The 49,889-nt window shown below is 63.0% G+C and carries 53 protein-coding genes; 32 read left to right on the forward strand and 21 right to left on the reverse strand.

Annotation, left to right across the window (positions count from 1 at the left end):
* Both SO140_RS36205 and SO140_RS36210 read left to right on the forward strand, forming a co-directional pair.
* A partial coding sequence (locus tag SO140_RS36205) for a hypothetical protein (RefSeq protein WP_449384258.1) occupies positions 1–280 on the forward strand: 280 nt, incomplete at its 5' end.
* 19 nt (positions 281–299) lie between these two features.
* A complete protein-coding gene (locus SO140_RS36210; protein ID WP_449384257.1) occupies positions 300–1,574 on the forward strand; it encodes a serine hydrolase domain-containing protein in 1,275 nt (424 codons plus the stop codon).
* Here SO140_RS36210 and SO140_RS36215 read toward each other — a convergent pair.
* Both SO140_RS36215 and SO140_RS36220 read right to left on the reverse strand, forming a co-directional pair.
* Entirely contained in the window at positions 1,560–4,022 is a 2,463-nt protein-coding gene (locus tag SO140_RS36215; protein WP_449384256.1) for a putative bifunctional diguanylate cyclase/phosphodiesterase, read from the reverse strand. The two genes, SO140_RS36210 and SO140_RS36215, sit on opposite strands and share 15 nt — an antisense overlap.
* Before the next feature lie 234 nt (positions 4,023–4,256).
* Entirely contained in the window at positions 4,257–5,108 is an 852-nt protein-coding gene (locus SO140_RS36220; RefSeq protein WP_449384260.1) for a LysR family transcriptional regulator, read from the reverse strand.
* Positions 5,109–5,235: 127 nt separating this feature from the next.
* On the opposite strand from SO140_RS36220, the gene SO140_RS36225 reads away from it, so the two are divergent.
* Positions 5,236–6,210, forward strand: a complete 975-nt coding sequence (locus tag SO140_RS36225; protein WP_449384259.1) for a zinc-dependent alcohol dehydrogenase family protein — start codon at positions 5,236–5,238, stop codon at positions 6,208–6,210.
* Between the two features lie 67 nt (positions 6,211–6,277).
* Here SO140_RS36225 and SO140_RS36230 read toward each other — a convergent pair whose 3' ends face one another.
* Positions 6,278–6,472 carry a hypothetical protein gene (locus SO140_RS36230; RefSeq protein ID WP_027525651.1) on the reverse strand — a complete coding sequence of 65 codons (195 nt, stop codon included), beginning with the start codon at positions 6,470–6,472 and terminating at the stop codon, positions 6,278–6,280.
* A 588-nt stretch (positions 6,473–7,060) separates the two neighbouring features.
* Entirely contained in the window at positions 7,061–8,122 is a 1,062-nt protein-coding gene (locus SO140_RS36235; protein WP_449384255.1) for an RgsD C-terminal domain-containing protein, read from the reverse strand.
* Positions 8,123–8,375: 253 nt separating this feature from the next.
* Between SO140_RS36235 and SO140_RS36240 the strand changes: the two genes are divergently transcribed.
* Positions 8,376–9,455 (forward strand): patatin-like phospholipase family protein, encoded by a 1,080-nt coding sequence (locus tag SO140_RS36240; RefSeq protein WP_449384254.1) that lies wholly within the window; start codon positions 8,376–8,378, stop codon positions 9,453–9,455.
* Positions 9,456–9,458: 3 nt separating this feature from the next.
* On the opposite strand, the gene SO140_RS36245 is transcribed toward SO140_RS36240, so the two are convergent.
* Both SO140_RS36245 and SO140_RS36250 read right to left on the reverse strand, forming a co-directional pair.
* Positions 9,459–9,887: a CBS domain-containing protein gene (locus tag SO140_RS36245; protein ID WP_449384253.1), complete on the reverse strand. Its 429-nt coding sequence runs from the start codon at positions 9,885–9,887 to the stop codon at positions 9,459–9,461.
* A gap of 190 nt (positions 9,888–10,077) precedes the next feature.
* On the reverse strand, positions 10,078–10,884 hold the full coding sequence (locus tag SO140_RS36250; protein ID WP_449384252.1) for a rhomboid family intramembrane serine protease: 807 nt from the start codon (positions 10,882–10,884) through the stop codon (positions 10,078–10,080).
* Between the two features lie 455 nt (positions 10,885–11,339).
* Here SO140_RS36250 and SO140_RS36255 point away from each other — a divergent pair, with 455 nt between their 5' ends.
* From SO140_RS36255 to SO140_RS36270, 4 genes are all read left to right on the forward strand, one after another.
* On the forward strand, positions 11,340–11,894 hold the full coding sequence (locus tag SO140_RS36255; RefSeq protein WP_449384251.1) for a PAS domain-containing protein: 555 nt from the start codon (positions 11,340–11,342) through the stop codon (positions 11,892–11,894).
* A gap of 29 nt (positions 11,895–11,923) precedes the next feature.
* A complete protein-coding gene (locus SO140_RS36260) occupies positions 11,924–12,445 on the forward strand; it encodes a GNAT family N-acetyltransferase (protein WP_449384250.1) in 522 nt (173 codons plus the stop codon).
* Between the two features lie 141 nt (positions 12,446–12,586).
* Positions 12,587–12,910 carry a hypothetical protein gene (locus tag SO140_RS36265; RefSeq protein ID WP_449384249.1) on the forward strand — a complete coding sequence of 108 codons (324 nt, stop codon included), beginning with the start codon at positions 12,587–12,589 and terminating at the stop codon, positions 12,908–12,910.
* Between the two features lie 137 nt (positions 12,911–13,047).
* The gene (locus SO140_RS36270) at positions 13,048–13,560 is read left to right on the forward strand and encodes a hypothetical protein (RefSeq protein WP_449384248.1); all 513 of its coding nucleotides are present in this window, start codon (positions 13,048–13,050) and stop codon (positions 13,558–13,560) included.
* A gap of 1,486 nt (positions 13,561–15,046) precedes the next feature.
* Here the strand turns inward: SO140_RS36270 and SO140_RS36275 are convergent.
* Both SO140_RS36275 and SO140_RS36280 read right to left on the reverse strand, forming a co-directional pair.
* On the reverse strand, positions 15,047–15,301 hold the full coding sequence (locus SO140_RS36275) for a hypothetical protein (protein ID WP_449384678.1): 255 nt from the start codon (positions 15,299–15,301) through the stop codon (positions 15,047–15,049).
* 15 nt (positions 15,302–15,316) lie between these two features.
* Positions 15,317–15,508, reverse strand: a complete 192-nt coding sequence (locus SO140_RS36280; protein WP_449384677.1) for a hypothetical protein — start codon at positions 15,506–15,508, stop codon at positions 15,317–15,319.
* Positions 15,509–16,383: 875 nt separating this feature from the next.
* Here SO140_RS36280 and SO140_RS36285 point away from each other — a divergent pair.
* The gene (locus SO140_RS36285) at positions 16,384–16,773 is read left to right on the forward strand and encodes a cupin domain-containing protein (RefSeq protein ID WP_498543808.1); all 390 of its coding nucleotides are present in this window, start codon (positions 16,384–16,386) and stop codon (positions 16,771–16,773) included.
* Here the strand turns inward: SO140_RS36285 and SO140_RS36290 are convergent.
* A complete protein-coding gene (locus SO140_RS36290; RefSeq protein ID WP_474804695.1) occupies positions 16,696–17,208 on the reverse strand; it encodes a hypothetical protein in 513 nt (170 codons plus the stop codon). The two genes, SO140_RS36285 and SO140_RS36290, sit on opposite strands and share 78 nt — an antisense overlap.
* Before the next feature lie 156 nt (positions 17,209–17,364).
* Complete coding sequence (locus SO140_RS36295) at positions 17,365–18,516, reverse strand: zinc-binding dehydrogenase (protein ID WP_449383430.1); 1,152 nt, start codon at positions 18,514–18,516, stop codon at positions 17,365–17,367.
* Between the two features lie 159 nt (positions 18,517–18,675).
* Between SO140_RS36295 and SO140_RS36300 the strand changes: the two genes are divergently transcribed.
* The 4 genes from SO140_RS36300 to SO140_RS36315 all read left to right on the forward strand — a co-directional run bounded on the left by SO140_RS36300 (position 18,676) and on the right by SO140_RS36315 (position 22,835).
* The gene (locus tag SO140_RS36300; RefSeq protein WP_449383429.1) at positions 18,676–19,920 is read left to right on the forward strand and encodes an MFS transporter; all 1,245 of its coding nucleotides are present in this window, start codon (positions 18,676–18,678) and stop codon (positions 19,918–19,920) included.
* Positions 19,921–20,008: 88 nt separating this feature from the next.
* Entirely contained in the window at positions 20,009–21,169 is a 1,161-nt protein-coding gene (locus tag SO140_RS36305) for an MFS transporter (protein ID WP_449383428.1), read from the forward strand.
* A 98-nt stretch (positions 21,170–21,267) separates the two neighbouring features.
* Positions 21,268–21,879, forward strand: a complete 612-nt coding sequence (locus tag SO140_RS36310) for a PilZ domain-containing protein (protein WP_449383427.1) — start codon at positions 21,268–21,270, stop codon at positions 21,877–21,879.
* A gap of 329 nt (positions 21,880–22,208) precedes the next feature.
* The gene (locus SO140_RS36315) at positions 22,209–22,835 is read left to right on the forward strand and encodes a transglutaminase-like cysteine peptidase (protein ID WP_449383426.1); all 627 of its coding nucleotides are present in this window, start codon (positions 22,209–22,211) and stop codon (positions 22,833–22,835) included.
* A gap of 808 nt (positions 22,836–23,643) precedes the next feature.
* On the opposite strand, the gene SO140_RS36320 is transcribed toward SO140_RS36315, so the two are convergent.
* The gene (locus SO140_RS36320; protein ID WP_449383425.1) at positions 23,644–24,363 is read right to left on the reverse strand and encodes a GntR family transcriptional regulator; all 720 of its coding nucleotides are present in this window, start codon (positions 24,361–24,363) and stop codon (positions 23,644–23,646) included.
* A 288-nt stretch (positions 24,364–24,651) separates the two neighbouring features.
* Between SO140_RS36320 and SO140_RS36325 the strand changes: the two genes are divergently transcribed.
* The 6 genes from SO140_RS36325 (at position 24,652) to SO140_RS36350 (ending at position 30,202) form a co-directional block, all read left to right on the forward strand.
* Positions 24,652–25,638 (forward strand): ABC transporter ATP-binding protein, encoded by a 987-nt coding sequence (locus SO140_RS36325; RefSeq protein ID WP_449383424.1) that lies wholly within the window; start codon positions 24,652–24,654, stop codon positions 25,636–25,638.
* Positions 25,639–25,682: 44 nt separating this feature from the next.
* Positions 25,683–26,972, forward strand: coding sequence for an ABC transporter substrate-binding protein (locus SO140_RS36330; protein WP_449383423.1), 1,290 nt, complete (start codon positions 25,683–25,685; stop codon positions 26,970–26,972).
* Positions 26,972–27,928, forward strand: a complete 957-nt coding sequence (locus SO140_RS36335; RefSeq protein WP_449383431.1) for an ABC transporter permease — start codon at positions 26,972–26,974, stop codon at positions 27,926–27,928. Before SO140_RS36330 ends, SO140_RS36335 begins: the two co-directional genes overlap by 1 nt.
* Positions 27,928–28,806, forward strand: coding sequence for an ABC transporter permease (locus SO140_RS36340; protein WP_449383422.1), 879 nt, complete (start codon positions 27,928–27,930; stop codon positions 28,804–28,806). Before SO140_RS36335 ends, SO140_RS36340 begins: the two co-directional genes overlap by 1 nt.
* Before the next feature lie 4 nt (positions 28,807–28,810).
* Positions 28,811–29,542 carry an aspartate/glutamate racemase family protein gene (locus SO140_RS36345; protein WP_449383421.1) on the forward strand — a complete coding sequence of 244 codons (732 nt, stop codon included), beginning with the start codon at positions 28,811–28,813 and terminating at the stop codon, positions 29,540–29,542.
* Positions 29,543–29,704: 162 nt separating this feature from the next.
* Positions 29,705–30,202 carry a hypothetical protein gene (locus SO140_RS36350; protein WP_449383420.1) on the forward strand — a complete coding sequence of 166 codons (498 nt, stop codon included), beginning with the start codon at positions 29,705–29,707 and terminating at the stop codon, positions 30,200–30,202.
* Positions 30,203–30,427: 225 nt separating this feature from the next.
* Here SO140_RS36350 and SO140_RS36355 read toward each other — a convergent pair whose 3' ends face one another.
* Positions 30,428–30,799 (reverse strand): hypothetical protein, encoded by a 372-nt coding sequence (locus tag SO140_RS36355; RefSeq protein WP_498543809.1) that lies wholly within the window; start codon positions 30,797–30,799, stop codon positions 30,428–30,430.
* Between the two features lie 96 nt (positions 30,800–30,895).
* On the opposite strand from SO140_RS36355, the gene SO140_RS36360 reads away from it, so the two are divergent.
* Both SO140_RS36360 and SO140_RS36365 read left to right on the forward strand, forming a co-directional pair.
* Positions 30,896–31,120: a hypothetical protein gene (locus tag SO140_RS36360; RefSeq protein ID WP_449383419.1), complete on the forward strand. Its 225-nt coding sequence runs from the start codon at positions 30,896–30,898 to the stop codon at positions 31,118–31,120.
* Entirely contained in the window at positions 31,120–31,302 is a 183-nt protein-coding gene (locus tag SO140_RS36365; RefSeq protein ID WP_449383418.1) for a hypothetical protein, read from the forward strand. The genes SO140_RS36360 and SO140_RS36365 overlap by 1 nt, the downstream gene beginning before the upstream one ends.
* 9 nt (positions 31,303–31,311) lie before the next feature.
* On the opposite strand, the gene SO140_RS36370 is transcribed toward SO140_RS36365, so the two are convergent.
* Both SO140_RS36370 and SO140_RS36375 read right to left on the reverse strand, forming a co-directional pair.
* The gene (locus SO140_RS36370) at positions 31,312–31,842 is read right to left on the reverse strand and encodes a gamma carbonic anhydrase family protein (RefSeq protein WP_449383417.1); all 531 of its coding nucleotides are present in this window, start codon (positions 31,840–31,842) and stop codon (positions 31,312–31,314) included.
* Between the two features lie 171 nt (positions 31,843–32,013).
* Positions 32,014–32,343 carry a DUF6949 family protein gene (locus SO140_RS36375; RefSeq protein WP_027526450.1) on the reverse strand — a complete coding sequence of 110 codons (330 nt, stop codon included), beginning with the start codon at positions 32,341–32,343 and terminating at the stop codon, positions 32,014–32,016.
* A 204-nt stretch (positions 32,344–32,547) separates the two neighbouring features.
* Between SO140_RS36375 and SO140_RS36380 the strand changes: the two genes are divergently transcribed.
* The gene (locus SO140_RS36380; RefSeq protein ID WP_449383416.1) at positions 32,548–33,258 is read left to right on the forward strand and encodes a hypothetical protein; all 711 of its coding nucleotides are present in this window, start codon (positions 32,548–32,550) and stop codon (positions 33,256–33,258) included.
* A 436-nt stretch (positions 33,259–33,694) separates the two neighbouring features.
* On the forward strand, positions 33,695–34,372 hold the full coding sequence (locus SO140_RS36385) for an alpha/beta fold hydrolase (RefSeq protein ID WP_449383415.1): 678 nt from the start codon (positions 33,695–33,697) through the stop codon (positions 34,370–34,372).
* A 189-nt stretch (positions 34,373–34,561) separates the two neighbouring features.
* Here the strand turns inward: SO140_RS36385 and SO140_RS36390 are convergent, their stop codons facing one another.
* A complete protein-coding gene (locus SO140_RS36390; protein WP_449383414.1) occupies positions 34,562–35,236 on the reverse strand; it encodes an L-2-amino-thiazoline-4-carboxylic acid hydrolase in 675 nt (224 codons plus the stop codon).
* 176 nt (positions 35,237–35,412) lie between these two features.
* On the opposite strand from SO140_RS36390, the gene SO140_RS36395 reads away from it, so the two are divergent.
* Together SO140_RS36395 and SO140_RS36400 are read left to right on the forward strand one after the other, a co-directional pair.
* A complete protein-coding gene (locus tag SO140_RS36395; protein WP_449383413.1) occupies positions 35,413–36,468 on the forward strand; it encodes an adenylate/guanylate cyclase domain-containing protein in 1,056 nt (351 codons plus the stop codon).
* Positions 36,469–36,555: 87 nt separating this feature from the next.
* Positions 36,556–36,768, forward strand: a complete 213-nt coding sequence (locus SO140_RS36400; RefSeq protein ID WP_449383412.1) for a hypothetical protein — start codon at positions 36,556–36,558, stop codon at positions 36,766–36,768.
* Positions 36,769–36,796: 28 nt separating this feature from the next.
* Here SO140_RS36400 and SO140_RS36405 read toward each other — a convergent pair whose 3' ends face one another.
* Positions 36,797–38,842, reverse strand: a complete 2,046-nt coding sequence (locus SO140_RS36405; protein WP_449383411.1) for a methyl-accepting chemotaxis protein — start codon at positions 38,840–38,842, stop codon at positions 36,797–36,799.
* A 366-nt stretch (positions 38,843–39,208) separates the two neighbouring features.
* On the opposite strand from SO140_RS36405, the gene SO140_RS36410 reads away from it, so the two are divergent.
* On the forward strand, positions 39,209–40,261 hold the full coding sequence (locus SO140_RS36410; protein WP_449383410.1) for a helix-turn-helix transcriptional regulator: 1,053 nt from the start codon (positions 39,209–39,211) through the stop codon (positions 40,259–40,261).
* A 216-nt stretch (positions 40,262–40,477) separates the two neighbouring features.
* Here SO140_RS36410 and SO140_RS36415 read toward each other — a convergent pair whose 3' ends face one another.
* Entirely contained in the window at positions 40,478–40,696 is a 219-nt protein-coding gene (locus SO140_RS36415; protein ID WP_254105293.1) for a DUF3126 family protein, read from the reverse strand.
* Between the two features lie 147 nt (positions 40,697–40,843).
* Positions 40,844–41,668 (reverse strand): serine O-acetyltransferase, encoded by an 825-nt coding sequence (gene cysE / locus SO140_RS36420; RefSeq protein ID WP_449383409.1) that lies wholly within the window; start codon positions 41,666–41,668, stop codon positions 40,844–40,846.
* A 272-nt stretch (positions 41,669–41,940) separates the two neighbouring features.
* On the opposite strand from cysE, the gene SO140_RS36425 reads away from it, so the two are divergent.
* The gene (locus tag SO140_RS36425; RefSeq protein WP_449383408.1) at positions 41,941–43,317 is read left to right on the forward strand and encodes a hypothetical protein; all 1,377 of its coding nucleotides are present in this window, start codon (positions 41,941–41,943) and stop codon (positions 43,315–43,317) included.
* Here SO140_RS36425 and SO140_RS36430 read toward each other — a convergent pair.
* Positions 43,303–44,058 (reverse strand): alpha/beta fold hydrolase, encoded by a 756-nt coding sequence (locus tag SO140_RS36430; protein WP_449383407.1) that lies wholly within the window; start codon positions 44,056–44,058, stop codon positions 43,303–43,305. The genes SO140_RS36425 and SO140_RS36430 overlap by 15 nt on opposite strands.
* Before the next feature lie 37 nt (positions 44,059–44,095).
* Entirely contained in the window at positions 44,096–45,235 is a 1,140-nt protein-coding gene (locus tag SO140_RS36435; RefSeq protein ID WP_449383406.1) for a hypothetical protein, read from the reverse strand.
* A 316-nt stretch (positions 45,236–45,551) separates the two neighbouring features.
* Here SO140_RS36435 and SO140_RS36440 point away from each other — a divergent pair, with 316 nt between their 5' ends.
* Together SO140_RS36440 and SO140_RS36445 are read left to right on the forward strand one after the other, a co-directional pair.
* Positions 45,552–45,797 (forward strand): zinc-finger domain-containing protein, encoded by a 246-nt coding sequence (locus tag SO140_RS36440; protein ID WP_007602543.1) that lies wholly within the window; start codon positions 45,552–45,554, stop codon positions 45,795–45,797.
* A gap of 20 nt (positions 45,798–45,817) precedes the next feature.
* Entirely contained in the window at positions 45,818–47,020 is a 1,203-nt protein-coding gene (locus tag SO140_RS36445; RefSeq protein ID WP_449383405.1) for an FAD-dependent monooxygenase, read from the forward strand.
* Between the two features lie 15 nt (positions 47,021–47,035).
* On the opposite strand, the gene SO140_RS36450 is transcribed toward SO140_RS36445, so the two are convergent.
* Entirely contained in the window at positions 47,036–47,482 is a 447-nt protein-coding gene (locus SO140_RS36450; protein ID WP_449383404.1) for a twin-arginine translocation pathway signal, read from the reverse strand.
* A gap of 194 nt (positions 47,483–47,676) precedes the next feature.
* On the opposite strand from SO140_RS36450, the gene SO140_RS36455 reads away from it, so the two are divergent.
* From SO140_RS36455 to SO140_RS36465, 3 genes are all read left to right on the forward strand, one after another.
* Positions 47,677–47,907 carry a hypothetical protein gene (locus tag SO140_RS36455; protein ID WP_449383403.1) on the forward strand — a complete coding sequence of 77 codons (231 nt, stop codon included), beginning with the start codon at positions 47,677–47,679 and terminating at the stop codon, positions 47,905–47,907.
* Entirely contained in the window at positions 47,907–48,317 is a 411-nt protein-coding gene (locus tag SO140_RS36460; protein WP_449383402.1) for a hypothetical protein, read from the forward strand. Before SO140_RS36455 ends, SO140_RS36460 begins: the two co-directional genes overlap by 1 nt.
* A 78-nt stretch (positions 48,318–48,395) precedes the next feature.
* Complete coding sequence (locus SO140_RS36465; protein WP_474802852.1) at positions 48,396–49,427, forward strand: hypothetical protein; 1,032 nt, start codon at positions 48,396–48,398, stop codon at positions 49,425–49,427.
* Positions 49,428–49,889: the final 462 nt, after the last annotated feature.

A 49,889-nucleotide genomic window follows, 5' to 3' on the forward strand; every position in this document is an offset into this window, starting at 1 on the left:
CGATCTCGCGTTGAATCTCCTTCAATATGCGATTCTCACCCAGCTTGGTCCGTGGATTTCTGACTCAGTAAGATTAGAGCATGATCCGGAAAAGTGCGAAGCGGTTTTCCGAGAAAAATCATGCGCAAACAACAACCTGAAGCGCGATGACGATTCATCTCATCGCGCTTTAGTCGACTTCTCACAGTTGACGGGCCGCTCATCTTCCGGCTTTGATCCCGTTGCGTCGGCCGGGCAGGATGCCGAAGTGCCGCTTGCTCACGCCTGTGCCGCCGCCTGACGCTGCGCGGGCTCATGCCATGACCACCACGCGACGAACATTCCTCGCCGGCGCAGCTCTGCTCGCCGGCGCCGCCATGCGCAGCCGCGCCAACGACATTCCCGCACCCTCGCCCGACCAGCTCGAGCGCATCACGACCTTCTTCGACAACGAGGTCGTGGCCCGCCGGCTGCCAGGTGCGGTCATCCTGGTTCAGCAGCACGGCAAGCCGCTCTATCTGAAGAACTTTGGTGTGCGCGACGTCCGGACTGGCCTGGCCATGACGCCAGACACCATCTTCGCCATTCACTCCATGACCAAGCCGATCACGAGCTTGGGGGCGATGATGCTGATTGACGCGGGCAAGCTCGCACTCGCCGACCCGGTTTCGAAATACATCCCGTCCTTCGCCGATACCAAAGTTGGGTTGGAGGTCACCAATCCCGACGGCACGCTTGCCCTCGAGATGGTGCCGCCCAATCGTCCCGTGACCATCCAGGACCTGATGCGTCACACCTCCGGCATCAGCTACGACTATATCGGCGGCAAATGGGTCGAGCAGGCCTATCACAATGCGATGATCTTCGCCGGCCAGTTCGACAACCGCGAGTTCGCCGAGCGCATCGCGAGGCTGCCGCTGGCACGCCAGCCCGGCACGCTCTGGCGCTATGGCCATTCCACCGACGTACTCGGCCGCGTCATCGAGGTGATCTCGGGGCAGACACTTTACGAATATCTCAAGCAGAACGTGCTCGATCCGCTCGGCATGACCAGCACCAAGTTCGAGCTGACCTCGCACGACGAATTCAAGCGGATGGCGAGGCCGCTGCCGAACGACACCATCCTGCTCGACGCCGAGCGCGACCGTCTCGCCCATCCCGAATGGGAATCCGGCGGCGGCGGCCTGCTCTCAACCATCACCGACTATGGTCGATTTGCGCAGATGCTGCTCAACGGCGGCGAGCTCGACCGCAAGCGTTATCTCAGCCCCGCCGCCTTCAAGGACATGACGACGGACCACATCGGGCCGGGCTCGGGCGTCGATCGCGACTATTTCTATTTTCCGGGCGACGGCTTCGGCTACGGCTACGGCCTTGCGGTGCGCACCGATCCGGGCGATGCCAAGCCGCCGCCGCCAGGCTCGATCGGCGAACTGAAGTGGGATTCGGGCAGCGGCACCTATTTCGGCGTCGATCCAAAGCTCGACATGATCTACCTCATGATGCAGCAGACCCAGAATGAGCGCGGTCGCATCACGCCGGCCTTCAAGGCGCTCGTCTACGATGCCTACCCTGCCGAGCTACGCCGCCCGTGAGGCGCGCTGTCCGAACGTCGTCAGCAACTGCTCGATCTCACCCGCCGGGCGCGCCGCGCTGAACAGAAATCCCTGAACCTCGTTGCATCCTTCCGCGCGCAGCCAATCGAGCTGGTCCTCGGTCTCGACGCCTTCTGCCGTCGTCGTGATGTTGAGGCTGCGGCCTAGCCCCGAGATCGCGCGCACGATCGCGAGGCAGTCGGGGCGCTCTGCGAGATCCTTGACGAAGGACCGATCGATCTTGATCTTGTCGAAGGGGAAGCTGCGCAAATAGCTGAGGCTGGAATAGCCGGTGCCGAAATCGTCCATGGAGATGCCGACACCGAGCTCGCGCAACTGGTGCAAAGTGGCGAGGTTGGCATCGGTCTCGGCCAGGAAGATCGACTCGGTGATCTCCAGCTCGAGCCGCTTCGGCGCCAGCCCCGATTGTGCCAGCGCGGAGATCACGACCTGGACCAGGTTGCGGCTGCGGAATTGCGCCGGCGACAGGTTGACCGCGACCTTGATGTCGCGCGGCCATTTCACCGCCTCGCTGCACGCCTCGCGCAGCACCCACTCCCCGAGCTGGGTGATCAGCCCGATGTCCTCGGCCACCGGGATGAACTCGGCCGGCGAGATCATGCCCTTGTCCGGATGACGCCAGCGCAACAGGGATTCGAAACCCGAAATGCGGTCGGAGGCGATCGAAACCAGCGGCTGGTAATGCAGCTCGAGCTCGCCATTGGCAAACGCACGCCTGAGGTCGAGCTCCATGTCGCGCCGCCGCTGCGCTTGCAGATCCATCTCCTTCTCGAAGAAGTGGTGAGCGCCACCGCCGTTGGACTTGGCACGGTAGAGCGCCATGTCGGCATTGCGCATCAGTTCCTCCGACGTCGCGCCGTCGCCGGGCGACAGTGCGATGCCAATGCTGGCGCCGATCACCAACTCCAGGCCGTCGATGTCGTAGGGCGCGCTGAGCATCTCGATCAGGAGGCTCGCACAGGCGCCGGCCTCGTTCGGCGAGACGTCGGCGGCGAGGATCACGGCGAACTCGTCGCCGCCGAGGCGAGCGGCAAGGTTGGCGCCGCGAATTGCGATCGCCAGGCGCTCGGCGACCTCCTTCAGCAGGCGGTCGCCCACGGGATGGCCGAAGGAGTCGTTGACGGTCTTGAACAGGTCGAGATCGATGCAGAGCACGCCGACCCTCTTTCCACCGGCTTGATCGAGCGCCTGCTTCAGGCGCTCCTGGAAATGCTCGCGGTTCGCCAGATTGGTGAGCCCATCATGATGGGCCATGTAGGCAATGCGTGCCTCGGCCTTGCGCCGTTCGGTGATGTCGACCACCGCGACCAGATAGCCATCGCGGCCTTCGAACGTGACGCGGCGGCCAAAGGTCAGCACCTCGATCTCGCTGCCATCGGCGCGCAGGTGCCGCCAGTTGCGTGAGGAGCGATAGGCATCGCCGACGTGCTCTAGCGCCTCGGAATGGCTGTCCCATTCGTCCTGCGGCCAGATTTCCGGGAGGCTCATGCGCAGGAAGGCATCCCGGCCATAGCCATAGTGCTGAACCGCGGCGTCGTTGACGCTCAGGAAGCGTTTCGTCTCGGCGTCGAACACCCACATCGGCATCGGGTTGTTGTCGAAGAGCAGGCGGAACGACGCGTCGCGATGCTTCAGCGCAGTGACATCGGAGATCGTGAGCGACACGACGTCGGCAAAGGCGGTGGCGCTGAGCCGGAGATAGCGGCCGTCGCTCTCGATTTCGCGCTGCTCGCTACGGCCGCCGGAGATGGCTGCAAGCAGAAGCTCCACGACATCCGGTGCTCCGAGGATCGTGCCCGCCTCTCCGAGTCGGCGCCACAACAGGCTTCCGCTCGCGACCTTCAGGAGCAACTCCGCACTTCTGTTGTGATGCACGACCTGGAAGTCGAAGACCCTCGCATCGGCTTCGCGCAGCGCGCCAAGCGATACCACCGCGTCGTCGGTCGCAGAGAAGATCGCATCGAGGAGATTATATTGCCCACCGCACTCGTTGACGTAAGTCCCGATCAGCATGGCGCCCCAGCGCGAGGCGGTCGGCAGCGCCAGCACGTCGTAGGTCTTGACCATGCCGTCGCGTACGCAATGCGCGCGTCCGTGATACGGGCGGCCGTTTCGCAGTGCGTTCCCCGCGACTTCCGCAAGCGCGGTGGCGCAATCGGGCGGCAGGGCTGCCACCGGAACATCCCAACGCTCGTCGCCGAGCCATGTCTGCACGTAGCGTCCACTGCGCGACAGTTCGAGCGCACCATCATTCCGCAGCAGCGCAATGTGGTCGGCGAGCCGCCCGAGGCTACCGAGCATGACGTCCTCATAGCGCGGCAACCGTTCGCCCGGCCGCAACGCGGCGTGCCATTTGCGCTGAAGCACCGGGATGTCGTCGAACATTTCGGTGGCCGGCTTGCCCGGCGCCTTCTTCGCGGCACTCATCGTAGTCCCCAACGCGCTATCCCAACGCATCCAAGGCAGGCGCACTTAATGGCGTGTAAAGAGTCGTTGTGTGCAGTGCCCAATCGGCGATTGTGACAGTTCTAAGTCACACGATGGTTTAGCGCGCGTTAGGGACTGTGACAGTTTCGTTTCGCTTTCCTGGGTTTGCACCCGGACGATGGTGGAGAGCTGTCGCGCATCCTGCCTCCAAGCACCGTCCTTGCGAGCGCAATGTCAGCCCGCCAGCCGCTCGATCACGAGATCGAGCAGCGCGCGCAGCCGGGAGAGCCGCCGCAGGTCGCGATGATAGCCGACGAAGGTATCGCGGCCGGGCGGCGCCTCGCCAATGTCGAGCGCGACGAGCCTGCGGTCGCGATCGCCGAGGAGCCGCGGCAACACGGCCAAACCGCCGCCGCCGGCACAGAGCTCGGCCTGAACCTCGCGATTGTTGCTGCGAAAGCCGATTTCGGCGTTCGGCAGTGTGCGCTTCAGCCAGGTGGCGTCGGGCATGCTGGCGAAGTCCGCATTCATCGTCACCACGCGCGCGCCGCGCCCGTCGCCCGCCCGCGGCGGCTTGCTGCCCTTGCGCCCGTACAGCGCGTAGGGAATGTGCAGCAGCTTCCGCGAAATCACCTCGGGCTCGTCGAACGCGGTGATACGGAAGACGAGATCGGCCTCGCGGTGCGACAGGCCGTAAAGTCGGGCATCGGTGAGCAGCTCGACCACGACTTTGGGGTGGCGCTTGCCAAATTCCGCGATGACCGGCGACAACATGTAGGTTCCGAACCAGTCCGACGAGGAGACGCGCAGCAATCCATCGAGCTGCGCTTCCGCACCGGACAGCCGCCGCTCCAGCGTCATCGCCTCCTCCTCGATTCGTTCGGCATGCCGAAGTACGGCCGACCCTTCATCGGTGAGGACGAAGCCATCGGCCGTGCGCTGGAACAGCGTCTGGCCGAGCGCCTTCTCGAGCGCGCGCAGCCGTCGCCCCATGGTCGGCTGGGTCTGGCCGATTTTTCGCGCGGCAGCGCCGAGCGTTCCTTGGCGTGCGATCGCAAGAAAGATGCGCAGGTCGCTCCATTCCATGCGGCTCACCATGGTCATTCAAGAATGCATGGATAGCGTACGTTCTTGTTCATTTTCATGCAAAAAAATAATGCCGATCTTGCAGACCGGACAACGGAGCGAGATGGCGATGACAACGACACCCGATATGCGCGCAGCGGTCCTCGAGAAGCATGGCGTGCCGCTTCGCATCACCCGAATCTCCACGCCCGCGATCGGCCCCAACGAGGTCCTCGTCCGCGTGATGGTGAGCGGAGTCAATCCGCTGGACACAAAGATCCATGCAGGCACCGCGGCTCACGCGCGCCATCCGCTGCCTGCAATCCTCGGGATCGATGTCGCCGGCGCGGTCGAGCACGTGGGCGCGGCGGTGACGCGCTTCAGTCCGGGCGATGAAGTATACGGGATGATCGGTGGTGTCGGCGGCGTCCAGGGCTCGCTAGCCGAATTCGCTGCGGTGGATGCAGATCTGCTGGCGTTGAAGCCTGCCAATCTCAGCATGCGGGAGGCGACCGCCCTGCCCCTCATCTTCATCACCGCCTGGGAGGGCCTAGTCGACCGGGCCAGAGTTTCACCCGGCAGCAAGGTCCTGATTCACGGCGGTGCCGGCGGCGTCGGCCATGTCGCGATCCAACTCGCACATGCGGCCGGCGCGGAGGTGTTTGCCACCGGCTCCAAGGCGCAGCGCACTTACATCGAAAGTCTCGGCGCGACCTTCATCGACCGCGACGAGACTGTCGAGGCTTACGTTGCGCGGCACACGGCGGAGCGCGGTTTCGATATCGTCTACGACACCGTCGGCGGAGCCGTGCTCGACACCTCCTTCACTGCCGTACGCCGCTTCGGCCATGTGGTGAGCGCGCTCGGCTGGGGCACGCATTCGCTGGCACCGCTGTCGTTCCGTGCAGCAACCTATTCCGGCGTGTTCACGCTACTGCCTCTGCTGACCGGCGAAGGCCGCGCACATCACGGCGATATCCTGGCGGAAGCGACCCGCCTTGCCGAAGCGGGCAAGCTCGTGCCGCTGCTCGATCCCCGCCGCTTCACGCTTCAGACCGTCGCCGACGCCTACGCGCTGATCCGCGACCGCGGCGCCAAGGGCAAGCTGATCGTCGAACTCTGAGCCGGCAAGATAGACAATCTTGCAGCGCTTCATGGTCCCGCGCCTTCCCAGGCTGGGCTGCGGCCCGCTAGTCCTCGCTCGAGGCCGCCGACCGATTGTTCAAGTAGGCCTGGGACAGGAGGAAGAACAGCGCGCGTTCACCCTGATACTTGGCCGCCGGACGGGTGCGCTCGAAGCCGTCGGCAAACAGTTTGCCTGACTGGTCGCAAACCTGCCACCGCCAGCCAAATCGCTTGCGTCTCGTAAGGACCACTTCGAACATGCCGTCGGGCTGCGCCCCCTGCTCGTTGCCGGCCACGCGCGGCGAACATAGACGACCCGCGCATCCCGCCCCCTTGGACGGATGTCAGAGATATAACGCAGCAGGAGCGAAAGAGAACAAAATTGATTATCGGAATTACGTCGCGGGTGCGGTGTTTCCCAAAGCCTTGCACTTGAAGACGTTTTTGGCAGCGCTTTCGCACACGCACCCAAATCAAAACACAGGGCGGGATGACCGGTGAGCAGAGACTCACCGGTCAATCCCCATGCTGAGCCTCAGCGGCCAACTAGCGCCTGCTGCAAATGCGCCGGATAGCGATCGCCTTCGGTGACGCTGACGAGATGTCGATGGCACGGCGATCGGTGTTCGTCTGTGTGACGGCACTGATGTTCTGCTCTCTTGGCTCCGAAAATCGGCACGATCCAGGGCTTTTGCGCCAACAACCAGGCGAGCGCGATCTGCGCCTTTCGCGAGCGCGCCGAGCAGGTGGATCAGCCTGGCTGACCTTTTCGTGCGCTGAATGAGAAGCGCGGTACGATATTGCCCCCTGCCTTCGCCGTGCTGGTCGAGGGACTGCGCTACCGGGGTTTAGCGCGCGACGACTTCGACTTCGCCGTCGACGCCGTTGACGACGTTGAAGCCGCGCTCATAGACCTTGCCCTCGTTCTTGGCGATGGCGCGGTATTCGCCTTCAGAGAGCACGACGCGCGGGAAGGCGCCGATCGATTCCTTGATCACGTCGCCGCCGGGGGTGAGCACCGACCAGGCGGTGTTGGCGAGCGCCTCGCCGCCCTTGTCGCTGACAAGCTTCAGCGTGATCACGGCGGCGCGGTGGGTGATGGTCACGTCCGTGAGCTTGCCAGCCTGCACGCGGATGTCGGATCGCACCACCGAGTTGGCGTCGCCATAGTTGGAGATGATGTAGTAGGTGCCCTCAGGCAGCAGGACGACGTCGCCGGCGGCGACGTTCGGTACCAACGAGGAGCGCTCGCCGCCTTCGAACTGGCTGCCCTTGTAGATCGCGAACGAGATCTGGTTTTGTGGAATGCGGCTGGTGCCGACGCGGCCCTCGATGCGCAGGCCTCCCGCCGGCAGCACGAAGGCCTCGCGGTCAGTCTCCGCCTTCAGACTCACCGTACGCACCGCGCTGACGAGGCCGAAGGCGACGTGCACGACGTAATTGCCGGGCGGCAGCACGATGTTGGGCGTGGCGTTGCGGTCCTCGCGGATCAGCTTGAAGGTGCCGTTCTCGTCGGGGCGGTCGGCAAACACCCGCCACACCAGCCCGCTGGTGATCGGCGGCAGATCCTTGCCGTATTTCGCGGTCAGCGACAGCACGGCCTGGCCGGGCGCCGCCGCCCCCATGGGCGCGGCGGGCGGGACCGTCGAGACCGAGGGCGGGATCGTGGGAGAAGCCGGCTGCGTCAGCGTCGGCGGCAGGCTCGGCGGCGCCGCCCCCGGACCCGAGGGCGGCGCGAGGCTGACGGCCGCGCCGGGATCGGGCACGGCGGCCGGCGGCACCGGCGGCGGGCGATCAGAGAACAATTGCGCGTGAGCGGCACCCCCGCCAAGCAAGCAGGCAAGCAAAACGCCCGGCAGCAGCCATCCGCTGCGCCGCCATCGTTTGATGCCGTCACCCCCGAAAATCATGCAACCTGCTTTTCACCGAAAACGCGGCAAATTCAAGCCACTGGAACCCCGGGAAACACCTGTTTTTGGAACAGGCGGAACCTTAAATGGTTAGTCCCGCGGCAACCGGCCATCGCCATACTCCTGCCCAGCGCGCTCACCAAAGCAGCATAAACCATGCTTCGCTGTGTTTCTGGCGGGGCGGGATTGCGGTGCCTAATCTGGTCAGCGTTAGTCGGGTCGTAAGCGTCAGTCGGGTCGTAGGAGATCGTCGGTGCTGGATATGTTGAAGGGTCGCGGCGCGAATGGCTCCAACGGCGCGAACGGCGAAAAGGTGGGGCTCGGCAGCATTCGCCGGCCGGTCATCGGCCTTGCGCTCGGCGGCGGTGCTGCGCGCGGTTTCGCCCACATCGGTATCTTGAAGACGTTGCTGGCCAACGGCATCGTGCCGAACGTGGTGGTCGGCACCTCGATAGGTGCGGTCATCGGCGGCGCCTATGCGGCCGGCCATCTCGACACGCTTGAGGACTGGGCGCGCAGCTTCCAGGGCGTACGCAACATCCTCTCCTATCTCGACATCCGCCTCAATGGCTCCGGCCTGATCGGCGGCGAGAAGCTCGCAACCCGGCTCGAGGCAGCGATCGGCCAGACCCTGATCGAGGATCTGCCGATCAAGTTTGCTACAGTCGCCACGGAAGTCCGCACCGGCCACGAGATCTGGCTGACACGCGGCCGCATGGTCGAGGCGATGCGCGCATCCTATGCGCTGCCTGGCATCTTCTCCCCCGTGCTGATCGGCGATCGCTGGCTGGTTGATGGCGCGCTGGTCAACCCAGTGCCGGTCTCAGCGGCGCGGGCGCTGGGCGCGGAAATCGTCATCGCGGCAAATCTTTCGAGCGACATCTTCACCCATTCCACGACCATCTATTCGCATGGCGCGATGCCCGCTCCGGTCGAGTCGCCGGCAACCGAGGACGCCGCGGCAAAGGACGCCGCCAAGCGCCGCTTCCCGAGGCTTTTCTCGCCCGAGCGCACAATGAAGCGCGAGTTCTTCGGCGGCGGCGGACGGCCCGGCATCTCCTCGGTGATGGTGGATGCCTTCAACATCATGCAGGACCGCATCACCCGCGCGCGCCTTGCAGGCGATCCGCCGGACATGCTGATCACACCGCGGGTCGGCCAGATCGGCTGGTTCGACTTCCACCGCGCCGACGATCTGATCGCGTTCGGCACGCGCGCCGCCGAGCGCGCGATCGACTCCATCCAGGAGGCGATCCACGTGCTGGCGCCGGCGCCGGATGGCACCGCGCCCAAAACTGACCAGAACAAGGCCGGCGAGAAAGTCGGCGAATAAGGCTCAGGCTGTCTTGATGTAGTCGCGCAGGGCTTCCTGCTCGGTCTCGTATTCGCGCACACGCCATTTGACGATGTCGCCGATCGAGATCAGGCCAACAACCTTGCCATTATCGATGACCGGCAGGTGTCGGAACTTGCCTGTGGTCATCATCTCCATGATCTCGGCGACCGTGTCAGTCTCCTTGCAGGTCACGACCTTGCGGGTCATGACGCTCGAGACCGGTTCCTCCAGCACGCCGGCGCCCCGCTCGCCCAGCACGCGCACGATGTCGCGCTCCGACAGGATGCCTTCCAGCCGGCTTTGATTCATCACCAGAACCGCGCCGATCTTCTTCTCGCCAAGCAGCTTGATTGCGGCCGACATCTTTGCGTCGGGCTCGACATTCATGATCTGATGGCCCTTGGTGTTGAGGATAGAACGTACCGTCATTGCCGCCTCCCTGAATCCGACCCAGCCCTCTAAGCTTGGGCCGGACTTGTTCGCGAGTCTTCAACTAACAGTCTCAATGCCGGTTTCGTTGTCAGGCGCTGCGCGAAGCAGGGCCGCTACCGGCTTGTCGTATAACGACATTCTTCGCATGAGATGATGGATGAAATCGCTCCATCCCGCAAGCGCCGCTTCAAATGCGATCTGAAATGTCCTGTGATGACGCATCTGCAGTATCGGGACGCGCGCGCGGCACGGGGTCGAACAGCGAGAACAGCAGAAGGCCTGCGAAGAAGCCGCCGATATGCGCCTGCCAGGCGACGGTTGCACCCTCCGTATCGACCCCGATGGCCCCGATGCCGAAGATGATGTTGACGCCGAACCACACCGCGAGAAAGCCCATAACCCGCCCGTCGCGCAGAGCTCGCGACAGCGGCAGCGCCGGCACCTTTGCCGCCGTGTCGGCATCGCTGCGGCTGAAGGACAGGAAGCTGCCGCGCACGAAGGCAAAGCGGATCGCCGCCGCCATGGCGCCGGATACCGACGCCGACGCCCCGATCATCGGCACCACCGCATGCTCATGGGTGAGCAGATGAGCAAGCGCGCCCGCCGCCGCCGTCATCGCCAGGAACAGGTAGAAGCGCACCGGCCCAAAGCGCCGCGCCAGCGCGCTACCGAACGGCAACAGCCACAGCACATTGAAGCCGAGATGGGTAAGATTGGCGTGGAGCAGAGAATAGGTGACGAAGGTCCATACCTTCGCACCGGTGCCGCCGGGGATCGAAAGATTGAGCAGCGAGGAATCGTAGCGCTTCGGGATGAAGCCGAATACGTCAATGGTCCAGTTTTCGAGCTCCGGCGGCAGCAGTACCCGCAGATGGATCACCACCAGCAGCGCGACGTAGGCCGTCAGCGCGCGCGGCAGCGTCAAAACCGGCTCGCGCCGCGCGTCGTGAAGTGCGGCCGGCTCATCCGGCGGAGAATTAGGCGGGGCGTCCAAGGGATTTTGGCTTTCAAAGCGCGAACAAGGCGACAAGCGTGGAGATAGTCGCCTTTGCCCACCCCGTGCAAGTGCACAAAAGGAAAAGGGAGGGCCCTGGGAAAGCCCTCCCTGTCCATGTCGGCCTTCCGGAACTTGGAGGAAAAGGGATTATCCCCACCCCTCCCCGCGGCCCGTGACCAAACTGTTTGACGCCTTGTGTGTACAGGCCCCGCCGAGAACCTGGAAAAGCGGCGAAGCTTGCGACCGCGGCAACCATAGCAGCCGTGCGAACGGGTTAAAGTCCATCGTTAATTTAACGTTAACGACGCAAAGGCCCGCCCCAGGGGGCCAAAAACGCGTCAGCGGCATGGACGCTGCAAATCCGCTCCTGCACAACAAAGAAGGGGACCCGAGGTGCACTGAAGCGGGACAAGTCTGTCCCACGACGTGCGGCCGAGGGGGAGCGTAGAGTCATGAAACATCCGTCGAGTCGCGAATTCTTCGCCTACTGGGATGATAAGCGCGGCACCGCGCGGGCGCCTGATCGTGCCGATATCGATCCGGCCGCTGTCCGCGGCCTGCTCGGCGACATCTTTGTCCTGTCCTGCGAGCCGACGCTTGGCTTCCCCTTCCGCGTCGCCGGCACGCGCGTCTGCGCGCTCGCCGGACGCGATCTCAAGGACCAGAGCTTTGCCGCGCTGTTTACGGGCCGAAGCCGCACCGAAATCGAGGAGATCACTGCCATCGTCGCCGAGGAAACGCTCGGCGCCATCGCCGGCCTCACTGCGACACGGCAAGACGGCACGCACGCACATCTCGAGCTCTTGCTTCTGCCCTTCAACGCCCGTCCGCATACACCGGTGAGCGTCACCGGCGTGCTCGCCCCGTTCGATGACGAATATGGTGCACTTGGCGAATTCGCCCTCACCTCGTGGCGCTATCTGCACCAGCCGGAAAAGCTGTTGCCCCGCGCCATTCGCAAGCTGCAGATCGCGCGCGGATTGATGGTATATGAGGGGCTGAGATAGGCGCCCGCCCCGGGCGCGCTGGAAGCAACGTGCAATCACATTGGCGCTGCGCCAAGCCCTCCGATCTGCCGGCGATCATCGCGATCGCGGCGGCCATCCATCCCGATCTGCCGGAACGCGCGGACGTGCTGGCGGAGAAGATGAGCTTGTTTCCGGAGGGCTGCCGAATGCTCACCGCAGGAGACGACGTCTTTGGCTACGGCATCGCTCATCCCTGGACGCTCCACCAGATTCCGCCGCTCGACGACTACCTGCAAAAACTGCCGCCCGCGCCGGACTGCCTCTACTTGCATGACGTCGCGGTGATGCCCGCCTCGCGCGGCAATCGCGTTGCGACATCGTACATCGAGACGCTCGCACGCCTGGCGCGCGCGAACGGAATCGAACATCTCGCGCTCGTCTCCGTCTACGACACCGCTTCATTCTGGTCGCGCCATGATTTTCGCGTGATCGCGCCCGATGCGGCGTTGCGCATCAAGCTGGCATCCTATGGAGAGGGCGCAAGATACATGGTCCGCGATCTCAATCAGCGCGGTTTGCGCGGCGCCTAGTGTGGCGCAGTGTGCAGGCCTGCCGTCGCCGCGGATCGTTCACGTTGCCGTGTAGCCGCTCGAACCGGTCTTCATCCGACCCCGTCCAACGGCTGAGCGGGCCGTTCCGGGCTTCGCCGAACCGAAGGCTGGAGAATTCCGATGTTTACGAAATCCAGATTGACGGCAATTGCATTGATCAGTTTCGCTGCGACGACCGCGATGGCCACGACCAACGCCAGCGCATTCCACGAGCGCGTTTCGACCTGCGACGTCTTCTTCCTTGCGGGGTGTGGCGCAATTCCTCCGACCGTCGCCCTGGAAGGTCGGCGAATCGTTCGCCTGCCGACGCCTCCCCGCGACACGTCCCCGACCTACATGAAGCAGACCGATCCCCGCTACAGCTCCGCAATGAATAACGCCGGAGGAGGTGGAGGTGGTGGCGGAGGCGGAGGTGGTAGCGGCGGTGGTGGCGGCGGCCGCTGAGTTCACCTGACATGACCAAACACGACGCCGCCGGCGTGCCCCGGCGGCGTCGTCTTCTTTCGCTCGCGAGGGAATGAAAGCTTCTCTTCGCCGCTTCGTGTAGGCTCTGCACAACCGGATCTCTCGAGGATGCGCGCGTGACCTCCTCCATCAAGCGGCAGTGCGGCGACTGCACGCTGTGCTGCAAGGTGATGGCGATCGAGGCGCTGTCCAAGCCCGTGAACGTGTGGTGCGCGCATTGCCGGCCTGGCCGCGGCTGCTCGATCTACGCTGAACGACCAGCCGAATGCGAAAGCTTCAGCTGCCTCTGGCTCGTCAATGATCTCCTCGACGAGCAATGGAAACCAAGCAGATCAAAGCTCGTTCTGACAACGTCGGAAGACGGTCTCGAGGTCAGGTGCGACCCAGGCTTTCCCAACGCCTGGCGCAACCAGCCCTATGCCGCGAAAATCCGCGATTGGGCGGGCGCGGGCGAGACGAACGACATGACAGTAGTCGTGATCGTCGGCCGGCGCATGATTCTCGTCGCGCCGGATCGGGAGTTCGATCTGGGGATCGTCGGACCGGACGAACGGATCGTGCGAGAACTCGAAGGCACCAAGGTGGTTGGCGCGACGGTGGCGAAGGAGACCGACCTTGGACGCACGTAACGGCGACAAGCCAGACGGGCATTGCCGGCACGCTCCTAAAGCGCGACGAGATTAGGATGAAGTCATCGCGCTTGGCCTCGACCAGAAAGGCAGCGAGATCGCTCAGAACATTCGGATGCGGGATCAAAATCGTCCCCCCTTCGGCCGCGAACTGGTCCACGAATCTGCCGCCGCAGCGCCGGCCCTTTTCGAATCCTAATCAATTCCGCAGACGCAGGCTCACCCTCCTCCGCGTAACCGTAAGCCCTGCCCTGATCATCGCCGGCATCTCGCCGCGAACGAGGTTGCTGGTACCGCGCCGCCAAGTGGTGGCGCGCGGCAGCTTGTTCTCGATCACGGACGCTGTCGTGGATGCGATCCTTGGCTCCAGCGTGTGAGTTGGTTGCGCGGCCGGCCCTCCGCCCCCCGGGACTGCAACCAACGAGACCGTGAGCCGTTTACTTCGCGCAATTCCTCGACCTACGGAGGTTTCTCATGGTCAAAAAGGCGCTTTTCGCGCTCGGCGTTGCTGCGATCCTTGCTCTCGCACCGGGCGCTGCTTCCGCACAGCGTGGCTTTCATGGCGGATTTGCAGGTGGAGGATGGCACGGTGGCGGCTGGGGCGGAGGGTGGCGTGGAGGCGGCTGGGGCTGGCGCGGACCGGCCGTGGGCCTTGGCGTCGGCTTAGGGCTCGCCAGTGCGGCGGCTTGGGGGCCCGGCTGGGGCTGGGGTGCTCCGGGTTGGGGCTATGCCGGGTGGGATGGGTGTACGAGATTGCGTCGGGTCTGGACTGGCTGGGGATGGCGCGTCGTCCCAGTAAACGTCTGTTGGTGAGATGCCGTTTTGTCGGCGGTGGCGCCAAAGGGCTCACTGCCGGTCTGGGTGTTTTCGAATATGCCGGTCTGTTCGGCGCCTAGACGCTGACGCACAGAGCGGCGTTGTGGATTGTGGGAGCGCGTTAATCTTTTCTTAACCATGCACGTCCAGCCTTGCCCTTGGTGGGGATCGTTCATCCTTTTGGGCGGGGGCTCGACGGAGGAAACGAAATGCACGGGCATGAGATGCAGCCCGAGGCCAACCTGCTTTCGGCTTTTGCGCTGATGATTTTCGGTGCCTTGGGTGTTGGCCTGCCGATGGCTCTGGTCATCATTTGGTTCTGTTCCTGAAAGAGAACCAACAAACTTCGATATCGGCCTTCGATCGGCTTCGCGCATTTAGCGCATGCAGGGAGTTTCCTGCTTGCTCGGCGTTCGGCCGAATACACCGCCTGGGAGAAAGCCCCCGGAGAGGAACTTCTCCGGGGGCGTTTCGGATGTGTGAGGTTGGGTACGTCCGCCAGCCCTCGCCACGATCCTAGACTTGACTATGACCGCACTTGATCTTGCGCAGGATACGGCAGCGATGCGTCATTGTTGTGAAGCCCGCTTGGTTGTGAAGCCCGCTTGGCGAGAATCGGCGCCGACATGGCCCGCCGCCCCTCACGCCATCTGCCGGCCCCGAGAGGCTTTCATTTTTCGCTCGTCAGGTGTTTCAGCATCGCCTCGCAGGCCGCCATCGCCTGATCGAACGTCTTGAACGGCGAGCCGAAGACCCTGATCGCGCCACGGCTCTGGTCAACCGGCCGCCATGACGCGACATAGCCAGCGCTTCCGTGAAAACCGGTCCCGGTGGGACTTTCGAAACTGATCACGAACGAAAAGCCGTCGCTGCTCGCGCTCCATATTTCCATGTGTTCGACGGCACGGTGGAACTGCAGGGACATGGCAATCGCAGCCAATCAGCCCTCGTCTGCCGTTTCGCGCCGCGGCCGCAGTCCGGGCGAACTGACCCAGCGCTCGACATTCAATCTGGCTTCCAATTCCAGCGCTTTCCAAAGCAAGTCGTCGCGTTTTTTGCCCAACGGCAGCTTTTCCGCAGCCACAAACAACTCCGCGATCTCGGGAGGCAAATCCTGTGTTTTCTCCACCATCACTCAACCTTGCCGGTATTGAGTGCTCATTTCAAAACACAACCCCCACGTGCGGCAAGTGTACTTTGTGCCATCGGCCCTGGAACAGGGAAGTAATCGCGTCGCTCAACGTGTGGCGGATGGCCGGGAATCGAGATCGCATCCCCTATACATCCCATGCAGCTGTTTGCCTTCGAGGAAAACTGTGCGGGGAGTTAGACCTCCGCGACTATCGAGCCACTGTTGAATTGGCGAAGGATACATCGAATACAGCATCCGGGTCGCTCCACGATCTGTAAAGGTGCGCCCATTCCTGCCGAAGTCCCATGCAGCATGAAAGGCAAGTCTCGCTCTGGATGTTACGCAGATATTATCCGGAGCGATGGTTGCAAGGACGATCGTGCAGGCGGAGGCGCACAGGCCGTCGATGACGACCGATTGACGCGAGGCGCGCAATTTCTCGTATCTTTCGATGTAGTAGCCAATCTGTCCGCCTCGATCATTCGTAATGCGAACCACGGCATGGCTCGTCCCCGTGCCAGTGAGTAAGAGCATTCCCGCGACGACCCCTGCCGGAAATCTCATGTTGCTCGCTCGACGAATGTGATGCCGATCCGCTGGCAAGATGACCGTGGGGCAGCTTGGGATGATTTCGGCTCTGAGAATGTTGACCTAGGTCAACGAACTTGCCGAACGGGGCCACTCCAATCCAGCCCGCTAATGCAGGGGTGGGTTGGTTGGCAGAGGGCGTTACCCACCTCTCCTCCGTGCGCTAACCAAAGCGGTAGCTTCGTCTAACCACACTACGGCAACCTTGCAGCACGCGACGAATGGACCCTTGTCGCGTCAGCAGTTCGATCCCAAATCGCTGCTGCACAACGCGACACGGAGGACTCATGACCGACAAGGTATCACTTGCCGACAAGCTTGCGACATTCCACCAATTCTGGTCGCCGCGCACCGTCGCTACCTTCAACGATTGCGACGTGATGGTGGTGAAGGTGAAGGGAGAGTTCACCTGGCACAAGCACGATGACACCGATGATTTCTTTCTCGTCCTGAAGGGCAGCCTCGACATCGAATTGCGCGATCGCACGGTGACACTCGAGCCGGGTCAGCTCTACATCGTCCCCAAGGGCGTCGAACATCGGCCCGTGGCGCGCGACGAGGTTCATCTTCTGTTGATTGAGCCGACCGTCTATCGAAGGCTAGTCCCGAAACGTCGCCAGCTTGCTGAAACCGCCGACCAGCCTTGCTCTGGCTTGCGCGATATAGTCGCGCGCTGAACGGCTCAAGGCGCGGACAGCCCGCCAAGCCTCGGTTGCTTGCAGCCATGCCCTCACCTTGGCGAACTTTCCATAGGCCCAGGCAAAAGTCGGAATCCTCATCAGCTTGTCACGCGTGAGATGGAACAGGCGCTCGACCAGCACGAGCTTGAGCAGCTCGCCGATGATGAAAGCCACAGCGCCGCTGACAACCTGCCCCGTCGCGGCGAGGTAGGCGGCGATGGGCTTGATCGGCTCCAGCATGATCACAGGCACGGAAAACAGCGCGAGCGAAGGATAAGGCGGCAGCGATCTGATCCAGGCCCGCAACCGCTTGAACTCCAGATGCCGCCCAAGCCAGCGTGATATGGGCCGCGCCACGGCCATGAAGGCCGCGTCCACCAGAAAGTAGACGATGGCCAGAATATAGGTGACAGGTTCCAGGATTCGCTTCACGGTCATTCTCCCGCGAAGTGAAAGCCGGAACTTGGGCCTAAGTTTCACCTCAGCGTGGATATCTCGCGAATTCCTGATGGAACTTTTTGGGCATCGAAGTTGACCGAGGCGATCGTTTCTTCCTTCTCCCCATGCAAGGCAGAAGAAAACAAGAGATCACCCCACCAATTCCGGCCATGGCACGATGGTCGACTTCACCGTCTTCATCGCCATCGCGTCCGCCACCGCCTGCGCGACGCCCTGTTCCGTGAACGGATAGATCGTCTGCATCTTCAGCCATGGATATTTGCCCGCCGTGCGATAGAGCATGTCGACGCCGAGCGGCAGATCGTTGCCGGTAAAGCCCCAGGAGCCCAGCACGTTGAGGTCCTTGGTGCAGATGCGATGCCAGGAGGTCTCGATCGATCCGGCGTCTGTGAACTGACCCATCTCGACATAGGTGCCGCCGTCTCGCAGCATCTCGACGCCCTCGGGACCGGCTGAGGGATGGCCCGAGCAGTCCATCACGAGATCGGCGCCGAAACCGCCGACGATGTCGCGCACGGCCTTGATGCGATCCTGCGGCGTCTTCAGCTCCTCGATGTTCACCGTCGCCTCCGCGCCGAACACGCGCGCGAGTTTTAATCGTGGCTCTTCCGGCGCCCCGACGCAGATCACGCGCCCCGCACCCATCTCCCGCGCAGCCGCGACCGCCAGAATGCCGATCGGACCGGAGCCCTGGATCACGACCGTGTCGCCCCAGGTAAAGCCACCGGCGCGGCTTGCGCGGTTGAAGGCGCGGATGCAGGACGTTAGCGGCTCGGATAGCGCGCCCAGCCGCAGCGACATGTCGTCGGGCAGCTTGTAGATCTTGGTGCCCGGCAGCATGTCGAGATCGACATAGACATACTCGGCCCAGCCGCCCCATAGATGCGGTGCCTTGTCGAAGCCGAGATAGCGGCCGTAATAGACCGGCGTCAGGCATTTGTTGGCCGTCGCCGGATAATGGATGCAGTAGTAGCAACGGCCGCAGGGCATCAACGGCGGGATCATCACCTTCGATCCGACGTGAAGCGGCTTGCTCATGAAATCTTCGGTGAACTCGTCGCCGCATTCGACGATGACGCCACCGAGCTCGTGTCCGAGCGTGAATGGCCAGGGCAACGGTTTTGGCCAATGCCCCCTGAGAATGTGCAGGTCGGTGCCGCAGACGCCGCAGGCGCCGACCTTGATCAGCGCCGCCTTCTTCCCAACCTTCGGCCACGGTACGGTGCGGATCACGGGTTCGGCGCCCGGCCCCGCATGGGTGCATACGCGGATTGACTCCATGGCTATTTCCTCACTGCCCGTCTTGTGTTGAATGTCGCAGGCTGCGGTAGAGCCTATGTGAGGTTCGGCCTCCTGCCAACCGCGGCCGTAACTGCTGCAGGGCCGCCCGACGAAGACGCCAGAACCTAACTCTCGCCACGCTCTTACCCAGGTCATCGATTGAACATTCACATCTCGACGAAACCGGCGGCTGCACCGAGCTCGTTCGCAGCGATGCAGTCGCGCCCCTATCGTGCGCAGTTCGTGGCCTACGTGCTGGCCATGATGGCAGACAATATCGAACACGTGATCAGCTATTGGGTGGTGTTCCAGAAATTCCACTCGCCCGCGCTGGCGGGCTTTGCGGTGCTGTCGCACTGGTTGCCGTTCCTGCTGTTTTCCGTCGCCGTCGGCAGCCTCGCCGACCGCTTTGATCCGCGCCGCATCATCCAGTGCGGCATGCTGCTGTTCATCGTTGCCTCGACCGGATGGGGCATCTTCTTCATCACCGATACGATCCAGATGTGGCACGCGATGCTGCTGCTGGTCATCCATGGATGCGCGGGCGTCCTGTGGCAAACGCCCAACCAGCTCCTGCTCTACGATCTCGTTGGACCTGCCGATCTGCCGAGCGCGGTGCGCCTGAATGCGATGGCGCGCTATCTCGGCATCCTGGTCGGACCTGCCGTCGGCGGCGTCATCATGCTGACGCTCGGCACCTCGCACGGCATCATCTTCAACACGTTGTTCTATCTGCCCATGCTGCTCTGGCTGTTCTGGGCGCCGGCGCGGGACACAAGCGTGGCCGCGCGACGCTTCGCCGTCCGCGGCTTGACCGACATCGTGCTCACGATCCGCTCCATCGGAACGCAGCCGGTGCTGACTGCGATGACGTGGCTGGCCGGGCTCACCTCCTTCATGATCGGCAACGCCTACCACGCGCAGATGCCAGGTTTTGCCGGCGATCTCGGCCATGGCGATCCCGGTGTGTCCTACAGTGTGCTTCTGGCGGCCGACGCCGCTGGCGCGCTGCTCGCCGGCATCGCGCTGGAATCGTGGGGTCGGCTCAAGGGCACGCCGCGGACCGCGATCACGCTGGCCATGCTGTGGAGCATCTCCCTGCTCGCCTTCGCGTCCGTGCGGATCTATCCGCTGGCGATCGTGCTGCTGTTTGCCGCAGGGTTCTTCGAGCTGTCGTTCAACACCATGGCGCAGGCACTGGTGCAATTGAATGCGCCGGCCGACATCCGCGGCCGCGTCGTGGGCCTGTTCAACATGGCAGGCCTGGGGATGCGGGCTTTTAGCGGCATCACCGTCGGCCTCGTCGGCGCGGCGATCGGCATTCACTGGTCACTCGCCCTGTCGGCCGCCGTCCTGCTGGCGCTGCTGCTCGTCCTTTATCGGTGCACGGCGCAAAAGGCATAGACCGCCTTGGCTCGAGGGGCATCCTGTCCGTTGACACGCCTCTCTCGCCGGCCCACGCTGACTGCAAAAGTCTCAAGGGGGTGAGACGTTGCGCAATCGCTGGGGCATTCTTGCGATCCTGTTCACGGTGCGCCTCACCATGGCGTTCCAGTTCCAGAGCGTGGCTGCGGTCGCCCCGCTGCTGGAACAGACCTTTGGCATCGGCCTTGCCGACATCGGCCTCCTGATCGGCCTCTACTTCACGCCGGGCATCGTGCTGGCGCTGCCGGGCGGTGCGATCGGCGCAAGGTTCGGCGACAAGAGCACCGGGCTAGCGGCCCTTGCCTTGATGATGACCGGCAGTTTCGCGATGGCGCTCGCGGGCGACTGGAGTTCGCAGATCGCAGGCCGGCTGATCGCCGGTGCCGGCGGCGTGCTGCTGAGCGTGCAGCTCACCAAGATGACCACGGACTGGTTTGCGGGCAAGGAGATCGCAACCGCCATGGGCATCGTCATCAATTCCTGGCCAACGGGAATCGCGCTCTCGCTCCTGACATTGCCGACGATCGGCACGGCGGGCGGCACCGGTGCGGTGTTCATGGCCGTCTGCGCCGTGATTGCCATCGGCATCGTGCTGATGCTGCTCTACCGGCCTCCGCCCGAGAGCGGGACGGCAGCGCCGACGTCGGCTCGTCTCGATCGGCCGACGATGACGGCGGTGATGATCGCCGGCGCAATCTGGGGCCTGTTCAATATCGGCTTTGCCATGATCCTGTCGTTTGGGCCGTCGCTGCTGGTCGAGCGCGGCTGGACCGTCGCAGCGGCAGGCTCCGTGATCAGCCTCGCTTTGTGGATCTCGGCCGTCTCCGTCCCGCTCGGAGGTTTTCTGGCCGACCGGACCGGGCGACCGCTCACTCTGCTCGTCGGCGGCAGCCTCGCCCTAGCGGTGCTGCTGGTGCTTTTGACGCGATCGGGTGCCGTGATCGCGACCGTCATCGCGATTGGTCTCGCCTCCGGCCAGCCGGCCGGCCCGATCATGAGCCTGCCGGCTCGCGTGCTCGCGCCGCGGACGCGCGCGATCGGGATGGGGCTCTTCCTCACCGTGTTCTATGTCGCCATGATGCTCGGACCGGCGGTCGCCGGACGGCTCGCCGGCTGGGCCGGAAGCGCGGCGGCGGCCCTCGATCTTGGCGCGGTCGCGTTGCTTGCCTGCCCGCCTCTATTATGGCTTTTCGAGCGCGTAGCCGCCCGACGCGCACGACCCGCCTGACCTATTCCGAACGTCCCGCCCGTTCCGCTAACGGCGCGTTAACCCTGTGCGCCTTAGGGTCGTTGGGACTCCGCCCGGGCGGGGGTCGGGTAGTGAAAATGGCGTTGGCGAACAAAAAATTTCTTCCTGCCGCCGAGGAACGTCGGCGTTTCCAGCGGGTGAAAGTACATCTGCTCGGCCGCTATATGCTGCCGGACCGCCGTGAATTCCCCTGCCAGGTGATCAACATGTCGCCGGGCGGCCTTGCTTTGCTCGCCCCCGGCATCGGCAATGTCGGCGACCGCGTGGTCGCCTATCTCGACCATATCGGCCGCGTCGAGGGCAAGATCACCCGGATCATCGACAACGGCTTCGCCATGACGGTCGGGGCAACGCCCCGCAAGCGCGACAAGCTCGCCGCCCAACTCACCTGGCTCGCCAACCGCGACATCCTCAATCTGCCGGAGGATCGCCGCCACGATCGTATCGTGCCGCGCAATCCGATCGCGGTGCTCACGCTCGAGGACGGCACCAAGATGACCTGCCGCATCATCGACCTGTCGCTGTCCGGCGCCGCCATTGCCGCAGAGAACCGGCCGCCGCTGAAATCGCAGGTCATGCTCGGCCGCGTCCAGGGCCGCGTGGTCAGAAATCTCGAGGACGGCTTTGCGCTGGAGTTCGTCCACGAGCAGCCGGTCGAGACTCTCGAAGAGAGCGTTACCGCGCGGTAAAGCGCAGCCGGCTGAAAAATCCGGCAATCGAGCCGAAAGGCGGCCTCCGCAACGCGGACGTCGCCTTTTTTCACACCTCGCGCGCATGCGGTTGCCGGTTAACGCGGTCAGCCGCGCGCGGCGAAAACGCTGAGTTCCCCGAGTCTCGGGCGTTAACGCCTACAATTTTACTCAATTGCAGTATTCTCAAATTTTAGGCGAATTCTACTCAAGTATAAATCGAATTCAGCGCTCGTTTTACTTGCATTCGTCTCGACTTGACTTGGCTCACTTAGCGGCAACGCAAAAGCTTCGTGGCAATTGTGGTCCAACAAGAAACGGGGGCCACGATGTTCGACTTCAGGGGACAGGGGAAAGGGCTGGCGGTTGCCGCCATGCTCTTCGGGATCAGCGCGACGGCGCAGGCCGGCGAAGGCCGCCTGCTCTACGCGAGCCTCGGCGACAACACGCGTGCGCCGATCGGCTGGGTCGAGTTCTGTGCCGACAATGCTGCCCAATGCCAGGGCGGTCCGTCTCAGCCGCGCGACATCGTGATGTCGCAGACGGCATGGCGCGATCTGCTGAAGGTCAATCGCTGGGTCAACGAGACCGTGAAGCCTTTGACCGACATGGAGCACTGGGGCGTGGTCGAGAAGTGGTCGTTGCCATCAGACGGCTACGGCGACTGCGAGGATTATGTGCTGTTGAAGCGCAAGATGCTGATCGATGCCGGATGGCCGCGCGAGGCCCTGCTGATCACGGTCGTGCGCGACAAGAAGGGTGAAGGACACGCGGTGCTGACGGTCAAGACCGACAAGGGCGAGTTCATTCTCGACAATCAGAATGAGAATGTCGTCGCCTGGACCGAGACCGGCTACCGCTTCGTCAAGCGTCAGTCGCAGAGCGATCCCAACGTCTGGGTCTCGCTCGGCGACACCAAGCCGGCGGTCTCCACCGCCAGCGCCAAGGACCAGTAGTTAGCAAAAGAGCGAGTTACGCGACCCGGTCACATCCCCACCCCTCCCCGTCCCAGACCGGTTCGCGCGCGCCCAGCCATCCCCCAATGGCTGGGCGCAATCTTTTTGGGGCGCTGAAATCGCACGCACCGGGAACCGAAACTTTTTTAACATAGATGAATTGCCAATGGGGGCTCGCGAGCAGTGAGGCGAGCCATGCAGTTCCTGTCGCCCGGTGACGTGTTTCTGATGTCGATGATCACCGGCCTCGTTTTCCTGCTCGAGGTCGGATTTTTCATTCTATTCGGCGTCATTTGACGCCAACGCGAAAACTGTTCCGAAGAACGGAACAGGCGACCTCCGAGATCGTTCAATTGCGGCTGGAGGATCTCCACCATGCGCGTAACCGATTGCGCGTCGCCACGCAGTCCGACTGAGGTTTGCAGCCGCATCGTGAACGATCGCATCGCCCAATCGCTCGCGCAGTTGCGCATCTCGTTGGACCTCCTGAAGCACAAAGTGCATATCGCGCCCGAGCTTGAAGTGACATGAAAAATCCTTCGCCCGGAATGCGCAGGGCACTGCGCCAGGCTCAGCTCTACGGGCATCTGGTCGTCCGAAATGACAGGCTGTATCACCCCGGAGGCAACCATCCGATCTGCTCCATTCAGACCGCGCGGGAGATGGTCAGGTCCGGGTGGATGAGGAAGCGAGACGGCGAATACGAGATCACGCAAGACGGACAGCTCGCCGTCGAAAGCGAAAGCTTACATTGACGCTGGTACTCGGGCCTGGCCGCAGCTCCTACCGGAGGGTTGCGATCCGCGCCTCAGGCGCCAAGCACGTCGGAAAGCCGCGGCTCGTCAGCGGCCGGCTCTTTCAGAAACAGCTCGGCCTCGATCTCCGTAAGATGTGAGAGCATCAACTCGCGTGCCTGCAACTTGTCCTGCCTGCGGATCGCGGTAACGATCTCGGCGTGATGGCTGGTGCCGCAGGCGGGCGTGTCGTGGCGGCGATAGAGCAAGATGATCAGGGAGGAGCGCGCGATCAGCTCCTTGAGGAAGCCGGCATAGATGCTGTGACCGGACATCTCGGCGACCAGCCGGTGAAACTCGCCGGACAGCCGGATCGAGGCCCTGGCGTCGCCGCGGGTTTCCGCCGCATGCTCCTCGGCGAGATGTCGTTGCAGGCGCTCAAGCCAATCCGGCGACACCGCGTCGATGGCGTGATCGACGATCGACGGCTCAATCAGCCGCCGCGCCTCGAACACCTCGCGCGCATCGGCCGGCGTCGGCCGCGCAACGAAGGCGCCACGATTCTTCTCGATGCTGACGATCCCCTCATGCGCGAGCTGGTGCAGCGCGGTGCGGACCAAGGTGCGGCTCGCGCCGTAGATCTCACCAATTTCGTCCTCGCCGAGCTTGGTGCCCGGCAGCAGCCGATGCTCGAGGATCGCGGTCGTCACACCCTCCCGGATACGGCTGACGCGGTCACTGCCATTATCGGCTGCGAGCGATGCGTCAGACTTCGGTTGAGCTTTGGCGGCCATAGATTTTGGCTTGCTGAATGTGGGCTCGTTGATTTGGGGCTCGGTCGTCAAATCAGGCTCCAAAGGTTAGTCGACCAGCCGTATCCAATGACAGGCGAAACTTTATACAATCCCTGATCATTTTGTGTGCATAATGCTCCCTAGCGGCCACCGCTGCGCCGCCCGGATTTGCGATCTCCGGGCTAATGATCTGACATTGCTACGCAGTTCCGAAAAAATGCCGCGGACTTCCGCTTGGCACGGGCCTTGCCGAGGGAAGCGGTAAATCGCCCTTTCCCTGGGAGCTCCATGGCCCTTCCCGCCGCCCTCGAACTGGTCTCGGTCACCAAGCGCTATGACACGACGCTGGCGGTCGACAGCGTCAACCTCAAGATCCCGGCCGGCACCTATTGCTGCCTGCTCGGCCCCTCCGGCTGCGGCAAGACCTCGACGCTGCGCATGATCGCCGGTCATGAGGCGGTCAGCGAGGGTGACATCATCCTCGGCCCCCACAACGTCACCGGCCTGCCGCCCGCCAAGCGCGGCACGGCGATGATGTTCCAGTCCTACGCGCTGTTTCCGCATCTGACGGTGCTCGACAATGTTGCGTTTGCGCTGAAGATGCGCGGCATCGATCGTGCGACGCGCCACAAGCGCGCCGGCGAGCTGCTCGAACTGGTGGCAATGACGCCCTATGCCGCGCGCCTGCCGGCGCAGCTCTCCGGCGGCCAGCAGCAGCGCGTGGCGCTGGCCCGCGCGCTGATCACCGAGCCGCAGATCCTGCTGCTCGACGAGCCGCTCTCCGCACTCGACCCGTTCCTGCGCGTCAGGATGCGCGGCGAGTTGAAGCGGCTCCAGCGCGAGCTCGGCATCAGCTTCATCCAGGTCACGCACGGCCAGGAGGAGGCGATGGCGCTCGCCGACCACATCGTGGTGATGAACGGCGGACGGATCGAGCAGCAGGGCAGCGCCCGCGACATCTTCCACCATCCGCGGACCGAGTTCGTCGCGCGCTTCATCGGCGGACACAACGTGCTCTCCGATGCCGGCCAGATGATCGCGGTGCGCGCCGATCAGCTCGGCATCAAGCCGATCGCGGACGGCGCTTTCGGCGCGCCGGCGCTTTTGACGGAAACCGAGTACCAGGGCTCCTACGTCGCCGTCTCGCTCACGCTCGACGACGGCACCGCCCTGTTCTCCCACGTTCCCGAGGCCACCTTCGACGCCCACCCCTTCCGTCCGGGTGATCGCGTGCTGGCCACCTGGGATCCCGCCAAGGCGCAGCGTCTGCAATAGCGCCATCCAGTCCAGAAAATGCGCAACACAGAGGAGTGACTGATATGACAGAGACGACGAGGAAGACTGGCGTCAGCCGCCGCACATTGTTGAAGGGGACCGCGGGCCTCGCAGGTTTCGCAGCCGGCTCCGGCGCCATCACCGGCTTCCCCTACGTGATGTCGGCCGAGCCGAAAGTGCTGCGCTATCTCGGCACCGCCGTGAACGAGGGCGATGACATCTCGAAGCAGTGCCTGAAGGACACTGGCATCAAGATCGAATACATCACCGCGACGACCGACGACGTCACCAAGCGCGTGATGACCCAGCCGAACTCCTTCGACGTGCTCGACACCGAATATTTCTCGCTGAAGAAGCTCGTGCCCTCCGGCAACATCCTTGCCCTCGACGCCAAGAAGATCAAGGAATTCGACAACATCACGCCCGTCTTCACCAAGGGCGAGACGCCCGGCGGCAAGAAGATCGGCAATCAGGGCACCGCGCCCTGGAAGGTGCTCTATCTCGAAGGCAAGGACTCCAAGACTTTCGCCAAGTCGGCGACCGAATTCGTGACGCTGATCCCCACCGTCTACAACGCCGACACGCTCGGCATCCGTCCCGATCTCATCAAGCGCCCGATCAACTCGTGGGCCGAGCTGCTCAATCCCGAGTTCAAGGGCAAGGCCTCGATCCTCAACATCCCCTCGATCGGCATCATGGATGCAGCGATGGTCGTGGAAGCCACCGGCAAGTACAAATATGCCGACAAGGGCAACATGACCAAGGAAGAGATCGATCTCACCATGAAGGTGATGACCGAAGCCAAGAAAGCTGGCCAGTTCCGCGCTTTCTGGAAGGACTTCAACGAGAGCGTCAACCTGATGGCCTCGGGCGAAACCGTCATCCAGTCGATGTGGTCACCGGCTGTCACCAAGGTCCGCTCGATGGGCATTGCCTGCACCTTCCAGCCGCTGAAGGAAGGCTACCGCTCCTGGGCCTCGGGCTTCTGCGTCTCCAAGGGCGTGTCGGGTGCGAAGCTCGACTGGGCCTACGAGTTCGTGAACTGGTTCCTGTCCGGCTACGCCGGCGCGTATCTCAACCGCCAGGGCTACTACTCAGCCGTGCTCTCAACCGCAAAGGCGCACATGGAGCCCTACGAGTGGGCCTACTGGATGGAAGGCAAGCCCGCCGAGAAGGACATCAAGGCGCCCGACGGCTCGCTGCTCGAGAAGGCCGGTGCGGTGCGCGACGGCGGCTCCTATGAGGACCGCATGGGCGGGGTCGCCTGCTGGAACGCGGTCATGGACGAGAACGACTACATGGTCCGCAAGTGGAACGAGTTCATCGCAGCGTGATGGACACGTCAGACGAGCTCTTGCAACAGGCATCCCCGGACCTCGCCCGGGGACCGGGACAGGCGCGCCAGAAAGCGGCGCGTCTGTCACCCTCCTTCATCTCCTGGCTGCAGGCCGGGCCGATGATGCTCGTCTTTCTCGCCTTCTTCCTGATCCCGCTGGTGTTCGTCGTCATCGTCTCCTTCTGGGACTACAACGAATACCAATTGCTGCCGGCCTTCTCCGGCCGCGGCTACACCGACACGTTCGAAGGCTGCATCGCGCAGCTCCCCGATCTCTGCACGATCGGCAAGACCTATGTGAAGACTCTGAAGCTGTGCTTCATGGTCTGGGCGATCACGCTGTTCATCGGCTTCTGGGTCGCCTACTTCCTCGCCTTCCACATCAGATCCAAGACCTGGCAGATGGGCCTGTCGCTGCTCTGCACGATCCCGTTCTGGACCTCGAACGTGATCCGCATGATCGCCTGGATTCCGCTGCTGGGGCGCAACGGCCTCGTCAATTCCGGGCTGCTCAAGATCGGCGTGATCGACCAGCCGGTCGAATGGCTACTTTATTCCGAATTCTCCGTGGTGCTGGCGCTCGTGCACCTCTTCACCTTCTTCATGGTGGTGCCGATCTTCAACTCGATGGTGCGTATCGACAAGTCGCTGATCGAGGCCGCCTATGACGCCGGCGCCACCGGGTTCCAGACCCTTGTCAACGTCATCATTCCCCTCGCCAAGCCCGGCATCGTGATCGGCTCGATCTTCGTCATCACCATCGTGATGGGCGACTTCATCACCATCGGCGTGATGGGCGGCCAACAGATTGCCGCCGCCGGCAAGATCATCGAGACCCGGCTCAACGCACTGCAATTCCCGGCTGCCGCGGCGAACGCCGTGATCCTGCTCGTCATCACCTTCCTGATCATCACCATGATGTCGCGCATCGTCGACATCAGGAAGGAGCTGTGATGCGAGAGGGACGCCCGCGCAGCTTCTACGTTCTTGCCGTGTTCTTCGCGGCCTACGTGCTGTTTCTCTATGGCCCGATGATCGCGATCTACATCCTGTCGTTCCAGGGGCCTCAGGGCGGCCTCACCTTTCCTATGAACGGGGTCTCGACCTATTGGCTGTCAAAGCTGTTCCAGGGCACCGGCATCGTCGATCTCGGCGCCGCCTTCCGCCGCTCGCTGCTGCTCGGGCTCGTCGTGATGGCGGTCACCGTCGTGCTGTCGGTCGCCGCCGGCATGGCCTTTCGCCGCAAGTTCAGGGCGCAGAGCATTTTGTTCTATTCGGCGATCGCGAGCCTCATTGTACCCTCCATCATCACCTCGCTCGGCATCTCCCTGGAATTCCGCATCATCGACGATCTCATCAAGGCGCACTGGAATGAGAATTTCGAGACCTCGATGGGCCTGCTCACCTCGGGGCTAGGCGCGCATCTGACCTGGACGCTGCCGTTCGGCCTGCTCATCATGTTCGCGATCTTCAACCGCTTCGACCCCAGACTCGAGGAAGCCGCGCGCGATCTCGGCGCAACGCCCTGGCAGACCTTCCGCCACATCGTGCTGCCGATCATCCTGCCCTCGGTGATCGGCATCGGGCTGTTCGGCTTCACGCTGTCCTGGGACGAGCTCGCCCGCTCCAGCCAGGCGATCGGATCGGTCAACACGCTGCCGCTGGACCTGCAGGGCCTCACCACCACGGTCACGAAGCCCGACATCTATGCGCTCGGCACCATCATCTCCGCGGTCTCCTTCGCCGTGATCACACTCGCGCTCGGCACCATCCACATGCTGAACAAGCGGCAGGCCGCAAAGGGCTCGGATGCCGGCAAGGGACTGGTGTGACCTGATGCGTCTTCACATCGTCAATCCCAACACTACGGCCGCGATGACGGCAAAGATCGCCGCGGCAGCGCGTGCCGTCGCCTTGCCGGATACGGTGATCGACGCCCGCCAGCCCACGATGGGCCCGGTCTCGATCGAAGGCTTCTACGACGAAGCCTTCGCCGTGCCCGGCATGCTCGGCTGCATCCGCGATGCCGATCGCGATGGCGCGGACGCCCACATCATCGCATGTTTCGACGACACCGGCCTCGATGCGGCGCGTGCGATCGCAAAGGCACCGGTGATCGGCATTGGAGAGGCCGCCTTTCACATGGCGAGCCTGATTGCGGCGCGCTTCTCGGTGGTGACGACGCTCGCCGTCTCCATCGTGCCGATCGAGCATAATTTGCGGAAATACGGCCTCGCCGAGCGCTGCGCCCGCGTCCGTGCCGCCGAAATTCCCGTGCTCGCGCTCGAGGAGCGCAATGCCGATGCGCTCGGCAACATTTCCAGCGAGATCACGGCCGCAATCCGCGAGGACCGAACGGAGGCCATCGTGCTCGGCTGTGCCGGCATGGCCGACCTCGCCGGCGAGCTCGCGGCGAAGCACGGCCTCCCCGTCGTCGACGGCGTCGCCGCCGCCGTCCCGCTCGCTGAGGCCCTGGTGCGACTCGGCCTGACGACGTCGCGGCTAGGACCCTATGCGACGCCACGGCCGAAGACATATTCGGGGCCGTTGAGCGGTTTTCAGCCCTGAATCCCACGGTCCGAATGGCCATATTAGGCCGCTACGGCCCTTTTTCGGGCCTTAGCCTCTTTTTGGTCCCATTTCCTGCCGAAATGTAACGTTTTCGGGACGTCCCGGCGGCCGTTGCCGCTGGTCTTCGCCACTTCAGTTCATTTTTGGGCTTTGTCAGCGATGATCGATCTCGCACCGCGCGATGCGCGAACCAGCGCCTTCACCCGTCTCGGCAGCCAGCCGATCGCGCTCACGGCTGCGAGCCTGCTCCTGCTCATCACCGGCGTCACCTCAATCGCAATCTGGCGCGTCTATACCGGTACCGCCCCGGAGTCCGACCGGGTGGTCACCGCCCGGCTGCTGCAGGCCCGCACCGCGCAGGCCTCCGAGCAGCTCGTGGAGAAGACCAGAGGGCTGGAAGCCACCCAGCAGGAATCCATCGACCAGCTCCAGGTGGTTCAGGACCAGCTTCTGACTGTCAAACGGCTGCTCGCCTCGCAGCAGGCCGACACCAAGCGCCTGTCCGAGCAGGTCGCGACCCTGACCGAATCCATCGACGGGCTCAAACAGTCCTTCGCCAGCACGCAGGCCACGGAGACCGAGACGCCGTCGGTTACCCGCAAGAAACCGGCGCGCCGCCATGCCAGCATGCGCAGGCGGAGCAGGTCGCGAAGCTGATCCGGCCGGCGGCGATTCGTTCCCGCCCCACGCACCAAAATTTTGCGGCATGTGAACTGGATCACATACCCCCGTATGATTCCGCGTCATGCTCCCGGCTACCGGATGGCGTGAGCCAATTTCAATATCCGGGGCTGGCAAGGTCGTTGGCGGTATACTGCGTCAACGGCCTTGTTTTTTACGGCTGCTTTTCAACCACTTAAGGGATCGGCCGTCTCTGCCGGCTCAGCAGCCGCGGCAGATGCTCTTCACCGTCTTGTCGATCTGCTTGTTCTCGGCATCGACCGCCGAGTCGACTGACTTGTCTCGGTCTCTACCGGATCCCATGCCAACGGTCCCCCCGGAGGACTGCGCGGTGCCCAGGCTGTTCGTCCCCCGCGGCGGAGCAGCCTGCCCCGCCGCCCCGGCGCCGCCACGACCGTTAGCGGACGTCGTCGGACTGGTCGTCACGGAGCCACTCCCCGTCGCGCCGGACGTCGCACTGCCGCTGCTTCCGCCCGTGCCACCTCCACTGCCCTGTGCGAACGACGTCGTCGGCATCGCAAGGACCGCGAGAGTAAGCATCGCTGCCGAAACTGTTGCGGGCAATCTGATCATCGGAAACTCTCCCTTTCGAGCACCAACGATGGGCATACAGCCGCGTTCCGGAACAATTCCGTCACGCACGATTTGATGAGGGAGGCAGCGACGATCATGCGCAAGCTGATCGCATTCGACGAGGACACTTTCGGCAAACTCAAGCAGCTTGCGCGCGATCGCATGGAGACCCTTCAGGATCTGGCGGACGAGGCGTTCGCGGACCTGCTGGAAAAGCACGGTATACCGGCCGACCTGAAGGACGCGCTGCGCAAGAGCGCCAAGCTCGATCAGGCAAATGCCAAGCGAACCGCGCGTTCAAGATCCGGAAAGGCAAAGTGATGATGGCTGATCGCGATCCCTTCGCCGAAGGCGAGCGCGCCGCGCGCGAGAACATCCCGCGCGAAGCCAATCCATATCTGGACGGCAGCGACGAACACGCGCTGTGGGCCGCGGGCCACGAGAAGATCGCTGGATCCCGCGAAGCCCAAGAATCCGGAGGAGCTGAGTCCGAAGGGAGCTGACGAGCGACGTCAGCCGATCCGCTTCAAGCCCTTCTTGAAGCGCGGGCCGTTGGCGACGTAGAACTTCGCCGCGCTGCCCATTCTCGCGACCTGTGCGTCGTCGAGCGTGCGGATTACGCGCGCCGGCGAGCCGATGATCAGGGATCGTTCGGGAAATTCCTTGCCTTCGGTGATGACGGAGCCGGCCCCGACGATGCTGTTACGGCCGATCTTCGCGCCGTTCATCACGATCGCGCCCATGCCGACGAGCGCGCCGTCCTCGACGGTGCAGCCGTGCAGGACCACGTTGTGACCGACGGTGCAGTTCTTGCCGATGACGAGGGGAAAACCGAGATCGGTGTGACAGGTCGAGCCGTCCTGCACGTTGGAGCCCTCGCCGACCTCGATCCACTCATTGTCGCCGCGCAGCACCGCGCCGAACCAGACGCTGGCGCCAGGCTTGAGGCGCACGCGTCCGATCACGGTCGCGGTGTCGGCGATGAAGTAGTTGCCGTCGGCGGGAAGGTCGGGCGCCTGCCCGTCAAGCTCGTAGATCGCCATGGAGGTCTCCTGTCAGGAAATCTTGGCATAGCGGAGCTGTGACGTTCAAGCAAAGGGCCCAAAGCGCGATGAAGCATCATCGCGCTTTAGGTTATTGTTTGAGCATGATCTTTTCGGAAAACCGCTTCACACTTTTCCGGATCATGCTCCAGAACGCCGCAAGGCGTGCGTTCAAGCCAGCACGCCGGCGGCGCGCAGCGTCATCAGGAAGAACGTGCCGCTCATCATGCTCCAGAAGCCCGCGATGATGGTTGCCATCATCACGAATTCCATGCGGCGGCTCTCCAGCCGCGCGCCGCGCAGCGTATTGCGCATGATGATGAAGGGCGCCGCGAACACCAGGAACGGCACGGCCGCAAATGTCTTCGGCGCCACACCCTCCTGCAACAGCCCGAAGCCGGCAGGCCGCTGCGAAAGAGCCTGGTATCCGTTCACGAGCGCGCCCGCGAGTGCGAACCCGATGCAGATGGAGAAAAAGGAATTCAAGGTCTCAGGAGTCATCGGAAGTTCCGCCCGTACGCAACGCCGCTCCCTTCCTGTGACAAAAAGTGCCGGTTAACGCTACATTAGCCTTAAGAAAAGGTTAACGCAGCGTCCCGCCGACGTCATCCCCCCATGGGGACCGCAGGCTGCGCGGAACCGCCGCCGCGTGGCATATTCGCCCTTGATTCGTCGGCCATCGGCCGACCTTGTGGCGACCCATTGATGAGCGTGTTCTCGGCAACTTCCTCCCGCGGCCGTCCGGGCCGGACAAGGGCGCATCTCGCCCCGCTCGTGCTCGGCGGTATGTTCGCGGCAGGCGCGGTGGCCGTGGTCGCCTATCTGCTGTGGCCGACCTGGGGGACTGTGGTCGGCGCGAGTGCGCCGGACAGGCTGCCGGTCAGCGTCGGCGGCACGCTGTTCAACGTACCGACGGCAGCGATCCGGATGAAGATCCAGCGGCACTCCGGACCGCAGGAGCGCATCGACATCGATTTCCTCTACCCCTCGCTCGAGGTGCCGGGCGCACCAAAGCATGTCAGTGCCGACGCAGCTGAGGCGACAATGCAGCCGATCGACCGCATCTTCCTGTCGATCGCGGCGCATCACGATGCGCTCGCGCCGGAGCTCCGGGTCAGCACCATCTATCCGCGCTATCTCGATCAGGCCGCCACCTCGCCGGAGGACGGGCTGACGATGCGAATGTTCCGCGCAGACACGCCCTATGGCAGCGAGGACCTGTTCTCCGCGATGAGCCCCGAGCTGACCGCGCGCTGCACGCGCGATGCGGCGACCCCCGGCATGTGCCTTTCGGAGCGCCGCGTCGACGGCGCCGACCTCACCTTCCGATTTCCCCGAAGCTGGCTGCCGCAGTGGCGCGAGGTGGCGGAGGCGATGGACAGGCTGACGGCGCAGTTGCGCGGCCCGAAGGGCTGAGCGCGGTCTCTCTGCCCTGCTGCGAGCCTCCAGCCAAAAATATCGAAAACAACCTCATGCAAAGTAGCCGGGCGGCGGCATCGCGAATTTCGTCTTTTCAGAATATTACTTGACGCGTCGGGCAAATCAGGGGCACGGTGTCATCCTGCCGCGCTGATCGTGTCACCCCTGCCCAGGTCCAGGTCGAAATCCAGTCCTCGCGGTCGGAGGAGCATATCGGATCGCATCAGTGGCGACCTCCTTTGATTTCGAACATCAACCTGTCCAGCCCGAAGAAAGAGACAAGGTCGCTGCCACTCCCTTGTCAGGGGTGGACCGGAGTGGCTCGGTCCTTTCTTGTGCAGCTTGTGATCCAACCAGCCGGCCTCACATCAATACTGATCAAGCGGGGCAAGCTCGTTGAGCAATATTCCGGCAGCAACGGAGGAGAACTCGTATGGGAACATTCGTCCTTGTCCCAGGGGCAGGCGGCATGCCTTGGTATTGGCACCGCGTCGCCCCGCTCATTCGCGCGGCGGGACACGAAGCCATCGCGGTCGATCTCCCCGGCGACGACAGGAATTCCGGTCTCGCAGCGTATGCGGACATCGTCATCCGCGCGATCGCGAAACGAAGCGACGTGATACTTGTCGCCCAGTCGCTCGCGGGCTTCACAGCGCCCCTCGTTTGCGTGCGTGCGCCCGTGCGGATGGCCGTGTTCGTCAACGCGATGATCCCCGAGCCCGGAGAGACCGCCGGTGCATGGTGGGCCGCTACAGGAGCGGTGGAAGCGAGGGAAAACGCTGCGACGTGCCGCGGCTATGCGACGGAATTCGATGTGGCAACCTATTTTCTGCACGACGTGCCGCAGGACGTGCTGCGCACCGGCCCGGAACAACCACGCGAGGAAGCCGACGTCGTTTTCGGCGAGCCCTGTCGCTTCGAGCGCTGGCCCGACATCCCCATTCATGTTCTTGCGGCAAAAGACGACCGTTTTTTCCCGGTAGAATTTCAACGGCGTGTCGCACGTGAAAGGCTCGGAAAGGAGGTAGACGAAATTCCCGGTGGCCATCTCGTCGCCTTGTCAAATCCGGAAGGGCTGACCGATCGCCTTCTTGCGTATGAGAGGGCCTGACACGCTAACCCACAGGATGGTTGAAGCGGAGCGACACCCATCAATCACGCTGTGCTAACGGACTTGTAGTCTGCCCCGAAGACCGGCCGGCGAATTCTTCGGTCGCGACGATGCATTCGACGTTCCACCGGAGTGGATCGCGAGATGATGGTATCGCTACGCTCCACCATCCTACGAATCGCGCTTGTTCTACCCCGGCTCGATCCGCGAGAACCGAAAATTGCAGTGGCTCGCGCCGCCCGCCAGCGTTTGTGTCCGCTCCAACCGAATGCCACGTGTTGCATACGCATCGAAATCGAGCCCGCAAATGTGCGGCAAGATTTCTTGATCTCCGTGGCGAGCTGCGAATTTGCAGAAGCCGCAGGCCTTGTAATTGATGCCGAAATCAAAGTTGTCGCCGGTCCCGGGCTCGACGAAATCGTAGACGAAGTCTTCTGGATATTCTTCCGCACGGCTCTTTGCCGCCTGCTCGCGCAGCAAGGCCTGGTTCTCCGGAGACATGAACTGACGCCCTGAGGCGAGTCGTTCGGCCTCGGGCACCATGAGCAATTGCGCCTTGTAGCTCTCTCGCTCGATTTCGCCGATCACTGCCAGCGGCACACCATGCCGCCGGAGCACTCGGCCGATGGCCATAAAACCCATCAGACGCATGAAAAAATCGCTCATGCGGCTGGCTACGCCGCCGACATAAGGCATCTGGCTGAGCACGATCTCGAACTCGTTCATCACCTCCTGCCCGACCCCATCCATGTCCGGGATGCTCGCGCGCTCGCGCAACATCCCTTCGGCAAGATGGAGACGCTGGCGCAAAGCAGCCTCCATCGCGCCACGATGCGCCTCGTAAAAGGGGTGAATTGCAGTCATGGGATACCCTCGCCGGCACGCCAGCCTATTGCAGGCAGGCCCATCAATCCATTGCCAATTGAGCCGGCGCGCGGATCTTGCGCCACTCCTCTGCCAACGGACGAAGAATTGTCGTAGGCTGCTATCTGCGCGCACAGGATCATCAGAGGATGAATCCACTTCGAACCACAGTCGTAATGAAGACCGACATCAGCGGCTCAACGTCACGCTTCCGTGAACTGCTGACCGCCGATCTCCAGGCGCTGTTGGGCGAGCATCGTGCGTTTCTGGCGCGCCATGCCGCCGAGCACGGCGGCTCGATCATCAAGCCCGCGGGAGACGGTTACTGGCTGGAATTCCCCAGTGTCACGGGTGCAGCCAAAGCTGCGATAGCAGTGCAGGAAGACTTGCGGCTGGTCCAGCTGAGCCGAGGCGAGGATCGGCTCTCCATTCGCATCGTGATTGCACTCGGGGATGTCGTCGCTCAGGACGACGACTTCATCGGCGACGTTTTTGCGCTCGTCACCCGCGTCGAAGCGGTAACGCCGCCCGACGAAATCTATCTTACGGCTGGGGCTCGGCTCGCTCTGGCATCCGCGGAGATCCAGACCGCGCTTGTTGAGCGCTTTGCGCTGAAGGGTTTTGTCGAACCGATGCCGATCTACCGCATCGAACAGCGGCATCGCACACGCATCATTTCTGAAATCAACATCCTTTTCTTGGATCTTCACGGCTTCAGCAAGATCATGGATGCCGGGCCTGTCGCCAAAATTGAACGCATCCTCGATATGCTTGATGCGGTGACCTACGGGACGGCACAAGAATTCGGCGGCACGGTTCGATTCAATCTAGGCGATTCCTATTGCATAACATTTGCCGAGGCCGGGCGGGCCATGGCGGGGGCAGAGCGCTCAATCCGTAAGTGGGACGCAATCCGGCATCTGGAGCAGTTCGACTGCACGATCAGTATTGGGTTGCATCGCGGCACCCTCTACGCATTCCGCTCCTTTCTCTACGGCCGCGATGTCTGGATTGCCTCGCAATTGCAGAGTGCATCGAGCAAGCTCTTGACGAGCGAGGAGAATGGGATCTTCGTCACTAACGCCGTCCGCAGTGCCCTCCTTGGCACGCCATGGCACAACCGACTCCAGCCCGTCGACCTGCAACCGTTGCTCACGCCACAACTGGTCGGAATCGCGGCCTATCGACTGTGCGAAGTCGCTCACGACGACGAATTGCGTGATCCTCTCTGAAACGCAACCCAAATGGCGCTTAAGGTCGACGGATGCAGCGATGAACTCCGTCACTCGCGACGGCCGCTTACGATCGTGACATGGACCGTGCCGGCCGAGCTCATCGATGTGCAAGGCGTGACGGCCGCCGACGTCACCCGCGGCTCCGTACGTTGCGAAAACCAGAGCTTTCAGGGCACGCGGCCCGCGCAGAAGATGCATAGCGTTCGATCGGCAGCAAGCCGGGCGATCCGCGGCGGCGGCCCGCAGCCGATCGAACAAGAGATTACGGCGAACAGCGCACTTTGCTCGGCAAATTGAGTGCGCTGTCACCGCATTCCAATCGTCTCTAGGCCCTGAGCCCCGCGATGAAGGCGACGACCTCGCGCTGCAGTTCGCCGGATTGTTCTCGCAATTGCTGCGAGTGGCTCATCAGTTGCGAGGCGGCGGCGCCGGTCATCGCAGCCGCCTCACCGACCGCCGCAATGTTGCCGGTAACGGCCTGGGCGCCATGCGCCGCCCGCTGAGTGCTATGAGCGATCTCGTTCGTCGCCGCTCCTTGCTCCTCGACGGCGCCGGCGATCGAGGAAGTCACCTCGCGGATGGTCGCGATCGTCGTGACGATCCGACCGATCGAGGAAACGGTATCGCCCGTCGCAGACTGGATCTCGGTGATCTTCTCGCCGATCACATCGGTTGCCTTGGCCGTCTGCGCCGCCAGTTGCTTGACCTCAGAGGCCACCACAGCAAACCCACGCCCAGCTTCGCCTGCTCTTGCTGCTTCGATGGTCGCGTTCAATGCCAGTAGATTGGTCTGCGAAGCGATGTCGCGGATCAGATTTAACACTTCACCGATCTTTTCGGCCGCCTCAGTCAGCGCCCGCACATTGGTCTCCGTCCGAACCGCTTCAGAAGCAGCGTCGGCAGCAATCTCCGCGGACTTGGTGACCTGAGCACCGATCTCGCGAATCGAAGCGTTCAGTTCCTCGGTTCCGGTTGCGACCGTCGTAACACTGTCCGACGCTTCTCCCGCGGCGCCGGCAACGACGTGCGATTTGCGCGTCGCCTCTTCGGCTGTTGTTGATAGATTTCGCGCCGCGTCGGCAACGTCACCGGACGACTTCACAAAGCTGTCGGCAAGTGCGACCATCGAGGCCTGGAACTTGTCCGCGAGATTGTTGCGTTCAACCCTGATGCGTTCGCCGGCGACACGATCCTGGTCTGCGCGCTCGGCTCGCATCCGTTCGGCATCCGAAAGGCTGGCGCGGAACACTTCGACGGTGCGCGCCATCGCGCCAATCTCGTCGGCACGATCCGTTCCACCAACCTCGACTGACGTGTTTCCGTCCGCAAGGGCGCTCATTGTGTCGGAAAGGCGCCGGATCGGAACGGTAATGCCCCGCGTGATCATGACGACCAGGACGATGGTAGCTCCCACAAGTGCGGCAGCCAAACCAATCGAGGTGAGATACTTGTCGTAGGCATCGCGTTCGGCACGAGACGAGGCATCTTTGAGATTTTGCTCGAATTGAACTTCGACGCGTGACAGAAGCTGCATTCGCTGCGCATTGGTATCGAGCCAGGCCTTCAAGGAGACCGACTGAACGTCACCGCCAGGGCCGGCGTCGTACATGACCCGCAGCATACGGTTGGTTTCGTCGACCGGCGTGCCTGAATAGACCGTCGCCAGGACGTTGCGCTCTTCGGCCGTGGCATAGAAAGCGATCGCACTCTCCGCGCCCTGTTGCCGACCATGGAAGCTCTGAACGCGGTTGTAAAGGTCGATGTCGAATTTGCCCTGCTGGAAACCTACGGCAGCATTTGCGCGCGCCGCACTGGAGAACTCGGCCATCCAGAGCAGATTCGAATAGACCTGCATCTCGCGCGAAACGTCAGGGTTTCGCACGGATTTGGTCGCATATCGACTGAACTCGAGTAACTGCCCGATCGAAGCAGTGTAGAAGTTGTTCATTTCGTTCGGAGTGATCTTCAGGCTGTCGACCGAAGCGCGCACCGGGTCCGGCTGGCTCGCCGACCGCAATCCTTCCTGCAGGACCTTGCTAAGCTCTGGGGAAATTGCCGCAACGTCTATCCCCTTCAATCGCTCCTGGACCTTGTTGCGACTGGTATCGGTGGTCTGCCGCAGCACGGCCAGACCGGACCGCCCCTCACTGCCCCTGGATCCCACGAGTGCGGCCGATGCGCCAGCTTCTGCCTGAAGACTATGGACGTATGTGCTGATATCTGCGTCGAGCGCAACGATGTCGGCTACCGTCCGCATCTCTTCATAGACTGACCGCTTTTCCGCGGCAATTTGGCCGGCGGCAAAGACCACCCCGACAAGAGGAACGGCGGCGAGAATCGCAATTCGTGTGCGAATCTTGAAACTGAGCATCGATTTCCGAAAATTCATTTGTGGACTGTGTCCTCGCGATGAGATCCGAGCATCATTCGAGCGTGCATCACGATCCAAATGGCTGGCCGTCATTTTCCAAGCAGAGCCACGATCAGGCGCTACTCCAAACAGCTAGACGTTCGAGAACTGAACCGAACCTTACCTCTTGCATCCGATCTGCGCGAAGCGGACAGCAACTTCGCAAAACGGACTTGCTCGGGAAAGGCAAGACGACTGCATACGAAGGACTTTGTCCATGGCACGATCAGGGCGTCCCCGTGAGAGCTGCACCGTGCTCATCGAGGAGACACCACCGAACCACGCGCTTACGCCGTTGGTGCGAATCGCAAAGAGAATCCGTAAGGCATGCTCAAGCAGATCGCGTCTGCGACGAGGCACGACTTGAAAGACACGTTGAGCAACGCCCCAACCGTCCAAGGTTCGAGTTTCGAGAGTCTTCTCGCGTATTACGGATCTCGACTGCTGCCAATGAGGATCATCCCGCCGACCTCCTGCGCGGGATTCCAGTGGCGATCAGATTTCGCCGCCGGGCCGGGGGTGAGCATAGTCCGTGCGCAGTACTGGAGCGACTGGTCCTACTGTTCGGACAACGACACGGAGAATCTCAATCTCGGCTTTCTCAACGCTGGGGCCTCCGAGCTTAGGATCTGCTCCAAAACAATTGAGCAGACCTCATCTCGCTTGGTCGTTTACCCGCAGCCGAGCCTGCGGCGACAAGCCATACGCACCCGCGACGGCATTCTCGCGGGCGGGACGTTGCGCTTCGAAGCAAGCACTGTCGCCCGGATCCTGCGCGACATGTTTGGCGGCGCGCTGCTGACGAGCCTCGATCTTGCGCTCACCTTCGACCTCGAGACGAACTTGGGACAAGCCTTGTGGTCGATCACCAGTGCACTGGTCAGCGGCATGCGCGACGAGCAATTGCCTCTACGCTCACCCAAGGCGATGGCGCTGCTAACAGAATCCGCTCTTCGACTGATTTTCGCGGAAGCGCCACATCGTCTCGCTGGAAAGCTCTCGGCACGAGAGGGCATCCCAGCTTCGCCACAGATCAGTCACGCGATCGATTACATGCGGGCCAATCTTCACTTGCCGATAACAATGAGCGATGTTGCGGGCGCTGTCGGCATCAGCAGCCGCGCGCTCCAGACCGGCTTCCGCAGGTCCCACCAAACGTCCCCGGTCCACTATCTGCGGCGTGTCAGGCTTGACGCGGTTCACACTGAATTGTCCTCACCCGAGAACAAGTTGCCCGTCAGCGAAGTTGCCCTGAAATGGGGGTTCGCCCATATGGGACGCTTCGCCGCGCAGTACCGCCGAACATTTGGAGTTTTTCCGTCGGAAACTGCCAGACGCGCTGGTGGTGCGCATCGGCTTGTCCGGCCAGAGCAACATTGACATGTGGCCCGGCTGCGGTGAGCAGTCCCCTCACTCGGACGGCGCGCAGCCCCAAAGTGGAGCGGCGTCCAAAGCGCGATCAGATTGGGATGAATCGTCATCGCGCTTTAGGTTATTGTTTGAGCATGATCTCCGCGCAAACGCGTTCCGCGTTTGTCGCGAGGGAAAACGCTTCGCACTTTGCGCTAACGCGGCCCTTCGGGTCCGGATCAAGCGCTACTCCTGATCGATGAGATCGTCCTCGAGGATCGCCATCTGGAACTGGAACGAGCGATCGTCGTCCTCGTCGTCGACGAACAGCACGCCGATGAACTCCTCACCGATATAGACCTCGGCGGAATCGTCCTTCTTTATCCGCGGCTGAACGCGAATCTTGGGATTGCCGAACACGCGCTTCAGATACGCGTCGAGCTTCCTCACTTCTTTGATGTCCACGGCAAGTCTCCAATCGAAATCTAACGTGGCGGGGTTTTAGGACGAGACGCGACGAACCGCCAGCACGAATTCCCAAAGAATTCTGGGGACGATCGGGGCCGGAAAGTCACGGCCCCGCTTCAAGTCAAACCGGGATCAAAGCCCATATCAAAGCCCCATGGCGTTGATCATCTGGTCCATGGTGCGCGACGGCTCCGCGCAACCGGCCTCGCCGACGATCTTGGCCGGAACGCCGGCAACGGTGACGTTGTGCGGCACGGGCTTGACCACGACCGAGCCGGCCGCGATGCGCGCACAGTGGCCGACCTCGATATTGCCGAGGATCTTTGCGCCGGCACCGATCATGACGCCGTGACGGATTTTTGGATGGCGGTCCTCGTTCTCCTTGCCGGTGCCACCGAGCGTGACGCCGTGCAGGATCGAGACGTCATCCTCGATGAGCGCGGTCTCGCCGCAGACGAAGCCGGTGGCGTGGTCGAGGAAGATGCCGCGGCCGATGCGCGCGGCGGGATTGATATCGGTCTGGAAGACGGCCGACGCACGGCTCTGGAGATAATACGCGAAATCCTTGCGGCCCTTCAGATAGAGCCAGTGCGCGAGACGATGAGTTTGGATCGCGTGGAAGCCCTTGAAGTAGAGCAATGGGTCGATGAAGCGGGAGGTCGCGGGATCGCGGTCATAGACCGCGACGAGATCGGCGCGGAAGGCATTGCCGAGATCGGGCTCTTCACGCAGTGCCTCGTCATAGGTCTGACGCACGAGATCGCCCGACAGCGAAGTATGGTCGAGCCGGTCGGCCAGCCGGTGCACGACCGAATCTTCCAGGCAGCTATGATGCAGCACGGTCGAATAGATAAAGGTCGCGAGCTCGGGCTCGCGGTGGACGATGTCTTCAGCCTCGGTCCGGACCCGATCCCAGATCGGATCGAGCGCGGCGAGCTTTCCTGCCGGATTGACCTGATGCATTGCCATGTCGTGCTCTCGAAATTCGCTCGTTTCGTTTAACCTATAGCACAGTCTAGCGTGCCCTGTCCCTGTAGGCTTGCCTGAGAGTGAACACCGGATCGCCGCCAAAAGCCCATCAACATGTTGAATCAAAAGGCTTTCCTGCAGTACCCCCGATACGGCAAGGTTCGTTGAAGGTGGTCAGCGTTTTGCCAAAATCAAGCTCCGTAGCGTCAAACTATTGGTGAATTTCACGCGAACCGTTATTGCGGGCATGGAAGAGAGACGACGGAGACGATTTGAGCATCACCACCGACATTTTGCGCGCCCGCGCCGCGGGGTCCTTGTGGCTGCGGCTCGCCGCCGTCGCCCTGCCCCTCCTCCTGATCGCGCCGGCGTTCTGGAACGGCTACCCGCTGCTTCAATGGGACACCGGCGGCTATCTGGCGCGCTGGTATGAAGGCTATCTCGTCCCCAGCCGCTCCACGGTGTTTGGCCTCTATCTGCATTTCGGCGAGAGCTCGAGCTTCTGGCTCAACCTCGCCCTCCAGTCGCTGGCGACGCTGTGGCTGCTTCAATTGACGCTCCGCGTGCTCGGCCTGATGCAGACCTTCCGCTTCGTTGCGATCAGCCTGCTCCTGATTCTGTCGACCGCGTTGCCCTGGCTTGCCAGCATGCTGCTCACGGACATCTTCGCCGGGCTCTCGGTGCTGTCGCTGTTCACCCTGGTGGTCGGGGGCGACCGGACCTCGGGCATCGAAAAAATCTCATTGTTCGCCTTCACCGCCTTTGCCGCAGCGACCCACAGCGCGACGCTCGGCGTCCTGTTCGGGCTTTGCGCCGCCGGCTGGTTGGTGCGGCCGCTGCTCGGCAAGCGCCTTCCCCTCGCAGGTCTTGCGCAAGGCAGCCTGACCATCGTTGCCGGCGGGGCCATGCTGGTCATGGCAAACCATGCGCTGTCGGGCCAATGGGCCTGGACGCCGGGCGGCTATGGCGTCGCTTTCGGCCGCATGATGCAGGACGGCATCGTGGCACGCTATCTTGGCGATCACTGCCCGCGCGAGAGTTTCAAGCTCTGTCCCTACCGTAACGAATTGCCGGCGACCGCCGACGAGTTTCTGTGGGGCAACAGCATGTTCAACACGCTCGGCCGGTTCGAGGGGATGAACGACGAGATGAGCTACATCGTCGTGCATTCGCTCGCCGACTATCCGGCCTGGCAGGCGGGCGCAGCACTGCGCGCCATGGGCCAGCAATTGCTGCATGTCGCGACGGGCGAAGGCACCAATGGCTGGATCCCCCACACCTACGGCATCATCGAGCGATACATCCCCTCGCAAATCGCGCCGATGCGCGCAGCGCGGCAGCAGAACTGGAATCTCGATTTCGATGACGTCAACTGGCTGCACGTACCGGTCGCACTCGGCTCGATGCTGGCGCTCGTCGGCCTGCTCGGCCATGCGCTGGCGCGCGGACGGCTCGACGACCTGGCGCTGCTGGCAACGACCGTGACGCTGGCGCTGCTCGGCAACGCCTTCATCTGCGCCGTCATCTCCGGTCCGCACGACCGCTACGGCGCGCGGATGGTGTGGCTTGCGACCTTCGTCGTGCTGACGGCGCTGGCGCGCGTGTTCGGCAGCGACGAGCCGGCAGACGAGGCCTCAGCCGCGGCGTGACAGGAAGTCGATCACGCCGGTCTTGTAGACCTTGTCACCGACCGCGCGCATGTGATCGCGGTTCGGGATGTCGAGCACCTCGGAGCCGGGGATGATCTTTCCCAACGCTGAGGCTGAGCCCGCGACGTCGTCGGCGGTGCCGACGGCGATCAGGACCGGCACGTCGATGCGTGCGGCTTCCTCCCTCTTCATCAGCTCGCGGGTGCCGCGCAGACACGCGGCGAGCGCCTGGCGGTCCGAGCGGGTTTGATCGGCGAACGCGCGAAAGGTGCGCCCGACGGGATCGGTGACGTCGTCGAGCGAGGGCGCTTCAAGCGCCTCCGCCACGTTCTCGCCGGGCCCGGTGCCCTCAATCAAGCCGCCAATGCCGATGCCGCCGAGGATCGCCGAGCGCAGGCGCTGCGGCTCGTTGAGCCCGAGCCAGGCGGTCATCCGACCGCCCATCGAGTAGCCCATCATGTCGGCCTGCGGGATACCGAGATGGTCCATCAGCGCAAGCACGTCGCCCGCCATGCCCGGAATGGAATACTGCGCGGGATCGTAGAGTTTTGCGCTCTCGCCATGACCACGATTGTCCAGCGCAAGCACGCGGCGGCCGTTCTTGCGCAATTCCGAGACCCACGTCGGATAGACCCAGTTCACGTTCTTGCTCGAGGCAAAGCCGTGCACCAGGATGATCGGGTCACCCTCGCCTTCGTCGAGATAGGCAATTTCGACTGCGCCGTTGTGAAAGCTCGGCATCAACTTTAAGTCCGCGTCTGTTGGGGATAGGATGATATTAGGCCGCGACTTCGCCGCCTGCCAGCGCAAGTTGCGCCCGACGCAACCGCCGCGCCCGCCTGCGGTCGCACCAGGCCTGCGTCAGCCGCTCGGTCGTGGCCTTGATCGAGGACAGGACGCCGAACAGCGTCACCAACGCGCCGGACAACCACAGCGCGAGATCGAATGCGCCGGTCGCGAGCAGCAGAGCGCCGCGGCCGAGCAGCTTCAGGATCGCACGGGTCTTGCCGCCTTGGGCCTCGGCGAGCCGCGCCGCGCGCGCAACGTCCTTCGGGCCCTCGGCGACGCGCAGCGTATCGAGCGCACCGCGTGTACCGGCCTTCTCGGTGACACGGGCGACGTCCTTGCCGAGCCTGACCAGGGCGCCGGCTTTTTCGACGCGGAACGCGGCCTTGATCGCGCTCGCGGTCTCGCCCGGCCGCAGCACCGAGCCGGAGGCGACCGCATTCTGTAGCGCCGGCGTGTCCACCACCTCGCGCGCCGAGCGTCCGGCCCATGCCGCGAGCCCCTCGCCGAGCCGCCCGACCTTGCGGGCGTCCTTGACCAGCGACAGGCCGGCGCGCACCGGCGCCGCACCGCCGACCGAGACATAGGTCGCCGCCGTCACCGCAAGACCCGCCGCGGCGAGCCCGAGCACGAGGCGGTCGGTCTCCTCGCCCATGGCCAGATGCTTGCCCTCACGCACGACGTCCCGGGCATCGCCGATCACGAAGAGGTCGCCGGCCACGGTGCCAGAGAGGCTGGCGACGTCGTCGGCACTGCCGGTGACGAGACCGGTGGCAAAACGCTTGGCGAAATGCGAGGTGGAATTCTCTTCTCTCACAGCGTCGCTGACGCGGCTCAGGAGGTCGTCAGGCAGCGCGATACTGCGATCACGCGCGAGCTCGACGAAGCTGCTCGCAAGATCGGCATCATGGGCGGCGAGCGCCGCCTCGATATTGTCCTGAACGAGCGCGGCGTTCTTGCCCGGTTCGTCCTTCACCAGGAGGGAATCGAGCTTCAGCTCGGAGAGCTTCGCCGGATCGTCCTTCGCCGCCAGCACAGCGCCCGCCACGCGCGCATGCGGCACGACCTGCACGAGTACAACGCTGCATGCCACGAGGGCGGTCAACGCGGTGCTGATTCGCAGCCACTTCATGCTCAAAGCCTGAACGTTCGCTTGGAAATTCGCTTGAAAATTCGCCTGCCGCCGGGATTTTCGTTCGTCCACAGACATAGTATGCCAAATTTGCGACACAACGGCCCCGACGAAAGAAGGGCTTCTCTGAGGCGACAAGATTGTGTCGAATTTGCATGAGCAAATGAGCATGGGGTAGTTGCGAACCTTTTGGTTCCATTGGACTAGCAATCATCTGCACCCCCCAGTATGGTCCGCGGCGTTCGATGATGCTGCGAACGATGCCGCGTCAGTGTTGATTGTGTCTGCCGCCATTGCCACTCCAGGATGAGTTCCGATGTCCGACCATGTCGTCCCGCACTTCCACAACGATGCCGGTGTCCCCGTCATCGAAATCGGCTCGCAGGAGTTCATGTGCGTTGGCGCCAACCCTCCGTTCGACCATCCGCACGTCTTCCTTGATCTCGGCAATGACAACGAGATCATCTGCCCCTATTGCTCGACGCTGTACCGCTTCGCGGCCGACCTGAAGGCCGGCGAGGCGCGCCCGCCTGAATGCGTGCTGAAGGACAAGGTGGCCTGACCGGCGGCATCCGCTAAGGGGTGGCCGTCTCCCGAACGATCATCATTGCCGGTGCCGGAATCGGAGGATTGACGGCCGCACTCGCGCTTGCCGCCAAGGGCTTTCGCGTCGTCGTGCTGGAGAAGGCCGAGCGGCTCGAGGAAGTCGGCGCCGGCCTGCAATTGTCGCCCAATGCGAGCCGCATCCTGGTCGAGCTCGGGCTGAAGGACCGGCTGGGCTCGCGCGCGGTGACGCCGGAGGCGGTCAGCATCATGAGCACGCGTGCCGGTGGCGAGTTGATGCGCCTGCCGCTTGGTGCGGCGGCCGTCGAGCGCGCCGGCGCTCCCTATTGGGTGGTACACCGGGCCGATCTGCAAGCAGCGCTCGCCGCGGCGGTCGCGGACCATCCTGATATCGATTTGCGGCTGGGTGGGACTTTCGAGGACGTCGCCGCGCATGCCAAGGGGCTCTCCATCGTCTATCGCAGCGGCACGTTGCGCCGGAGCGAAGTGGCAAGCGCGCTGATCGGCGCCGACGGCGTCTGGTCCACAGTACGCCAGCATCTGTTTCCGGACGTAGCGCCGCGCTTCTCCGGCCTGATCGCCTGGCGCGGCACGTTCGAGGCCACGCAACTGCCAAAGGAATACACCTCGCGCCGCGTGCAGCTCTGGATGGGACCGAACGCCCATCTCGTCGCCTATCCGATCGCAGGCGGGCGCCAGATCAACGTGGTGGCGATCGTGCCCGGCACGTGGAACAGGCCGGGCTGGAGCACGCCGGGCGATATGTTCGAGCTGAAGGATGCCTTCCCGGCGCCGCGCTGGCCGGGCCCGGCGCGGATGATGCTCACCGCAGTCGACAGCTGGCGCAAATGGGCGCTGTTCACGCTGCCCGACGGCGTCGGCTGGAGCAAGGGCGCGATCGCGCTCGTCGGCGATGCCGTGCATGCGATGCTGCCCTTCGCCGCGCAGGGCGCAGGAATGGCGATCGAGGATGCTGCCGTGCTCGCCGAGCACCTGAGCGGCAACGCCAGCGAGAGCGCCGCCAGCATCGCCGCGGCGCTGGCTCGCTATGGCCGGGCGCGCGAGGCGCGCGTCAGGCGCGTGCAGCGGACTGCGCGGCAGCAAGGCCGCATCTACCATCTCGCAGGCCCCTTCGCACTGGCGCGCGATCTTGCGATCCGCACGCTCGGCCCGGAGCGCATGCTGGCGCGCCAGGATTGGATCTATCGCTGGCGCGCGTGAGGCGCGATGCTGACTTCAGTGAGCGGCGTTGCCGGATTTCGCTCCAGGCGCCGGCTTCGCCGCAGGCTTAGCGGCGGTTGCGGGCGCGGGCGCCGCTGGTGGCGGCGTCGCCTCCATGTCGCTCTCGCGGCACTTGTTGCGCCGCCAGTTCTCCTCCACGAGCTTCTGCTGTCCGCGCAGGGAGATATAGTCGTTGCGATAGGCCAGCTCCGAGACGACCGCGCCGCCGGTGCCCGTCTCCGCCTTCGCCATCAGCTTCTCCAGGCTCTCGATGCGACTGACCAGGCTCTTGCGTTCCGGCCCAAGCTGCTTGCACTCCCAGAGCTCGTATTTGCCCGGATCGACGAAGGCCGGGCTGATGGCGTCGCCCACGGTGGAGCAGCCGGCAAGCGTGGTGCCCAGCCCAAGCAGCGCGACCAGCGCAAGCGCGGGACGGCGGCGGTTGATAATCGAAACAGACATGCTGGATTGGTAGTCCCCGTAGATTGACATTGCCTAAAGCAGCCAGAGATGTCCGGATTGAGGCTTGACCAGATTGAGGCTTTGCCTTGTGCAGCCGGCTCGCTTAAGGAAGGGCACCCTTAGCCCAAATCCGGGGACCATCCCAGGCGGTTGGATAAGGCTGTAAGTGTCTGATCCCCTTGGATCAAGCGGGCATGGCGGAATTGGTAGACGCAAGGGACTTAAAATTCCCTGCGACCACTGCAACCGCTCAACTTTCCTGCAAAACATCTCGTTTCAAACCCGCCGAAACCGGCGCCGTCCCTCCCCATTTGCAAAACAATTCCGCGTTCGGAATTCTCGCAAATTGTGTCGGGCCGGCAGAGATCATCCAGCCCATCGTCAACGTTGAGGTTGCCGCTGGCGACGCAGCGGGGGTGCCGTGATGATCGCAACAATTCGCGTTCGCTTCTCGCGCCCACGCAAGATCGTCGAGCCGATCACCCCGCCTCCAGTGGTGTCGCCAGACGTCATCCAGCGCGACGATGGCATGTTCCAGATCGGCGTTGCCGACGATGCGCCCGGACCGTTCGAGAGCCGCGCATTCGCAGCAGCAGTCGCGGCCACGAATGGGGGGCGCGGTGTGAGCAACGCGAAGGTTTCTCGAAATGGACTTGGCACGGGAGTCGTGCCACCATCTGATTTGCGTGTCGTTATCTCTGCCGTTGGGTCGGGCCAGATAACGCCAGAGGCGCACACAGCCCCAAAATTCGCCGTCGCACTTGCGTACGGCACAACGAGCAACGCCCCGTGGCAAGCGGGAGGCGTTGGAATTTTGGGCATCATCGACACTTAAGGAGTGATCGAAATATGCATGCAACTCGCTTGAAGATCAAGTGCTGCATTCGGTGCCCTCAGCAAAAAGAGGACACCGATGACCATCTCGATCAATCCAAATGAATTCCTAAACGCCGTCCCCTCCCCTGAAATCGAGCTAGATGACGATAACTACGTCATTGCCGCTCGTGGCCGGTTGCGCCACGTCATCCAGGCATGGCTTGCCCATCGCGATCTGAAAGAGATACCGCAGAACGATCGCGGCCGGGCCATCATCAAATGGCTCGCGGACCAAGCCTTTGTGGCCAACCCATCTGGACCGATTCGCGGTGTCCGCCGTTGGATTGAGAAACTGGCCCCTTCTTGGTTCACCGCGGCCGACATCAAAACCCTCATGGAATACGTCCGGACGTCCAACAAGAACTGGAGCCACGACCATTCCGCCTATGCCCTGGACGTCTCACTAGACGATTGCATCGCCATGAATTGCCGTCGCTGGATCGGCGCCAATGACGATGATAGCCGAGCCAAGCGCAAGGCCCTCAAACGGGCAACGGACGCCAAACGAGCCCGCCGGCGCCGAGCCAAGAATAGCACCAGCGCCAAGCCCGGCAGGTCGTCCTTGGGACTCTCGCCTGATGAGATGAAAGCCCGAACCAACGCCCAAGCCGCTGAGCGCATGAAGCGCCGCCGCGCGTTACGGAAAACCCCGTCCGCTTCCTTTAAGAAGGACGTAGGTAGCGTGACGCAATTAAGCGTAACGCAAGACACTCACGCGGCGCGGGAACAGGCTGAAACTACCCCCGCTCTCAATCCTTCAAACAAACAAAAGCCTTCCAAGACCATCCAGCCAAAGGAAGTGATTTGTTGGGGGAAGCCATCACCACCAAAGCCGACCAACGCCACCCCCCGCGCCGCGTTACCGCAAGATGCCGTCGACAAGGCGATAGAGCTGATCCGCAAGGTGAGGGATACCGGGCACCACAAGACCATGAACCTCTCGACCAACCGCAAGACCGTCCAGCGAGAGCTAGAACGGTTCTGGCCCGGATACGTGAGAACCGCGACACGCACGGCAAGCCGGTTCTACGGCTCATTCAGGCCAGAGCGAGACCTCAGAAGCTGGTAAGCCTCATTCCGGCTCAAGCTCGAGACCGAGGGCGAGACAATCAACCGGTATTTCGATCGCAGGCACAAGTGGCTCAGGCAACGACATCGATCTGAGCGGCCCTAACGCGCACACGGCTGCGGGAAAAAATTCCTACACCCACCGCCGCCCGACGCGGTCGAGGGACGCGGCCCCGGGGAGCTGGGGCAAGCTCCCTGTCGTCGTCTACTTGAGGCCGCGTTACGGGTGGTGTGTCTCACCCGCTGACCACGTAACGCGGCCGTGTTGTTCTGGTTTCAGTCAGGCGCGCGGCATCATATTCGTCTGCGGCCCCTATACCGAAAACCTACCCGAAAATGTCGACTGATGCTCACGGATATCGTTGACGAATTTGCTCGGTGAAGGCTTCGGGTATGATGCAGCGTCAAGTTTGGAGGCTGCAGTCATGGCAAAGCGAGTTGGCGTTTATCTGCGGGTCAGCAC

This window comes from Bradyrhizobium sp. UFLA05-108 (assembly GCF_059803455.1).

Bases quoted from the DNA above. Each gene is read 5' to 3' on its own strand.
- SO140_RS36210 (WP_449384257.1), top strand. From the start codon at position 300: ATGACCACCACGCGACGAACATTCCTCGCCGGCGCAGCTCTGCTCGCC.
- SO140_RS36215 (WP_449384256.1), bottom strand. From the start codon at position 4,022: ATGAGTGCCGCGAAGAAGGCGCCGGGCAAGCCGGCCACCGAAATGTTC.
- SO140_RS36220 (WP_449384260.1), bottom strand. From the start codon at position 5,108: ATGGAATGGAGCGACCTGCGCATCTTTCTTGCGATCGCACGCCAAGGA.
- SO140_RS36225 (WP_449384259.1), top strand. From the start codon at position 5,236: ATGCGCGCAGCGGTCCTCGAGAAGCATGGCGTGCCGCTTCGCATCACC.
- SO140_RS36230 (WP_027525651.1), bottom strand. From the start codon at position 6,472: ATGTTCGAAGTGGTCCTTACGAGACGCAAGCGATTTGGCTGGCGGTGG.
- SO140_RS36235 (WP_449384255.1), bottom strand. From the start codon at position 8,122: ATGATTTTCGGGGGTGACGGCATCAAACGATGGCGGCGCAGCGGATGG.
- SO140_RS36245 (WP_449384253.1), bottom strand. From the start codon at position 9,887: ATGACGGTACGTTCTATCCTCAACACCAAGGGCCATCAGATCATGAAT.
- SO140_RS36255 (WP_449384251.1), top strand. From the start codon at position 11,340: ATGAAACATCCGTCGAGTCGCGAATTCTTCGCCTACTGGGATGATAAG.
- SO140_RS36265 (WP_449384249.1), top strand. From the start codon at position 12,587: ATGTTTACGAAATCCAGATTGACGGCAATTGCATTGATCAGTTTCGCT.
- SO140_RS36275 (WP_449384678.1), bottom strand. From the start codon at position 15,301: ATGTCCCTGCAGTTCCACCGTGCCGTCGAACACATGGAAATATGGAGC.
- SO140_RS36280 (WP_449384677.1), bottom strand. From the start codon at position 15,508: ATGGTGGAGAAAACACAGGATTTGCCTCCCGAGATCGCGGAGTTGTTT.
- SO140_RS36285 (WP_498543808.1), top strand. From the start codon at position 16,384: ATGACCGACAAGGTATCACTTGCCGACAAGCTTGCGACATTCCACCAA.
- SO140_RS36295 (WP_449383430.1), bottom strand. From the start codon at position 18,516: ATGGAGTCAATCCGCGTATGCACCCATGCGGGGCCGGGCGCCGAACCC.
- SO140_RS36310 (WP_449383427.1), top strand. From the start codon at position 21,268: ATGGCGTTGGCGAACAAAAAATTTCTTCCTGCCGCCGAGGAACGTCGG.
- SO140_RS36315 (WP_449383426.1), top strand. From the start codon at position 22,209: ATGTTCGACTTCAGGGGACAGGGGAAAGGGCTGGCGGTTGCCGCCATG.
- SO140_RS36320 (WP_449383425.1), bottom strand. From the start codon at position 24,363: ATGGCCGCCAAAGCTCAACCGAAGTCTGACGCATCGCTCGCAGCCGAT.
- SO140_RS36325 (WP_449383424.1), top strand. From the start codon at position 24,652: ATGGCCCTTCCCGCCGCCCTCGAACTGGTCTCGGTCACCAAGCGCTAT.
- SO140_RS36330 (WP_449383423.1), top strand. From the start codon at position 25,683: ATGACAGAGACGACGAGGAAGACTGGCGTCAGCCGCCGCACATTGTTG.
- SO140_RS36335 (WP_449383431.1), top strand. From the start codon at position 26,972: ATGGACACGTCAGACGAGCTCTTGCAACAGGCATCCCCGGACCTCGCC.
- SO140_RS36340 (WP_449383422.1), top strand. From the start codon at position 27,928: ATGCGAGAGGGACGCCCGCGCAGCTTCTACGTTCTTGCCGTGTTCTTC.
- SO140_RS36345 (WP_449383421.1), top strand. From the start codon at position 28,811: ATGCGTCTTCACATCGTCAATCCCAACACTACGGCCGCGATGACGGCA.
- SO140_RS36350 (WP_449383420.1), top strand. From the start codon at position 29,705: ATGATCGATCTCGCACCGCGCGATGCGCGAACCAGCGCCTTCACCCGT.
- SO140_RS36355 (WP_498543809.1), bottom strand. From the start codon at position 30,799: ATGATCAGATTGCCCGCAACAGTTTCGGCAGCGATGCTTACTCTCGCG.
- SO140_RS36360 (WP_449383419.1), top strand. From the start codon at position 30,896: ATGCGCAAGCTGATCGCATTCGACGAGGACACTTTCGGCAAACTCAAG.
- SO140_RS36365 (WP_449383418.1), top strand. From the start codon at position 31,120: ATGATGGCTGATCGCGATCCCTTCGCCGAAGGCGAGCGCGCCGCGCGC.
- SO140_RS36370 (WP_449383417.1), bottom strand. From the start codon at position 31,842: ATGGCGATCTACGAGCTTGACGGGCAGGCGCCCGACCTTCCCGCCGAC.
- SO140_RS36375 (WP_027526450.1), bottom strand. From the start codon at position 32,343: ATGACTCCTGAGACCTTGAATTCCTTTTTCTCCATCTGCATCGGGTTC.
- SO140_RS36380 (WP_449383416.1), top strand. From the start codon at position 32,548: ATGAGCGTGTTCTCGGCAACTTCCTCCCGCGGCCGTCCGGGCCGGACA.
- SO140_RS36385 (WP_449383415.1), top strand. From the start codon at position 33,695: ATGGGAACATTCGTCCTTGTCCCAGGGGCAGGCGGCATGCCTTGGTAT.
- SO140_RS36390 (WP_449383414.1), bottom strand. From the start codon at position 35,236: ATGACTGCAATTCACCCCTTTTACGAGGCGCATCGTGGCGCGATGGAG.
- SO140_RS36395 (WP_449383413.1), top strand. From the start codon at position 35,413: ATGAAGACCGACATCAGCGGCTCAACGTCACGCTTCCGTGAACTGCTG.
- SO140_RS36405 (WP_449383411.1), bottom strand. From the start codon at position 38,842: ATGCTCAGTTTCAAGATTCGCACACGAATTGCGATTCTCGCCGCCGTT.
- SO140_RS36410 (WP_449383410.1), top strand. From the start codon at position 39,209: ATGCTCAAGCAGATCGCGTCTGCGACGAGGCACGACTTGAAAGACACG.
- cysE (WP_449383409.1), bottom strand. From the start codon at position 41,668: ATGGCAATGCATCAGGTCAATCCGGCAGGAAAGCTCGCCGCGCTCGAT.
- SO140_RS36430 (WP_449383407.1), bottom strand. From the start codon at position 44,058: ATGCCGAGCTTTCACAACGGCGCAGTCGAAATTGCCTATCTCGACGAA.
- SO140_RS36435 (WP_449383406.1), bottom strand. From the start codon at position 45,235: ATGAAGTGGCTGCGAATCAGCACCGCGTTGACCGCCCTCGTGGCATGC.
- SO140_RS36440 (WP_007602543.1), top strand. From the start codon at position 45,552: ATGTCCGACCATGTCGTCCCGCACTTCCACAACGATGCCGGTGTCCCC.
- SO140_RS36450 (WP_449383404.1), bottom strand. From the start codon at position 47,482: ATGTCTGTTTCGATTATCAACCGCCGCCGTCCCGCGCTTGCGCTGGTC.
- SO140_RS36455 (WP_449383403.1), top strand. From the start codon at position 47,677: ATGGCGGAATTGGTAGACGCAAGGGACTTAAAATTCCCTGCGACCACT.
- SO140_RS36460 (WP_449383402.1), top strand. From the start codon at position 47,907: ATGATCGCAACAATTCGCGTTCGCTTCTCGCGCCCACGCAAGATCGTC.
- SO140_RS36465 (WP_474802852.1), top strand. From the start codon at position 48,396: ATGACCATCTCGATCAATCCAAATGAATTCCTAAACGCCGTCCCCTCC.